The sequence below is a fragment of the Oceanobacillus senegalensis genome, assembly GCF_900176885.1.
GTDB classification, from domain to species: Bacteria; Bacillota; Bacilli; order Bacillales; family Amphibacillaceae; genus Oceanobacillus; species Oceanobacillus senegalensis.
Map to the genome: position 1 here is coordinate 1,783,497 of NZ_LT839648.1, position 57,671 is coordinate 1,841,167.

Annotated in this window: 57 protein-coding genes and 1 pseudogene (2 of these 58 cut by a window edge); 3 read left to right on the plus strand and 55 right to left on the minus strand. The window is 35.9% G+C overall.

Annotated elements, in window-relative coordinates:
• The 30 genes and pseudogenes from rpsB to smc all read right to left on the minus strand — a co-directional run.
• Nucleotides 1-694, minus strand: the 5' portion of a protein-coding gene (gene rpsB, locus CAO17_RS08465) for a 30S ribosomal protein S2 (RefSeq protein WP_085992392.1). Its footprint begins 59 nt before the window's first position; 694 of the gene's 753 nt are visible here — the first part of the coding sequence; it begins with the start codon at nt 692-694; its stop codon lies beyond the left edge, outside the window.
• A gap of 183 nt (nt 695-877) precedes the next feature.
• Nucleotides 878-1,333 carry a DUF6115 domain-containing protein gene (locus CAO17_RS08470; RefSeq protein ID WP_085992393.1) on the minus strand — a complete coding sequence of 152 codons (456 nt, stop codon included), beginning with the start codon at nt 1,331-1,333 and terminating at the stop codon, nt 878-880.
• Between the two features lie 104 nt (nt 1,334-1,437).
• Nucleotides 1,438-1,545 carry a sigma factor-like helix-turn-helix DNA-binding protein gene (locus CAO17_RS22100; protein ID WP_085994443.1) on the minus strand — a complete coding sequence of 36 codons (108 nt, stop codon included), beginning with the start codon at nt 1,543-1,545 and terminating at the stop codon, nt 1,438-1,440.
• Nucleotides 1,527-1,934: a sigma-70 domain-containing protein gene (locus CAO17_RS21670; protein WP_281252961.1), complete on the minus strand. Its 408-nt coding sequence runs from the start codon at nt 1,932-1,934 to the stop codon at nt 1,527-1,529. Before CAO17_RS21670 ends, CAO17_RS22100 begins: the two co-directional genes overlap by 19 nt.
• Nucleotides 1,914-2,141: pseudogene (locus tag CAO17_RS20705) on the minus strand (EscU/YscU/HrcU family type III secretion system export apparatus switch protein); the annotation flags it as partial. The gene CAO17_RS21670 and the pseudogene CAO17_RS20705, both read right to left, overlap by 21 nt.
• 49 nt (nt 2,142-2,190) lie before the next feature.
• Nucleotides 2,191-2,970: a flagellar biosynthetic protein FliR gene (fliR, locus tag CAO17_RS08485; protein ID WP_085992394.1), complete on the minus strand. Its 780-nt coding sequence runs from the start codon at nt 2,968-2,970 to the stop codon at nt 2,191-2,193.
• Nucleotides 2,948-3,244, minus strand: coding sequence for a flagellar biosynthesis protein FliQ (gene fliQ, locus CAO17_RS08490; protein WP_085992395.1), 297 nt, complete (start codon nt 3,242-3,244; stop codon nt 2,948-2,950). The genes fliR and fliQ overlap by 23 nt, the downstream gene beginning before the upstream one ends.
• A gap of 397 nt (nt 3,245-3,641) precedes the next feature.
• A complete protein-coding gene (gene codY, locus CAO17_RS08495) occupies nt 3,642-4,421 on the minus strand; it encodes a GTP-sensing pleiotropic transcriptional regulator CodY (RefSeq protein ID WP_085992396.1) in 780 nt (259 codons plus the stop codon).
• 26 nt (nt 4,422-4,447) lie between these two features.
• A complete protein-coding gene (hslU, locus tag CAO17_RS08500; protein WP_085992397.1) occupies nt 4,448-5,839 on the minus strand; it encodes an ATP-dependent protease ATPase subunit HslU in 1,392 nt (463 codons plus the stop codon).
• Between the two features lie 18 nt (nt 5,840-5,857).
• Nucleotides 5,858-6,403: an ATP-dependent protease subunit HslV gene (hslV, locus tag CAO17_RS08505; RefSeq protein ID WP_085992398.1), complete on the minus strand. Its 546-nt coding sequence runs from the start codon at nt 6,401-6,403 to the stop codon at nt 5,858-5,860.
• Between the two features lie 23 nt (nt 6,404-6,426).
• Complete coding sequence (xerC, locus tag CAO17_RS08510; RefSeq protein ID WP_245831812.1) at nt 6,427-7,335, minus strand: tyrosine recombinase XerC; 909 nt, start codon at nt 7,333-7,335, stop codon at nt 6,427-6,429.
• A gap of 403 nt (nt 7,336-7,738) precedes the next feature.
• Nucleotides 7,739-9,814 (minus strand): type I DNA topoisomerase, encoded by a 2,076-nt coding sequence (topA, locus tag CAO17_RS08515; RefSeq protein WP_085992400.1) that lies wholly within the window; start codon nt 9,812-9,814, stop codon nt 7,739-7,741.
• Nucleotides 9,815-10,007: 193 nt separating this feature from the next.
• The gene (gene dprA / locus CAO17_RS08520) at nt 10,008-10,904 is read right to left on the minus strand and encodes a DNA-processing protein DprA (protein ID WP_085992401.1); all 897 of its coding nucleotides are present in this window, start codon (nt 10,902-10,904) and stop codon (nt 10,008-10,010) included.
• A 252-nt stretch (nt 10,905-11,156) separates the two neighbouring features.
• The gene (gene sucD, locus CAO17_RS08525) at nt 11,157-12,059 is read right to left on the minus strand and encodes a succinate--CoA ligase subunit alpha (protein WP_085992402.1); all 903 of its coding nucleotides are present in this window, start codon (nt 12,057-12,059) and stop codon (nt 11,157-11,159) included.
• A gap of 21 nt (nt 12,060-12,080) precedes the next feature.
• A complete protein-coding gene (sucC, locus tag CAO17_RS08530; protein ID WP_085992403.1) occupies nt 12,081-13,241 on the minus strand; it encodes an ADP-forming succinate--CoA ligase subunit beta in 1,161 nt (386 codons plus the stop codon).
• 110 nt (nt 13,242-13,351) lie between these two features.
• Nucleotides 13,352-13,603 (minus strand): EscU/YscU/HrcU family type III secretion system export apparatus switch protein, encoded by a 252-nt coding sequence (locus tag CAO17_RS08535; protein ID WP_085992404.1) that lies wholly within the window; start codon nt 13,601-13,603, stop codon nt 13,352-13,354.
• Nucleotides 13,600-14,664, minus strand: coding sequence for a hypothetical protein (locus CAO17_RS08540; protein ID WP_218775549.1), 1,065 nt, complete (start codon nt 14,662-14,664; stop codon nt 13,600-13,602). The genes CAO17_RS08535 and CAO17_RS08540 overlap by 4 nt, the downstream gene beginning before the upstream one ends.
• 195 nt (nt 14,665-14,859) lie before the next feature.
• Nucleotides 14,860-15,663 carry a ribonuclease HII gene (locus CAO17_RS08545; protein ID WP_085992406.1) on the minus strand — a complete coding sequence of 268 codons (804 nt, stop codon included), beginning with the start codon at nt 15,661-15,663 and terminating at the stop codon, nt 14,860-14,862.
• 163 nt (nt 15,664-15,826) lie between these two features.
• Nucleotides 15,827-16,669, minus strand: a complete 843-nt coding sequence (gene ylqF / locus CAO17_RS08550) for a ribosome biogenesis GTPase YlqF (RefSeq protein ID WP_085992407.1) — start codon at nt 16,667-16,669, stop codon at nt 15,827-15,829.
• 9 nt (nt 16,670-16,678) lie between these two features.
• Complete coding sequence (gene lepB / locus CAO17_RS08555) at nt 16,679-17,239, minus strand: signal peptidase I (protein ID WP_085992408.1); 561 nt, start codon at nt 17,237-17,239, stop codon at nt 16,679-16,681.
• A gap of 336 nt (nt 17,240-17,575) precedes the next feature.
• Nucleotides 17,576-17,920, minus strand: coding sequence for a 50S ribosomal protein L19 (rplS, locus tag CAO17_RS08560; protein WP_085992409.1), 345 nt, complete (start codon nt 17,918-17,920; stop codon nt 17,576-17,578).
• A 186-nt stretch (nt 17,921-18,106) separates the two neighbouring features.
• A complete protein-coding gene (gene trmD, locus CAO17_RS08565; protein ID WP_085992410.1) occupies nt 18,107-18,844 on the minus strand; it encodes a tRNA (guanosine(37)-N1)-methyltransferase TrmD in 738 nt (245 codons plus the stop codon).
• Complete coding sequence (gene rimM / locus CAO17_RS08570; RefSeq protein ID WP_085992411.1) at nt 18,844-19,359, minus strand: ribosome maturation factor RimM; 516 nt, start codon at nt 19,357-19,359, stop codon at nt 18,844-18,846. The genes trmD and rimM overlap by 1 nt, the downstream gene beginning before the upstream one ends.
• Before the next feature lie 19 nt (nt 19,360-19,378).
• Nucleotides 19,379-19,768 carry a YlqD family protein gene (locus CAO17_RS08575; protein WP_085992412.1) on the minus strand — a complete coding sequence of 130 codons (390 nt, stop codon included), beginning with the start codon at nt 19,766-19,768 and terminating at the stop codon, nt 19,379-19,381.
• 126 nt (nt 19,769-19,894) lie between these two features.
• Nucleotides 19,895-20,122 carry a KH domain-containing protein gene (locus tag CAO17_RS08580; protein ID WP_085992413.1) on the minus strand — a complete coding sequence of 76 codons (228 nt, stop codon included), beginning with the start codon at nt 20,120-20,122 and terminating at the stop codon, nt 19,895-19,897.
• 20 nt (nt 20,123-20,142) lie between these two features.
• Complete coding sequence (gene rpsP / locus CAO17_RS08585) at nt 20,143-20,409, minus strand: 30S ribosomal protein S16 (RefSeq protein ID WP_085992414.1); 267 nt, start codon at nt 20,407-20,409, stop codon at nt 20,143-20,145.
• Between the two features lie 664 nt (nt 20,410-21,073).
• Nucleotides 21,074-22,417 (minus strand): signal recognition particle protein, encoded by a 1,344-nt coding sequence (gene ffh, locus CAO17_RS08590; RefSeq protein WP_085992415.1) that lies wholly within the window; start codon nt 22,415-22,417, stop codon nt 21,074-21,076.
• 13 nt (nt 22,418-22,430) lie between these two features.
• The gene (locus tag CAO17_RS08595; protein WP_085992416.1) at nt 22,431-22,748 is read right to left on the minus strand and encodes a putative DNA-binding protein; all 318 of its coding nucleotides are present in this window, start codon (nt 22,746-22,748) and stop codon (nt 22,431-22,433) included.
• A 100-nt stretch (nt 22,749-22,848) separates the two neighbouring features.
• Nucleotides 22,849-23,868, minus strand: a complete 1,020-nt coding sequence (ftsY, locus tag CAO17_RS08600; RefSeq protein ID WP_085992417.1) for a signal recognition particle-docking protein FtsY — start codon at nt 23,866-23,868, stop codon at nt 22,849-22,851.
• A gap of 15 nt (nt 23,869-23,883) precedes the next feature.
• Nucleotides 23,884-27,450 (minus strand): chromosome segregation protein SMC, encoded by a 3,567-nt coding sequence (smc, locus tag CAO17_RS08605; RefSeq protein WP_085992418.1) that lies wholly within the window; start codon nt 27,448-27,450, stop codon nt 23,884-23,886.
• Nucleotides 27,451-27,624: 174 nt separating this feature from the next.
• Between smc and CAO17_RS08610 the strand changes: the two genes are divergently transcribed.
• The gene (locus CAO17_RS08610) at nt 27,625-27,849 is read left to right on the plus strand and encodes a DUF1128 domain-containing protein (RefSeq protein ID WP_085992419.1); all 225 of its coding nucleotides are present in this window, start codon (nt 27,625-27,627) and stop codon (nt 27,847-27,849) included.
• 133 nt (nt 27,850-27,982) lie between these two features.
• On the opposite strand, the gene rnc is transcribed toward CAO17_RS08610, so the two are convergent.
• The 11 genes from rnc to CAO17_RS08665 form a co-directional block, all read right to left on the minus strand.
• Nucleotides 27,983-28,666 carry a ribonuclease III gene (gene rnc, locus CAO17_RS08615; protein WP_085992420.1) on the minus strand — a complete coding sequence of 228 codons (684 nt, stop codon included), beginning with the start codon at nt 28,664-28,666 and terminating at the stop codon, nt 27,983-27,985.
• Nucleotides 28,667-28,745: 79 nt separating this feature from the next.
• Nucleotides 28,746-28,979, minus strand: a complete 234-nt coding sequence (acpP, locus tag CAO17_RS08620) for an acyl carrier protein (RefSeq protein WP_085992421.1) — start codon at nt 28,977-28,979, stop codon at nt 28,746-28,748.
• A 108-nt stretch (nt 28,980-29,087) separates the two neighbouring features.
• The gene (gene fabG / locus CAO17_RS08625) at nt 29,088-29,828 is read right to left on the minus strand and encodes a 3-oxoacyl-[acyl-carrier-protein] reductase (RefSeq protein ID WP_085992422.1); all 741 of its coding nucleotides are present in this window, start codon (nt 29,826-29,828) and stop codon (nt 29,088-29,090) included.
• The gene (fabD, locus tag CAO17_RS08630; protein ID WP_085992423.1) at nt 29,828-30,766 is read right to left on the minus strand and encodes an ACP S-malonyltransferase; all 939 of its coding nucleotides are present in this window, start codon (nt 30,764-30,766) and stop codon (nt 29,828-29,830) included. Before fabD ends, fabG begins: the two co-directional genes overlap by 1 nt.
• Nucleotides 30,767-30,771: 5 nt before the next feature.
• Nucleotides 30,772-31,770 carry a phosphate acyltransferase PlsX gene (plsX, locus tag CAO17_RS08635; protein ID WP_085992424.1) on the minus strand — a complete coding sequence of 333 codons (999 nt, stop codon included), beginning with the start codon at nt 31,768-31,770 and terminating at the stop codon, nt 30,772-30,774.
• Nucleotides 31,754-32,344 (minus strand): transcription factor FapR, encoded by a 591-nt coding sequence (fapR, locus tag CAO17_RS08640; protein WP_085992425.1) that lies wholly within the window; start codon nt 32,342-32,344, stop codon nt 31,754-31,756. Before fapR ends, plsX begins: the two co-directional genes overlap by 17 nt.
• Nucleotides 32,345-32,546: 202 nt before the next feature.
• On the minus strand, nt 32,547-34,580 hold the full coding sequence (gene recG, locus CAO17_RS08645; RefSeq protein WP_085992426.1) for an ATP-dependent DNA helicase RecG: 2,034 nt from the start codon (nt 34,578-34,580) through the stop codon (nt 32,547-32,549).
• Nucleotides 34,581-35,202: 622 nt separating this feature from the next.
• Nucleotides 35,203-36,888: an ABC transporter permease gene (locus CAO17_RS08650; RefSeq protein ID WP_085992383.1), complete on the minus strand. Its 1,686-nt coding sequence runs from the start codon at nt 36,886-36,888 to the stop codon at nt 35,203-35,205.
• A gap of 4 nt (nt 36,889-36,892) precedes the next feature.
• Nucleotides 36,893-37,990 carry an ABC transporter ATP-binding protein gene (locus tag CAO17_RS08655; RefSeq protein WP_085992384.1) on the minus strand — a complete coding sequence of 366 codons (1,098 nt, stop codon included), beginning with the start codon at nt 37,988-37,990 and terminating at the stop codon, nt 36,893-36,895.
• Nucleotides 37,991-38,285: 295 nt separating this feature from the next.
• Entirely contained in the window at nt 38,286-39,950 is a 1,665-nt protein-coding gene (locus tag CAO17_RS08660) for a DAK2 domain-containing protein (protein ID WP_085992427.1), read from the minus strand.
• 44 nt (nt 39,951-39,994) lie between these two features.
• Nucleotides 39,995-40,357 carry an Asp23/Gls24 family envelope stress response protein gene (locus CAO17_RS08665; protein ID WP_085992428.1) on the minus strand — a complete coding sequence of 121 codons (363 nt, stop codon included), beginning with the start codon at nt 40,355-40,357 and terminating at the stop codon, nt 39,995-39,997.
• 353 nt (nt 40,358-40,710) lie between these two features.
• Here CAO17_RS08665 and rpmB point away from each other — a divergent pair, with 353 nt between their 5' ends.
• Complete coding sequence (gene rpmB, locus CAO17_RS08670) at nt 40,711-40,899, plus strand: 50S ribosomal protein L28 (protein WP_085992429.1); 189 nt, start codon at nt 40,711-40,713, stop codon at nt 40,897-40,899.
• Between the two features lie 280 nt (nt 40,900-41,179).
• On the opposite strand, the gene spoVM is transcribed toward rpmB, so the two are convergent.
• From spoVM to CAO17_RS08740, 14 genes are all read right to left on the minus strand, one after another.
• On the minus strand, nt 41,180-41,260 hold the full coding sequence (gene spoVM, locus CAO17_RS08675) for a stage V sporulation protein SpoVM (protein WP_085992430.1): 81 nt from the start codon (nt 41,258-41,260) through the stop codon (nt 41,180-41,182).
• A 30-nt stretch (nt 41,261-41,290) separates the two neighbouring features.
• The gene (locus tag CAO17_RS08680; protein WP_085992431.1) at nt 41,291-41,944 is read right to left on the minus strand and encodes a thiamine diphosphokinase; all 654 of its coding nucleotides are present in this window, start codon (nt 41,942-41,944) and stop codon (nt 41,291-41,293) included.
• A gap of 7 nt (nt 41,945-41,951) precedes the next feature.
• Nucleotides 41,952-42,608 (minus strand): ribulose-phosphate 3-epimerase, encoded by a 657-nt coding sequence (gene rpe / locus CAO17_RS08685; RefSeq protein WP_085992432.1) that lies wholly within the window; start codon nt 42,606-42,608, stop codon nt 41,952-41,954.
• A 3-nt stretch (nt 42,609-42,611) separates the two neighbouring features.
• Nucleotides 42,612-43,493 carry a ribosome small subunit-dependent GTPase A gene (gene rsgA, locus CAO17_RS08690; RefSeq protein ID WP_085992433.1) on the minus strand — a complete coding sequence of 294 codons (882 nt, stop codon included), beginning with the start codon at nt 43,491-43,493 and terminating at the stop codon, nt 42,612-42,614.
• Nucleotides 43,494-45,578, minus strand: coding sequence for a Stk1 family PASTA domain-containing Ser/Thr kinase (gene pknB, locus CAO17_RS08695; protein ID WP_085992434.1), 2,085 nt, complete (start codon nt 45,576-45,578; stop codon nt 43,494-43,496). It abuts the gene before it with no gap.
• On the minus strand, nt 45,575-46,333 hold the full coding sequence (locus CAO17_RS08700; protein ID WP_085992435.1) for a Stp1/IreP family PP2C-type Ser/Thr phosphatase: 759 nt from the start codon (nt 46,331-46,333) through the stop codon (nt 45,575-45,577). Before CAO17_RS08700 ends, pknB begins: the two co-directional genes overlap by 4 nt.
• Nucleotides 46,334-46,414: 81 nt before the next feature.
• Nucleotides 46,415-47,764 (minus strand): 16S rRNA (cytosine(967)-C(5))-methyltransferase RsmB, encoded by a 1,350-nt coding sequence (gene rsmB / locus CAO17_RS08705; RefSeq protein ID WP_085992436.1) that lies wholly within the window; start codon nt 47,762-47,764, stop codon nt 46,415-46,417.
• A gap of 1 nt (nt 47,765) precedes the next feature.
• Entirely contained in the window at nt 47,766-48,704 is a 939-nt protein-coding gene (gene fmt, locus CAO17_RS08710) for a methionyl-tRNA formyltransferase (RefSeq protein WP_085992437.1), read from the minus strand.
• 123 nt (nt 48,705-48,827) lie between these two features.
• The gene (gene priA / locus CAO17_RS08715; RefSeq protein ID WP_085992438.1) at nt 48,828-51,233 is read right to left on the minus strand and encodes a primosomal protein N'; all 2,406 of its coding nucleotides are present in this window, start codon (nt 51,231-51,233) and stop codon (nt 48,828-48,830) included.
• Nucleotides 51,233-52,438 carry a bifunctional phosphopantothenoylcysteine decarboxylase/phosphopantothenate--cysteine ligase CoaBC gene (gene coaBC, locus CAO17_RS08720; protein WP_085992439.1) on the minus strand — a complete coding sequence of 402 codons (1,206 nt, stop codon included), beginning with the start codon at nt 52,436-52,438 and terminating at the stop codon, nt 51,233-51,235. The genes priA and coaBC overlap by 1 nt, the downstream gene beginning before the upstream one ends.
• Nucleotides 52,439-52,545: 107 nt before the next feature.
• Nucleotides 52,546-52,740, minus strand: coding sequence for a DNA-directed RNA polymerase subunit omega (rpoZ, locus tag CAO17_RS08725; RefSeq protein WP_085992440.1), 195 nt, complete (start codon nt 52,738-52,740; stop codon nt 52,546-52,548).
• Nucleotides 52,737-53,357, minus strand: coding sequence for a guanylate kinase (gene gmk, locus CAO17_RS08730; protein ID WP_085992441.1), 621 nt, complete (start codon nt 53,355-53,357; stop codon nt 52,737-52,739). The genes rpoZ and gmk overlap by 4 nt, the downstream gene beginning before the upstream one ends.
• Nucleotides 53,358-53,681: 324 nt before the next feature.
• Complete coding sequence (gene remA / locus CAO17_RS08735) at nt 53,682-53,942, minus strand: extracellular matrix/biofilm regulator RemA (protein ID WP_085992442.1); 261 nt, start codon at nt 53,940-53,942, stop codon at nt 53,682-53,684.
• Nucleotides 53,943-54,354: 412 nt separating this feature from the next.
• Nucleotides 54,355-57,006, minus strand: coding sequence for a calcium-translocating P-type ATPase, SERCA-type (locus tag CAO17_RS08740; protein ID WP_085992443.1), 2,652 nt, complete (start codon nt 57,004-57,006; stop codon nt 54,355-54,357).
• Between the two features lie 391 nt (nt 57,007-57,397).
• On the opposite strand from CAO17_RS08740, the gene CAO17_RS08745 reads away from it, so the two are divergent.
• Nucleotides 57,398-57,671 carry the 5' portion of an Rqc2 family fibronectin-binding protein gene (locus CAO17_RS08745; protein ID WP_085992444.1) on the plus strand. It continues 1,433 nt past the right edge of the window, so 274 of the gene's 1,707 nt are visible here — the first part of the coding sequence; the start codon lies at nt 57,398-57,400; the stop codon falls past the right edge of the window.

Genomic DNA, 57,671 nt, shown 5'->3' on the forward strand with positions numbered 1-57,671 from the left:
CCTCGGTAACTTCGCCCTGTTTTACCTCTAAAATAGCATCCGCCATTTTGGAAGTCAAAAGTTTTACTGCGCGAATTGCATCGTCATTCGCAGGAATTACATAATCGATTTCATCAGGATCACAGTTTGTATCTACAATTCCAATGATAGGAATGTTTAATTTATGTGCTTCTGCGATTGCAATACGTTCTTTACGTGGATCAATAACAAATAAAGCATCTGGAAGGTTTTTCATTTCTTTAATTCCACCAAGAAACTTAACAAGACGGTCTTTTTCTTTTAATAAGTCCACTGTTTCTTTTTTAGGTAACACTTCAAAAGTTCCATCTTCTTCCATACGCTCTATATCTTTCAAACGGTTAATACGTTTACGGATAGTTTGGAAGTTCGTAAGTGTTCCACCTAACCAACGTTGGTTAACATAGAACATTCCTGAACGGGTTGCTTCATCGCGTACAGACTCTTGTGCTTGTTTTTTCGTACCAACGAAAAGAATTGAACCACCATTCGCTGCGATATCTTTTACAAAATTATAAGCTTCATCAACCTTTTTCACTGTTTTTTGTAGGTCGATGATATAAATACCGTTACGTTCTGTGAAAATGTATTTTTTCATTTTCGGGTTCCAACGGCGTGTCTGATGTCCAAAATGTACACCAGCTTCTAAAAGTTGCTTCATAGAAATTGCTGACATAAAATTTTCCTCCTAAATGGTTTTTTCCTCCGTTTAGATCATTTTTATATAGAGACCGAAGTAATTCGGCACCAACTATACAAATTACTAAACGTGTGTTTTTTTACCCAGTCGTTTCATTTTACAAACATTGAGCATTTACACCAAAAATTACTATACCATAACATTCATGTAGAATCAAGCTTATTTCTGGCCTTTTTTATGTAATTCTATAATAAGCTCTACCTCTGTTTTACCACATTCTAACGTTTTAGCAATTTCTGTCACACCTAAGCCCTTATCATACAATTGTAATACCCGAGCATCCAGAGAAGACTCTATCGTATCATCAATATGATCTACATTTATAATAGGTTCTGTTTCTTTTGTTTTTATTGGTTGAGCAAAATAAGGATCTGTTTCATTTTCATTCATCCTATTTTTTCCAACCAACTCTTTATTAGAAGTCGGATTGTTTTTCAATTCTACTTGTAAGCGATTATTCTCTGCTTTAATTGCTTGTAAATACTTCTCAAATAGACCTCTAATCACTTCTACCTCTTCCAGGTTTTTATTTTGTACTTTTTTTAACAAAATAAATATGGCGTAGATTGTGATAAGGTGTAATAAAAAACTGATAATTAATAAAAACGATATCATACTTGTTCCCCTTTAATGAATGACTTCAACCTCTGTGGAAACCATTTTCCTATCATCTAATCATCTAGTTGTGGCTCTTCCCATTTTATCATTTAGTTTGCTTATTATAGTTTATCAAGAATATCCTTTAATTTATTTATAGCTCTTTTATGAATTTGGGATATACGTGAAGTGGTTAAACCTAGGACACTTCCTATTTCTGTAACGTTAATTCATCAAAATAAAACAAACTAACCACTATTTGTTCTTTTTTATTTAGCTTTTTAATTGCTTGAGCGAGTTCTATTACAATTTCCTCTTGGAGAATTTGAGATTCAGGAATAATTGACGTTTGATCTGGTATGGAATAACCAATTCCTTCCTTTCCACCGTCATGTCTATTAGATTTCTCCTCGATTGATAAAATATTACTCATTAAGGAGTCTTTCATAATCGATTCAACTTCATGTGTTGTTAATCCGATATAGTTGGCAACCTCCACCGCTGTAGGGGAACGATGTAATGTTTGCTCCAAATGGTGATGACTCTGCTCTACTTTCTTCACTTTATCTCTTAAGGTTCTAAGTAATTTAACTGTTTCGAGCAATACTCCAGTAAACACTTGTTGAACGATATCTTCCGTTAAATTCCAATGAAGTAATTCCGTAAAACTGTGTTGTAACATTTGTAAAAGATTACTTAACATTTGATTACCAAAAACAATTAGAGCTAGTATACAGAAAAAAAGTAATATTACCGTATTTATATCTTGACTTTTCGCAACCTTCCCTTTTTTCCGTTCATCTTGACGTTTTTTTGGTGTGGCTTTTTCTGTTTTTTCACCTGCAAAAAACTGTAAATCTAATTACAGTTGCAAGTTAACCACCTCCGAATAATTGCATAAGTCCTCTCATGACATTAAACATGGTTTCAAATGAATTTTGAGCAATCGTAATATATAAACTCAAAAATACCAATATAGCTGCAAAACTAACAAAGATTTTCAAGGGAAGACCGACCACAAATACGTTCAATTGAGGAACGGTTCTCGCGATAATTCCCAATGCGACATCCACCAGAAACATACAGCCTACGATGGGTATAGAAATTTGGAAAGCAATCAGAAACATCATATTGAACGTATGAATGACAAAGTCTACAATTGACTTATTTTCAAACGGGATAAATTGATTGATTTCTATAAAATGAAAACTATTTACCATTCCATCTATTAACAAATGATGCCCATCGACCGATAATAAAAGTAGAAGGGATATCATATTTAAAAATTGTCCCATTATTGGGTTTTGAGCACCTGTTTGCGGATCCATAACATTTGCCATGGCAAAACCCATTTGGAAATCTATAAATCCACCAGCAACTTGTATAGCTGAGAAAATAATATGAGCAATAAGACCTATCATCAAACCAACAAGTGCTTCCTTTACCAACATAAAGACATACATTTCATCGACCAATACAGTGCTTGAATCCACGGTAAAGAAAACAACTAATGCAAGGAAAAAGCCCATACCAATTTTATATGGCAAAGGAATAGTCCGGTAAGAAAATAATGGCAACGTTGCAAAAAAAGCAAGAATCCGAACAAATATAAGAAAAAATACAGGAAGACTATTAATATTTATTATTTCTAGCATTACTTACCCTACAAAACTGATTTAGATTTTGAAAAATATTCATTGTAAACTCTACCATGGTTGTAAGCATCCAAGGTCCTAAAACAACTACACCTACTAATACTGCAATAATTTTTGGAACAAAGGCTAAGGTTTGTTCTTGGATTTGGGTTGTAGCTTGAAAAATACTTATAAGAAGACCAACTACAACCGCTAGGATAAGCAATGGACCAGTTACTTGTAATAAGGTATAAATAGAACTCTCTGCAAATGCTAATACGTTCTCACTATTCATGTTTAACCATTCGACAAAGTCTATCACTTTACGACAAAATACTATAAGAATATAATAAGAATGTAATTCACAGTTATTTAAGCATGGTCTTTAAGAACCAACAAAATCGACAACACGGGATCGACAACACGGGTTATATTATCACTTTTGTCATCAAACCGAAATATATTTGTCATATTAATGTCGAATATTATCAAATTCAAACTGGAATAACCGATTATTTTTACCTATAAAAAACTCAGAATATAAAATTAATAGTGAACGTATATTATTAGATTTGTCTTACACGATATCTACATATTAATAATTGAAATATCCCTTCATTTTTACATAAAAAACACAACACCCAGACTAATTCTGAGTGTTGTGTTTTATATTTTTCCGTATAGCTATACTTTTATCTTGAACGTAATTTATCAAGTTCAACTAAGAATTTATCATTTAATACTTTAATGTAAGTTCCTTTCATTCCTAGTGAACGAGATTCGATAACTCCAGCACTTTCAAGTTTTCTTAAAGCATTAACAATTACAGATCTTGTAATACCTACTCTATCTGCAATTTTACTTGCTACAAGTAATCCTTCGTTACCGTTTAATTCCTCGAAAATATGGTCGATAGCTTCTAATTCACTATAGGATAATGAACTAATCGCCATTTGAACAACTGCTTTACTTCTAGCTTCCATTTCAATTTCTTCCGTTTTTTCATGTAGAATTTCCATACCAACAACTGTTGAACCATATTCTGCTAACAATAAGTCATCATCACTAAAACTTTCATTAACTCTACCTAGAATTAATGTACCTAAACGTTCTCCACCACCAATTATTGGTACAATAGTGGTTAAGCCACCTTGGAATAAGTCTTTATTTTCCACTGGAAATACAGAATAATCGCTATCTACATCAAGGTTAGCTGTTGTTTCATGAATGTTAAACAATCCTTGTGTATATTCTTCAGGAAATCTTCTTTCCTCTAACATATTTTTCATTCTTTCATTTTCAATTTCCTGGTTGATAGCGAAACCTAATAGCTTTCCTCTTCTACTTAAGATGTAAACATTCCCTCCAATTACATCCCTTAATGAGCTGGACATATCATTGAAGTTTACAGACTTACCTGTTGCTTTTTGTAACATTGCGTTAATTTTTCGAGCACGATCTAAAAGTTTCATAATGATCCTCCGTTCATTCTTAAATATTATAATATAAATTGACTTAAATCTTTATTTTGAGCAATCGTTTTTAATTTATCATCAACATAACTTGGTGTAATTTTAATTTCTTCCATCGTTATATCTGGTGCTTCAAACGAAAGGTCTTCTAGTAATTTTTCTAAAATCGTATGGAGTCTTCTTGCACCAATATTATCCGTCTCCTGATTAACTTCATATGCAATTTCTGCCAGTCTAACTATAGCATCGTCAGTAAATACTACTTCTATACCTTCTGTTTTCAATAATGCTTCATATTGTTTTAATAATGCGTTAGATGGTTCTGTTAGAATTCGCTTAAAATCTTCTACGGATAACTTTTCTAACTCTACCCTAATTGGAAATCTACCCTGAAGTTCCGGAATTAAATCAGATGGTTTTGCCATATGAAAAGCGCCCGCGGCCATAAATAGCATATGATCTGTTTTCACAGGACCATGCTTCGTCATGACGGTGGAACCTTCTACGATTGGGAGTATATCGCGTTGCACACCTTCTCTAGAAACATTAGCTGAATTATTATCTTTTCCAACTACTTTATCAATCTCATCTATAAAGACGATTCCTGATTGTTCCGCTAGCTCAATAGCCTCTTGTGCAGCTTCTTCCATGTCCACTAATTTTTGTGCTTCTTGGCTTGTTAAAAGTTTTCTGGCTTCAGATACAGGTAATTTCCGTTTCTTTTTCTTGGTTGGCATAAATTGACCAAATACATCCTGCATGTTCATTCCCATATGTTCCATACCCGAACCTTGAAGCATATCAAACATGGATGGTGGTACCTCTTCGATTTCAACGGTTACCATCTGGTCTTCGAGTTCGCCTAATGCTAGCTTTTGTTCGATTTGCCTTCTCTTCGTTGAAAATTCTTCATCATTTTCTTTATTATTTTCTTCATCATCTGATGGTTGATTGGAAAATAACATTTCAAAAGGATTTTTTACGGTAGTTTGTTTTTTCGTTTGTGGTAGAAGAAGTTTTATTAATTTACGATTAGCTTCTTTTTCAGCTTGATCTTTCACTTCATTCATTTTCTCTTCTTTAACCATTCTAATCGCCATTTCGACAAGATCACGAATCATTGATTCAACATCGCGACCAACATAACCTACTTCCGTAAATTTCGTCGCTTCCACTTTTACAAAAGGGGCACCGACTAATTTTGCTAATCTTCTAGCTATTTCAGTTTTACCAACACCTGTAGGACCCATCATTAATATATTTTTTGGTATAATCTCATCTTTTAAGGAATTATCTAGCTTCGTTCTTCTATAACGATTTCTTAATGCTACAGCTACTGACTTTTTAGCATTTTTCTGTCCCACAATATATTTATCTAACTGGTCCACTATTTGTCTTGGAGTGAAACTTATACTCATGCTTTAGAGAGACCTCCTTTATTCCAGTACCTCTAGGGTAATTTGGTCATTCGTAAACACACAAATTTCACCTGCTATTTCCAATGCTGCCTGGGCAATTTCCTTCGCAGTTAATTCTGATGAATGTCTAACTAAAGCTCTTCCAGCACTTAGCGCATAATTGCCGCCAGAACCTATTGCTAGAATTCCGTCATCGGGTTCAATTACTTCTCCTGTTCCCGATACTAGATACATTTGTTCTTTATTCATGACGATGAGCATTGCCTCTAGCTTTCGTAAAACCTTATCACTCCGCCACTCTTTAGCAAGCTCTACGGAAGCTCTGGTAATATTTCCATCAAAGGATTGCAATTTACCTTCAAATTTTTCAAACAATGTAAAGGCGTCTGCCACTGATCCTGCAAATCCCGCCAATACCTGACCATTAAACAAACGTCTAACCTTTTTCGCTTTATGTTTCATCACTACTGCATTACCTAGTGTTACTTGACCATCACCACTCATTGCACTCTGACCATTGTGCTGAACAGCAAATATAGTAGTTGCATGCATTTCATTTGTCATACGTTTCACCTCAATACATTTAATTAATCTTTCGCACGAGGATGACTTTTCATATATACATCTCGCAAGTAATCCTTTGTAACATGGGTATAGATTTGTGTGGAAGATAAATTCTCATGACCAAGTAACTCCTGAACCACTCTTAAATCCGCTCCCTCATTTAGCATATGGGTTGCAAATGTATGACGTAATTTATGTGGATGTACATGGACGGTTAATGCAGCTTTGTCTACCATCTTATTAAGTACTAATCTCATTCCCCTGTCTGTTAAAGGATTACCTCTAGCATTTAAAAATAGGGCATCTGTACTTTTTTTAGCTTTTTCCAATAGGATTGGTCTAGCTTCATTTATATAGGTTTCTAAAGCTATTTCGGCAAACCGTCCAAAAGGAACATATCGTTCTTTTCGGCCTTTACCACGAATAAACATTGTACCAATAGAAAAATCAATATCCTTCAAATGTAGCCCTTGACATTCACTTATTCGAATACCAGTCCCGTAAAGCACTTCAATAATCGCTTGATCACGTTGTCCTAACGGTTCTGTCATATCATTAACTTCAAATAATTTCTCTATCTCTTCTTTATATAAAAAAGTCGGTACCGGTTTGCTTGTTTTCGGCAATGTGATTTGCGCGAACGGATTACCGGACAGCTTTCCTTCTCTTTCTAAAAACTTATAGAAACTTCTTAATGAGGAAATTTTTCGTGATACTGTTTTTCTACTTAGTTGCTTTTCATATAGTTGGGAAAGAAATACACGAACAACTCTTGCATCCACTTCTTTTAAATCCTGTATTGATTCTTGCTGTAAAAAGGCAAAAAAAATTTCAAGATCTTGTTGATAAAACTTTGTTGTATAGGGGGAAACATTTTTTTCTATTTGTAAATATTCCATAAACATCTTAGAATATTCAGCGAAATTGCGCAATACATCAACCCCCCTATCGATTAGCATTTAAATCATATCATACTAATTTTACGTTTGCAATTCATTTAACGGAATTGCAATAAAATTCTGACTCCTAGTCACCCTTATCCATTATACCACAATTGTTTGATTTGTCATGCAATTTGTTAATTTATGTATTAAACAATTATTGCCTCAACAAATGGTTATTATATCTACTTCATTTTTAGAAGTCAATTAATTATGATTTGATCTTTTTAGAAAAATCTCGTTTCGTGAATAAATTGTGAATAAAAGGTTTACTTACTGTATTACCAGAAAATAGCAAAACTATTCACCTTTTCAAAAACTTCTTATTACATTTAGTATTTGTGATGAAAATTACAATGAGAAAAGCTGCTTATCAATGGATAAGCAGCTTTTCTTAACTTTGTACTTCTTCTTCATAATCACAGTTTGTACATTTGACCTGAACACCTTTTTTGCTTTTCTTTTCAACAAGAAGAGATTCACATTTTGGACAAGGTCTTGCAATAGGTTTATCCCAGGAAACGAAGTCACAATCAGGGAATTGATCACATCCATAGAATGTACGTCGCTTTTTGGATTTTCGTTCAACAATATTGCCCTCTTCACATTTCGGGCATTTTACACCAATTTCTTTTAAAATAGGTTTGGTGTTTCTACAGTCCGGGAAGTTAGAACATGCGATAAACTTACCATATCGTCCCATTTTGTAGACCATTTCATGACCGCATTCCTCACAATCAACACCAGCAGGCTCATCCTTAATCTCTATTTTTTCCATCTCTTCTTCTGCTATCTCTAGACGTTTCCGGAAATCCTGGTAAAACTCATCAATTACCGCTTCCCATTCCTGATTTCCTTCTTCAATAGAATCTAAGTCACTTTCCATCTTTACTGTAAATTCAACATCGATTATTTCTGGGAAAAATTCTTCCAATAATTTGTTTACAATTGTACCTAACTCAGTCGGTATAAACCTTTTATTATCGAGTGTTACGTATCCACGACGTTGGATAGTATCTAATGTCGGTGCATAGGTGGATGGTCTACCAATCCCTAATTCCTCCATTGTTCGAACCAATCTAGCTTCTGTATATCTTGGAGGTGGCTGAGTAAAATGCTGATTCGGGATGATTTCCTTCGAATCTACAACCATTCCTTCCTGTAAATCTGGAAGGAATTTATCCTCTACCTTTTTATTATCATCGTTTCCTTCTATATATACTTTCATGAAACCCTTAAACTTTATTTTAGACCCAGTAGCACGAAATTCATATCCATTATTCATTAAATGTACAGTCATTGTATCCATTACTGCTGGAGCCATTTGACTTGCTAAGAAGCGTTCCCAAATTAATTTATAAAGCCTATACTGATCACGCGATAATACTTCTTTGAGGGATTTCGGATCTCGATTAATGGATGTTGGCCGAATGGCTTCATGAGCATCCTGTGCACCCTCTTTATTTTTTTTCTGCTTATTTGAACCGAGATATTCTTCACCAAAGTTCTCTTTAATATATTCAGATGACTCAGCCTTAGCAGTATCAGAAATCCTAGTAGAATCTGTACGCATATACGTAATTAACCCTGTTATTCCACCAGATTTCTTTCCGAGGTCAATTCCTTCATATAACTGCTGCGCAACCATCATCGTTTTTCTTGCTCTGAAGTTAAGTTTACGAGCTGCTTCTTGCTGGAGAGTTGACGTTATAAATGGTTGAGCTGGGTTCCTTCTTCTTTCCCGTTTTGTAACTTTATCAATCGAAAACTTGTTATCTAGTTTATTTAAGATTTCATTAACATCGTTTTCTGTTTTTAAATTTTGTTTTTTTCCATCGACTCCATAAAAAGAACCTTCAAACTCAGCATCTTCCTTTTGAAACTCAGCCTCAATGGTCCAGTATTCTTCAGGTTTAAAGTTTTCAATTTCTTTCTCACGGTCAATGATTAACTTCATCGCAACAGATTGTACACGACCGGCACTTAAGCCTTTTTTCACTTTTTTCCATAATAAGGGGCTAATGTTATACCCCACAAGTCTATCAAGAATACGTCTCGCTTGTTGTGCATCCACTAAATCTATGTCAATGGTACGTGGATGCTTAAATGAGTCTTTAATAGCATCTTTTGTGATTTCATTAAATACGACACGACACTCTGAATTCTCATCAACATTTAACGCATGTGCTAAATGCCATGCAATCGCTTCACCCTCACGATCCGGGTCGGCTGCAAGGTAAACTTTTTTTGCTTTTTTAGCAGATTTACGAAGTTCTTTTAATACGTCACCTTTTCCACGGATAGTAATATATTTAGGTTTAAAATTTTCCTCTACATCAACAGCCATTTGACTTTTAGGTAAATCTCTAACATGTCCCATCGATGCTTTCACTTCGTATTTTTTTCCTAAATAACGTTCAATTGTTTTTGCTTTTGCTGGTGACTCTACGATTACTAGATATTCTTTCATTTATGTTCCTCCTACAATGAGGTTAGCAATTTCCTAATAATATTAGTTTTTATTTGCATTTTATAAAACATTTCTCATTCTTAAATAATATATGATGATTTGAATAGATATGTAATTAGAAATCTTCACTAATACTAAATACATACATCCAATTTGTCAAACATACTGTTACAATAATTCAGAAAAACGCACACTATATTGTATGATATTTCATTCCAAAATTTATCCAATCCTCGGTAATATCCTCTGCGCTCTGTACTAATTTAGCACCTTCTTGAATCATCCGATGACACCCCTTCGTTTGGGGGTACAGAGGTGAACCTGGTACTGCATATACTTCTCTTCCTTGGTCCAATGCTTGATCGACTGTTATTAGAGTTCCGCTTCTTTCTGTTGCTTCAACAACTAATGTTCCAAAGCTCAAGCCACTAATAATTCGATTTCGTTCTGGAAAATGGTATCTTATAGGAGGTCTATTAGGTGGATATTCTGATAACAATAAACCATCTTTAGCAATCTGATAAAATAAAGAAGTATTTTGTTTAGGATATATATTTTGAAAGCCACTACCAACAATAGCAATTGTCTTTCCATTATTATTTAACGTAACTTGGTGTGCATAACTATCAATTCCTCTTGCTAAACCGCTAACAATTAACCAGTTATCCTTTATTAATGGCTCCACAATGAATTCAACTTTTTTAAGAGCTTCATTAGAAGGATTTCTAGTACCAATAACACTTAACATCTTATTATATCCTAATAAAGAGACGTCACCATAAGCATATAAAACTAGTGGTGCGTCTTTAATTGTATTTAACACAGGTGGATAGTAGTCGTCAACTATTGTGATGATTGGAAAATCACTTATATCCTTTTTTAACCTCTTTCTTACACTCAAATTATGAAGATCGGAATAGAATAATGATGCATTTTTCTGAGGAATTAAGTATTTGTAAGAAATTTCTAATGAAGATAATTTATAAATTTCTGTTAAGGAAGGATCCATTTGGAGGAATCTTCGAATAACGTTCCGAGTAATCCCACGACATCTGGAAATATGAATAAGTCGTAAACGTGTTTTCTGCAAAACAGCACATCCTTTGTTTTGTTCTCTTGTCATTTTTCATTAAAATAGAACCTAAAAAGTGGTTACCTTTTAGGTTCTATTATGATTATGATAGCCTATAGAGGTTTTTTAACCCTACAATTCGGTCATTTTTACTTTTCTAATTGTCTAGCTGCAGCGTCCAGCGACTAGTGAGACTTCCTTCACCATCGTAGATAAGTCAACATTGGCTCAGTACAGTCCGTACGTCGCTAAATGGGCACTTGTGCTTTTCTAGTGTGTTTTACATTTTTCAGTTAGGCCTTTTTCTTCTAGCAACTTAATCATAGTTTCTCCAATTACTGCTGGTGTGTCAGCTACAGCAATTCCGCACTCTTCCATAACGCGGATTTTTTCGTCTGCTGTTCCTTTACCACCTGATATAATCGCACCTGCATGACCCATCCGCTTTCCTGGAGGGGCAGTTGCTCCACCAATAAACCCAACAACCGGTTTTTTCATGTTTGCTTTAATCCACTCTGCTGCTTCTTCCTCTGCAGTTCCACCAATTTCACCAATCATGACAACTGCTTCTGTTTCTGGGTCATTGTTAAATGCATCAAGTACGTCAATAAAATTCGTTCCATTAACCGGGTCTCCACCAATACCTACTGCAGATGTTTGTCCATATCCAGCTTGAGATAATTGATGTACTGCTTCATAAGTTAATGTTCCAGAACGAGAAACAACTCCAATATGTCCTTTTTTATGAATATATCCAGGCATAATTCCGACTTTAGATTCATCTGCCGTAATAACTCCAGGGCAGTTTGGTCCTACTAATCTCGTTTTCTTACCTTCCATATAACGTTTTACTTTCACCATATCTTGTACTGGAATATGTTCTGTAATACAGATTGTTAAATCTAATTCAGCATCCACTGCTTCCATAATTGCATCTGCAGCAAATGGTGCTGGTACATAGATAACAGATACAGTTGCACCTGTTTGATCTACAGCTTCTTGAAGCGTATTAAATACAGGTACACCTTCAACCTCTGTACCACCTTTTTTCGGTGTTACACCACCAACGATTTTTGTACCATATTCAAGCATTTGTTTTGTATGAAATCTAGCTGTTCCACCAGTAATACCTTGGACAATTACTTTTGTGTCTTTATTTAAATATACACCCATTTTCGTCCGTCCTTTCCTTTATTATTTCACCATAGAAACAATTTTTTGTGCACCGTCAGCCATGGAATCTGCTGAAGTGATATTTAGTCCAGATTCGTTTAATATTTTCTTACCTAAGTCTACATTTGTACCTTCTAAACGTACGACTAGTGGAATTTCTAATCCTACTTGCTTGGTTGCTTCCACAACACCCTCTGCAATTACATCACACTTCATAATTCCACCGAAAATATTAACGAAAATACCTTTTACATTTGGATCAGACAGAATGATTTTAAATGCTTCTGTAACCTTTTCTGCAGTAGCACCACCACCAACATCAAGGAAGTTAGCTGGTTCACCGCCAAAGTATTTAATAATATCCATCGTTGACATTGCTAAACCTGCACCATTAACCATACATCCAATATTTCCATCTAATGCTACATAACTTAAGTCATATTTAGAGGCTTCAATCTCTTTTTCATCTTCCTCATCTAAGTCACGAAGTTCAGAAATTTCTGGATGGCGATATAATGCGTTATCATCAAAATTAAGCTTTGCATCAAGAGCTAATACTTCTCCATCGCCTGTTGTGACAAGAGGATTAATTTCAGCAATAGAACAATCTTTTGCAACAAAAGCTTCGTATAAGCCTGTCATAAATTTAACAGCTTTTCCTACTAATTCTTGTGGAATATTGATGTTAAATGCTAATCTACGAGCTTGATAAGGTGCTAGTCCGACAACAGGATCTATCACTTCTTTAAAAATCTTCTCAGGTGTTTCTGCTGCCACCTCTTCAATCTCCGTTCCACCTTCTTCGGAAGCCATCATAACTACTCGAGAAGTGGCACGGTCTAATACAACTCCAACATAATATTCCTTTTTAATGTCACAGCCTTCTTCTATAAGAAGTCTTTTAACTTCTTTTCCTTCAGGTCCTGTTTGATGAGTTACTAATGTCTTACCAAGAATTTCATCAGCATATGTACGAACCTCATCCAAATTTTTCGCAACTTTTACCCCGCCTGCTTTACCACGTCCTCCAGCATGAATTTGTGCCTTGACAACGTTTACAGCGGAACCTAATTTTTTCGCTGCCTCTACAGCTTCATCAACTGTATATGCCACGTGACCATTAGGTACTTTTACCCCAAATTCACGTAAAACTTCTTTACCCTGGTACTCGTGAATGTTCATTCTCCATCCTCCTAACAAATTTACTGCAATTTCATTGTATTAAAAAAAATGAAATTTAACAAGAAAAAGTCCTTAAAGATAAAACGAAATTGTCACATTTATTCACTTAATTACTTATCAGCATTATAAATAAAGGAAAAAACCTCTGCTACAGCTTCATATAACTCCTCTGGAATCGTTTCATTTATATTTAATTCGGACAATAATTCAACTAATGAGGAATCTTCCATGATGGGGACATTGTTTTTAGTCCCTTGTTCAATGATTTCATCAGCAATTAAACCTTTTCCCTTTGCCGAAACAATAGGGGCATCTGCTACCTGTTCATCATACTTTAAAGCAGCTGCTTTTTTCTGTTTCATATGCGTAAATCGACCCCCTCATAGGAGGTTAATTGTTCTTTCTTTTTAATAACCTCTTTTGATTTTTCTTGTAATGGTTGAAAGTTAACGGACGTCAAATGAAAGTTTAATTCCTGTAATGCGGTATTTAATTTTCCTTGCAATGTTTTTGTCAATAAGTTTAGTTCCAACGTATCATTGTAAATTGTCATCGTAATGGACCTTTGCTGAATATGCATGTCTATGATTGTTTCTTGTAAATAAGCAAGCTTCAAATTAAAATAAATCCGGCAATAATTCGGATTTATTTTACCCTCCTCCGTTTTTTGACTCTCAAAATTCAGTTCCAAATCATTTTTTAATCCTAGCTTTAATGACGGGACTTGAATGTGTGCCTGAAGAAAATTATCCGACTCCTGAACACTATTTATATGTAGGCCATTGATAAGATATAGTAATCTTGATGCATGCTTATTTGTAGCCCTATTTCCTTTTGTGATTAGCTGTAGTAACATTTCCTTTATTGACATTTGCTTATCTTTATTTTGATCAAATTTCATTCTATGCTCATAATCTAAACCAATTGTTGTTAAATAACGTTGTAATTGTTGAATAAATTGCTCTTTGGGATTAGCTTTTGAAAATATCCCCATATGAAGATTAGAAAATTGCTTTAAATTATCTTTATCCTCTTGCAATTGGGTTAATTGACTGAGTTTCTCTTTTAATGGAATCTGAAGCTTGTTCGATTCAAGATAGTTAAGTAGATTTAGCATGCTTTGACTTTGATTCGAGTTATTCACTGCTGATAAAGCTTGAAAAATCTCTTTAGTGATTGGGAGTTTGCGATGAATCATTTCTTTGAGAATGGTTTGTTTCTCAGGATTATTCTTAAAATAATGAAGGAGTTTAAAAGAGCTATCTAACTGTGAATGTTTAAATGGCAATCCTTCTCTTATAAGGGATTGAACAAACTCTTGATGAATCTTAGTTCCTTTCAAGTCAAGATGTCGCAAAAGATTAGCTGTATCTGATTTACTTTGATTTTTTAATGAATCTCCTAATACTTTTAAATACAACATATTATTTCCAGTTTCTACTTGAAAATGGTATTTTCCGCCCGCAACTAAGGGAGCATTTAACTGTGCAATCAGTATTTGACGATTTAATCTACCTTATTATTTGGAAACAGCTTTTCAATATTTCCACTTACAATTTGTCCGTCTTTTAATCCTTGACCTGTTGGATTCCATTTTGTTGGCTCCGACCCACTAATTTTATACTGATTCAGTTGCTCTTCTCTCCTCTCTTCCTTTCAGAACATTCTTCACTGGTGCAAAGGACTTTCGGTGATATGGTGTTACACCAATTTTCTCTAACTTAGCCATATGAAACTTTGTTCCATATCCCATATTAGACGCAAAGTCATATTCCGGATATTCATTATGTATTTCCTTCATAAGGCGATCACGTGTCACTTTTGCTAATATACTTGCTGCTGCAATGGATATGCTTTTAGCATCCCCTTTAACAATTGACTCAGACGTACAGTTCAAACCATGTAATTGTACCGCATCAATTAATGCATGGTCTGGCTGAATATCCAATTTTTGAATGGATTGAGTCATTGCTAGCTTAGTCGCCTCGAAAATATTCATATCATCAATCGTTTGATTATCAATAACAGCAATATGATAACTAGTAGCATGTTCTTTAATAAAAGTAAAGTATTTCTCCCTCATTGCCTCTGTTAGTTGCTTGGAATCATCTAATCCTAATAGTTTAACATCCCTTGGCAAAATAACTGCTGCAGCAACAACAGGACCTGCTAATGGACCTCTACCAGCTTCATCCACACCTGCAACAAACTCTTTACCGTTACTATTAGCCCTATGCTCATATTGACACATTTCTTCAAATTTAATTTCTAATTCCGCTTCTTTCTGTTTTTGTTTTTCATAAGATTGAACGATTTTCTGTACACCTTTTCTATCATCCTTCTTTAATTCCTGAACCATTTCATCATGAAGCTGACCATTCTGAAATAAACGCTTCAAATCGGATATTGTTTCTCTTTTCATCATTACACCTCTTTACATGTTATATCGGCTAACTTAACTAATAAATAAATGTCACAAGCCTTTTCAAAAAAAATTTTCTTGAAGCCAAAGTCTAAGACAGATCCATATTACTTTATTACAAAAAAAGATGACATCCATCCTTAAGATGCATGTCCCTTTTCATTTAGGGTTGTTCCAGTGTTATTTTTCCAAGTCGACCTGTTCGTAAATCCCTTAGAAAAATGTCAGATACCTTATCAAAGTTCACATGGCCGCCGCTTTCCAAGGCACCTCTTTGCTGACCTATTTTCTCAAAAATATCCAACATATCATTCATATTTTCCCCTATGTCGTAACGCTCTAATAAATACTGAGGATAATATTCTTGCATATAAGTTATAACAAAAGCCACAATGTCTTGTAATGATAATAATTGGTCTTTAATAGTACCAATAGCTGCCAATCGATACCCAACATCCTGATCCTCAAATTTAGGCCATAGAATCCCCGGTGTGTCCAAGAGTTCAAAATCTTTCTTGATTTTAATCCATAATTGTTGTTTGGTTATCCCTGGTCTATCACCTGTTTTAGCAATCTTTTTATTTGCTAGACGATTTATAAGAGTCGACTTACCTACGTTCGGAATACCAACTATCATTGCTCTAGCTGGTCGAGGGTTAATCCCTTTTTTCTCTAATTTTTTCATCTTCTCCTGACCTAAATCCTTAGCCAACTGAATAACATGTTTTATATCTGATTTTTGATTTACATCTACACTAACAGCAGGTACTTTTTTTTCATTAAAATAGCTTAACCACTTGTCGGTTACTGCTATATCTGCTAGATCTTTTTTCATTAAAACAATCATTTTTGGCTTATTTTGTAAAACTTGTTGTAGCATAGGATTTTGTGATGAAAAGGGAGCTCGTGCATCCACTAATTCAATCACAAAGTCAACCAATTTCAACTTCTGTTCCACTTCCCGTTTCGCCTTTGCCATATGTCCCGGGAACCACTGTATTGTCATACGTATTACCTACTCTCCTACAATTTGCATCCTGTCAAATGGCCAATAGATAAGCCCCGCCTTTCCAACAATTTCGTCCATTGGAATGACACCCAACATTCTACTATCTGTTGAGTTTCCTCGATTATCTCCTAAAACAAAGACGTGACCCTCAGGTACTTTATTATATCCCCCCGGTAATTCCTCCAGGGTAAAGTCGTTTGTAAGTGTTTGATACGGTTCCATATTTTGCTTTTGTTCTGCTAAAAATGGTTCATCAATCGGTTCCCCATCTATATACAGTACTTCATCTTTAACTTCAACATGTTCACCAGGAAGGGCAATAATTCGTTTAATAAAATCTTTTTGAGCAGACGCATGAAAAACAACAATATCAAATCGTTCAGGTTTACCAATTTTATAGCTGATTTTATTTACAATCATCTGATCCTGATCATGTAATGTTGGTAGCATAGATGGTCCGTCAACAACAATTGGAGAAAAAAGAAACATTCGAACAACAAATGCTAATCCTAAGGCAAACAGTAAAGCTTTAAACCAATCGAACCATTCATTCTTTTTTTTAGCCATGTGTTCTCCCCCATGCCCTACATTAGTCTTATAGACGTTGTTCAAAAAGGCTGGTAAAAAGGTCGCGATACATCTTCGTCAGATAAGTGCTTTTCTTTTTCTAGGACGTTAAAACCTCAGCCGACTAGCCCTCTTTATCCTTCTTTTTGAACACATACTTATATTATAGTTTATCATATCAATCAAATTTAATGAGAGAATTATGTAAAAATGCTTGTACCATCTTTTATGCTTATGGTTATATATTGCATATTAAATGGGAATTAGAAATAAAAAAGGAGCTTGTGCAGTGCCCAAGTTCCTTTTTTATTACTGTTATTTATACAGTTCTTAAAATTATATACGTTCTTTAATACGTGCTGCTTTACCACGACGGTTACGTAGGTAGTATAGTTTCGCACGACGTACAATACCACGACGGGTTACTTCAATCTTATCAATACGTGGTGAATGTACAGGGAATGTACGCTCAACACCTACACCGTAAGAAATTTTTCTTACTGTAAATGTTTCACTAATTCCACCATTTTGACGTTTGATTACAACACCTTCAAAAACCTGAATACGTTCGCGAGTTCCTTCAACAACCTTCACGTGAACTTTAACAGTGTCACCTGCTCGGAAGTTTGGATGATCTGTACGTAATTGGTCTTTTGTAATGTCTGCAATGATTTGTTGCATCTTACTTCACTCCTTCCAAACTAATGTTCATCATTCATATACGAACAGCGGAACATCGTTTTACGGCTTAAACGACATTAAGCACAATTAATAATATAACATACTGATTTATGTAGTTCAACTATAATTTCTTTAAACTATGTAAATAAAAACAGAAGATGTAGAAAACACCCTTTTCCCATGAATTTAGGGTTCTTCCTGAATTATTTTTTTCAATAGATTTGTATCCTCTTTAGTTAATGTGAGCGAATCCAACAAATCCTTCCGACGTTCATAGGTTCTTTTTAATGATTGTTCCTTGCGCCACGCTTCAATTTTGGCATGATTCCCCGATAGTAAGACATCAGGTACTTTCATTCCTCGAAAGTCAGCCGGACGGGTATAGTGAGGATGTTCTAATAATCCTGTTGAAAAAGAGTCTTGCGGTGCAGAATCCTTATTACCCAAGACATTAGGAAGTAATCTAACAACACTATCAACTACCACCATCGCACCAAGCTCCCCACCAGTTAATACAAAATCACCTATTGAAATTTCATCAGTGACCAGATTTTCCCTAATTCTTTCATCATAACCTTCATAATGACCACAAATGAAGATAAGATGATCCTCTTTTGCCAATTCTTCTGCTTTTTTCTGATTATAGGTTTCTCCCTGAGGGCACATAAGAACAATCCGTGGCTTCCTTTTCTGATTGTTTACAATACTTTCAACGGCATCGAATACCGGTTGCGGCGATAACACCATTCCCGCTCCACCACCATACGGATAATCATCCACTTTATTATGTTTACTTTCTGTATAATCCCTGAAGTTTATAAGATTATAACTGAATTGTTCCTTTTCATGCGCCTTTTTTAATATCGATGACTGAAATACTCCAGAAAACATCTCAGGAAAAAGTGTTAGAATATCAATATGCATTAATCTAGCAACCCTTCCATTGGTTCAATAATAATTTTTTGTTCTTCAATATTAACCGACTTCACAACATCCTCAATATACGGGACTAATAAATCTTTTTCGTTGTGACGTTTTACTACCCATACATCATTTGCACCGGGAGTCAGAATCTCCTTTACTATCCCTAGATTTTGATTTTCAGTCGTATAAACCTCACAACCAATAATCTCATGATAGTAATACTCATGTTCCTCTAACTCTGTCAACTGATCCTCCGTTATGGTTAAGTACAAACCCTTAAAATGTTCCACATCATTTATATTATTATAACCTTCAAAATGAAGGAGATCATAGCCTTTATGTAAACGATAACCATCTATCTTTAGCTCTAGCTTCTCGTCATTATCTTTTTCTAGAAATAATATATTTCCTTTTTCAAAACGGTCATCAAAATCGCTGATGCGTAATACCTTCACTTCACCACGGATGCCATGTGTATTAATGATTTTACCTACTTTAAACATATTTGAATTCATAACGTATCACCTTATTTTTCTATTGATCGATTCGAATAACTACACCATCTTTAATAATGATTGCTTGTTGCTCCATGATTTTATCCCAATGCGTTCCCTCTCTCACTTCAACAAGAGCTTCAACCTCTTTCTCCACGATTTCACTACCTAGTTCAAGCATTTCCAATTGCTCTATTTTAAAGTCAATAAGTTGCACTTTTTCCTTTCTTTTATTAATTTCCTTTTGGAACCGCCGTGAAACCTCCTGTTTGGATACACCAGTCTTATTTTGTAATTTTCGCTTTTCAAATAGGAGTTGTTGACACTCTTGTTCAAGACGCATTTTTTGCTCATGAAATTTATCTTTCAGCTTTCCCTTGCTTTTTTCTGTAACGATTTGCTTAATTAGGACCTTCTTCACTATTTTCATAATTTCTCCTCGCTTTCAAAAAAGGGAAAATTAATTTAGCTAGAGTCTTTAACGTTTTTACGTAACCTAAAATATTAATAGCATATAGAAAAGGGAAAGAAAAACCAATTGGTCCCTTTCCCTTTTCTACATAATATCTAAGTAGATGCGCTTTTCCCCATCTTTTTTAGCTGCGTAAACAACTGTACGAATCGCTTTTGCAATACGACCATTTTTACCAATCACCTTTCCAACATCATCATTATGAACAGTAAGGTGATAGACAATTTTCGTATCTTCTTCTGTTTTCGAAATAGCAATGTCTTCAGGGTGATCGACTAATGGTGTCACAATTGATTCAATTAGGGCTTTCATGATATCACACTACTTTACCATTAATTTTTTTGTTCGTGGAATTTTTTCATGATGCCTTCTTTTGAGAATAGGTTACGTACAGTATCACTTGGTTTAGCACCTTTTTTCATCCAATCAAGTGCCTTTTCCTCATCTATTTTAACTTCAACAGGACTAACAACAGGATTGTACGTACCAATTTGCTCGATATTACGTCCATCACGAGGAGAACGTGAATCAGCTACAACAATACGGTAGAATGGATTTCTTTTAGAACCCATACGTTTCATACGAATTTTAACTGCCATTTTTTCTTACACCTCCATAAATGTTTATCACAAGATATGATTCTAACAGAAAGTTTTTAGTCTGTAAAGTGTTTTTACATTACATTGTAAAAAAAAGCATTCAATACGTCACTAAACAGGTACTTCCGCTTGTCTTATTACCTAATACTTTACGTAAAATTTGTTGCTTTTGTCGCATTTGAAGGAAAATGCGCAATAATTTATTAAGATAGTTGATGGTGCGTTTACACCGCTGCAGAAATACACTACGCTTTCCGCGGGAGCTGATGAGCCTCCTCCGAGCTAACGCTCTCCGGAGTCTCACCTAGGCTTTTCATCCCGCAGGAGTCTTCGTGTATTTCCTCCGCTGGTTTGGTGTGAAACAAACTTATATCGTATTGTCCCATACTTTCTAAATGGTTGATTGGAGCGGATGGCAGTCGATTCCTTGAAAATAAAAACCGATTTACTACGTACGATGTTTCGCTGACGAAGCCTTCCTTGTCCTGCGAGAAAAGCACGTGTCTAAACCTGAGCAGGAAGTGGTTTTCTGCTACGGAGGCTGAGGCCGTGCCCCAAGGTCCGCGACTGGCCGTAGTGGAAATCAACCTGCACCAATATGGAATAGAGCTAATACACATCATATCTATTTTGCGTCAAAACAACAATCTTTAGAATATAGCCATTACATGAATGGGAAGTTCATTCCTTTACCTTTTTTGCCTTTTTGCATGTTGGTCATTTGTTTCATCATTTTCTTCATGTCATTAAATTGCTTCAATAATCGATTGACTTGTGAGACAGAGGTTCCAGAACCTTTTGCAATCCGTTTTTTACGGCTTGCATTAATTATTCCAGGCTCCTTCCTCTCTTTCTTTGTCATCGATTGAATGATTGCCTCGACATGGACAAGCTGTTTTTCATCGATTTGGGCATTTTTTAATCCCTTCATCTTATTTGCACCTGGGATCATGTTAATTAACTCATCTAATGGTCCCATATTTTTCACTTGACCCATTTGCTCTAAGAAATCATCGAAAGTAAAGGACATGGTGCGCATTTTTTCTTCCAGGTCTTTCGCTTGTTTCTCATCAACATTAGCTTGTGCTTTTTCAATTAACGAAAGGACATCACCCATACCTAAAATACGCGATGCCATTCTTTCGGGATGGAAGGCTTCTAATTGATCTAGCTTTTCACCCATCCCTGCAAATTTTATCGGCTTATCTGTTACTGCTTTAATAGATAATGCTGCACCACCACGGGTATCCCCATCGAGTTTCGTTAAAACAACGCCTGAAATGTCTAGTTGCTCATTAAAACTTTCTGCAACATTCACTGCATCCTGACCAGTCATCGCATCAACAACTAAGAATATTTCATCAGGATTTACATTTGTTTTAATTTGCTGAAGCTCATCCATTAAATCTGTATCCACATGCAAACGGCCAGCAGTATCAATAATGACGTAATCAAGATGTTCTTCCTTTGCCTTTTCGATAGCTTCCGTTGCAATATCAACAGGGTTTGCTTCTGTGCCTTTTGAAAATACTGGCATACTTAGTTGTTGTCCTAAAGTTTCCAATTGGTTAATTGCAGCTGGTCTATAAACATCACAAGCAACGAGAAGTGGGGAACGGTTATGTTTCTTACGTAATAAGTTTGCAAGTTTTCCTGTTGTAGTTGTTTTCCCGGCACCTTGCAAACCAACCATCATTATAACAGTAGGTGGGCGATTAGCAACTGCAATTTTGCTTTGCTCACCACCCATTAGTGCTGTTAATTCTTCTTTTACAACTTTAATAACCTGTTGCCCTGGTGTTAAGCTCTCCATAACTTCTTGTCCAACAGCACGTTCCTTAATTCGTTTAATTAAATCTTTTACAACTTTAAAGTTAACGTCTGCTTCAAGTAATGCCAATCGGACTTCTCGGGTCATTTCTTTTACATCTTGTTCCGAGACCTTTCCTTTGCCTGTAATTTTTTTAATTGTACTTTGCAGGCGGTCGGCCAATCCTTCAAATGCCATAGAGGGTGTCCTCCTAATCTATTTCTTTTAATTGTTGAATGAACGTTATCATACGTTGATCTGTGGTTTCTTTCTCCATTTTTTCAAGGATAGAAATTCTCTTTAAAAACCTTTCATATAAACGTAATTTTTGTTCATAGGATTCAAGCATTGTTTCCGTGCGTTTTATATTATCATAGACAGCTTGGCGTGAAACCTGATGTAAATCAGAGATTTCCCCAAGTGAATAGTCCTCTAAATAATATAATTCCATATAACTCCGCTGTTTAGTTGTTAATAAAGCTTGATAAAAATCATATAAATAGTTTATTCGGGTTGTTTTTTCTATCAAAACTCCACCCCTTTGTTAAGTAAAAATCCTTTACATTAATCATACCTAAAAATGCATATCTGTCAAGAAAATCATGAGGAAAGAGAAGCAGATAGATTGCTTATTCATCTATCTGTTCTATCACATTTTCCTCTTCTAGCATATCAGCAAATAAACCATATACAAATGCATGTGCATCAAATTTTTGTAAGTCTTCAATTCCCTCACCTAAACCGACATATTTAACAGGTATGTTCAGTTCATTACGTATAGCTAGAACAATTCCACCCTTTGCTGTACCATCCAGTTTGGTTAATATAATTCCAGACACATCGGTTGACTCTGAGAACGTTTTAGCTTGACTTAAAGCATTTTGTCCTGTTGTCGCATCTAGCACAAGCAACACTTCATGAGGAGCACCAGGAATTTCTCGCTCAATTACACGTTTTACCTTTCCTAGCTCATTCATCAGATTTACCTTATTTTGTAACCTACCAGCTGTGTCACAAATGAGGACATCTGCTTGACGAGACTTTGCCGCTTTAATACCATCAAAAATAACTGCGGCAGGATCACTACCAGCATTTTGCTTAATAACGTCCACCCCTGCACGCTCACCCCAAACCTCTAGCTGTTCAATAGCTCCAGCTCGGAAAGTATCACCAGCAGCTAGTACAACATTTTTTCCTTCTTGCTTTAGTTGAGAAGCTAATTTTCCAATGGAGGTTGTTTTACCAACTCCATTTACACCAACTACTAAAATAACGGATAAACCATCCTCATTTCTTATATTAATGCTTTCAATTTCCTCGTCATCATCCCCATAATAAATCTCGACTAATTTTTCAGAGATAACACTTTTAACTTCCTTTGTATCTTTAATATTTTGACGCTTTACCTCCATTTTCAGTTCATCTATTAAGTCCATGACTGTCATGACGCCAACATCAGCAGAAATAAGCACCTCTTCTAGTTCTTCAAAGAAATCCTCATCCACTTTTCGATACCTTGCAATGAGGTCATTAATCTTCCCAGAAAATGTATTTCTGCTCTTTTTCATACCTTCTTTATATTTTTCTGTAACTTCTTCTGCCTCTTTATTTTTAGTAAATTTATTTTTTAATTTATCCATAAAACCCATGGCAACAAAACCTCCTTATGAACTTATTAATTCTTTGGTATCTTCAAGTTTGACAGACACCATGCGTGATACTCCGGATTCCTGCATGGTAACACCATATAATACATCAGCCTCTTCCATTGTACCCTTTCGGTGTGTAATCACAATGAATTGTGTTTTCTCACTATAAAGTTTAATGTACTTCGCAAAACGAGTTACATTTGCTTCATCTAACGCAGCTTCCACTTCATCTAAAATACAGAATGGAACAGGTCGAACTCTGAGAATAGCAAATAATAGAGCGATTGCAGTTAATGCACGTTCTCCACCAGATAACAGTCCCAGGTTTTGTAATTTTTTTCCTGGTGGTTGAGCAATAATTTCTACTCCTGTTTCTAATAAATGTTTAGGGTCTGTTAATTTTAATTCCGCGTGTCCACCACCAAATAATTGTGTAAATACACCCTTAAACTCATCTTTAATTTTACTAAAAGTGGAATCAAAACGACTAATCATTTCTTCATCCATTTCAGATATGACAGTGAATAACGTTTTCTTCGCTTCAACTAAATCATCCCGTTGTTCCGATAAAAATGCATAGCGTTCTGAAACACGTTCATATTCATCGATAGCACCTAAATTGACATTTCCTAACCTTTCTATTCTATTCTTTAATTCTTGCACTTCTAGTTTGGATTTCTGAATATCCACTGCTTTTTCATAGGTTTGTGATGCCTTCTCATACGTTATGGTATATTCTTTTTGCAGATGTTGAAGGCGATTTTCTAAATCCACATCAAGACGATTTGCCTGTACTTCATTTTCTTGTATCTTTTGAACAAAGATTTGATGTTTTTTATTTTCTTCCTTCAATTCTCTATCCCTATCTTGAACTAGCTGTGTGAGCTGCGCACGTTCTGAACGTAGTCGCTGTACCTGTTCTGTTATCTTTTCCCTTTTCTGTTTATTAGAATGTAAATTTTCAACAATCTCCTCTTCTGTTTCCTCTACATGATCCAGTTCTAAGAGATTTTGCAATTCCTTTTCATAGGAGTCATATTGAGCTTGTACATCAGATAACCTTGATTCAACAGACTGCACTTTTTCTTTTTGGCTTTTCACACGTTCTTCCTGCTCCGCTAAGGAAACTTGATAACGATGCAACTCATTTTGCAATGCTTCTTGATTTTCTTTAAGTTCTGCTTCCTGATTTGTAAGTTCATCAATCTCTTTCTGAGTACTATTAATCCGTTCTTTAATCTTGTTCAAATCTTTGGTTAATTGTTCATCTTGTAATTTTAATTTTTTGTTATCTTCTAAATACTGCTTTTGATCCTGATCAAAGATATATAGGTTATCATTTAAAGACTCTAATTTCAGTTCTATTTCTTTATATTCCGACTGAATCTTCTGAAGGACTTGCTGTTCCTCCATACCTCTTTCCTCTTGTTCTTTTAACTGTTCTTCTGTTTGAACAATTTGTGCTTTTTGCTTTTGAACCTTTTTTTCGAATAAAATAATTTTTTCCTGAAAGTCATGAACCTTTTCCGTTATATTCTGTAAATCTTTCTCTCGAGTAAATAAAGATTGATTTGTTTTCTTTTGTGCACCACCTGACATGGATCCCCCGGGATTTACCACATCTCCATCTAGAGTTACTACTCGAAATCTACGATGTACCATTCCTGCAATTTCGTTAGCATCTTTTAATGTTCTAGCTATAATTACATGACCCATAAGGTGGTTAATCGCTCGTTGATAAACCGGTTTTGTGTTAATTAATTTAGCGGCAATTCCAACAAAACCTGGATGATTTTCTATTTTTGCTATCGCATCTTTGGATACAAAGCGTTCTTGTATCGATTCAAGCGGTAAAAAGGTTGCCCGACCGCTGTTAGTCTTTTTCAACCACTGAATCGCATTTCTTGCTGATAAATCATTTTGTACAACAATATGTTGAGCTTGTCCACCTAGTACCGTCTCAATTGCGGTAATAAATTCCTTTGGTACATCAATTAATTCAATAACAGCACCGTGAATATTATCTAGGGAATGCTGCTCACGAGCTTTTAAAACAGCTTTAACTCCTTGGTAGAAACCTTGAAAATCCTCTTTCATCTCCTCAAGCATTTCTTTCTTCGACTTTAATTTTTCAATGTATTGGTAGCCCTGATATAACTTAGTTTGGGATTCCTGAAAAGAATGACGGTCACTTTCAAGCATTTTTTTTAAACCTTTTAGAGATTTCACACTATCGGCGTAGCGAGACTCTTGCTCTTTATGCTTGTATTCCATTCGTTCCTTCTTAGCCGCTAATTCTTCTCTTAAATTCAATAAATCTTGAAATTTTGTGGCTTGTCTATCTTTTTTCCCAGAAATTTGTTGCATTTGTTGATTAATTGATTGCTTTTCATTTCTTAGAGCTGCTTGTTTGTTCAGATGTTCAATATAATCCGATTTCAGTTCCTCAATTTGCCCAGAAATAGATGCTTCACTCCAAGAAAGTTTTTCCTGTAATTTTTCTACATACAGTTTCGTTTCTTTTTTACGTTGCATTAAACTAGCTAGTAATTTTTGTTCTTGAATAAATTCATCATGTAACCTTCCGATGGTAACTGCTGTTTCATTCTTCTGCTTCTCTAGCTTTTGTTTCGTCTCATCAAAATGCTTAGACCGTTCATTTAAAAGTTGTTTCTTTCCTTCATATTTTTCAATTTTCTCTGTTGTCTTTAATAGTTCTTCCTGAAGAGATTCTAACTTTACATCCATATTACCCATATACAAACGTTGCTTTTCAATATCAGCCTCTTTTTGTTGGATAGAAGTTTTTAACTGAATTTCCTTCGTTTTTTGCTCCTTGATTTGGTCAAGCAATTTTTGCCATTCTGCATGCAGTTTTTCAATTTCTGCTATGAGAAAGGATATTTCTTTTTGCTTAAGTTCCTCTTTTACGTTTACATACGTTTTGGCAGTTTCTGCCTGTTCTTTAAGTGGCGTTATTTGTTGCTCTATTTCAAATATAATATCTTCTACACGATTTAAATTCTCCTGTGTTTCTGCAAGTTTATATTCTGCTTTCTTTTTCCTTTGTTTATATTTTAATACCCCAGCAGCCTCTTCAAAGATTGCACGTCGTTCTTCTGCCTTGGAACTTAAAATTTCTTCTACCTTCCCTTGACTAATAATAGAAAAAGCTTCGCGTCCTAACCCAGAATCCATAAACAAATCTATGATATCTTTTAACCGACAGGATTGCTTATTTATATAAAATTCACTATCTCCAGATCGATAAACACGTCTAGTTACACTTACTTCTTCGTAATCAATTGGCAATGAATGATCTTCATTACTTAGTACGAGCGTTACTTCTGCAACGTTTAACGGTTTTCTTGTATCACTGCCCTGGAAGATAATATCCTCCATTTTTGTGCCACGCAATGATTTTGCTGATTGTTCCCCTAGCACCCAGCGAATGGCATCTGTAATATTACTTTTACCACTTCCATTAGGGCCGACAACCGCGGTAACACCGGGAACAAAGTCGACATTAATTCGTTCAGCAAATGATTTAAAGCCTACACTTTCTAACCGTTTTAAATACATATACACTTCTCCTAATATAGAAAACAACAAACTTTTTGTTCATTCTATAAAAAATCATTTGGCTTTTTACCGCATTTATTTTATCATAAAGTTAGGCACAAAAGAAGTAAGAGACAAATACATACAAGAACCATAGTTGTTTATTAATGGAGTTCATATGGAGGAGGGGAAAAAATGACTCTTAAGACAGCATCACAGGATAATCTAAAAATTATACTAGAAGAATTAGCTGACCGACTTAACGTTGTGAACCGTGGTTTACTAGATGCAGAAGATTACGATTTGGAAAAATATGATGATCTTAAATTGATGTATGATATCGTGGTTCAAAAAGGCAGACTTAGTGCATCAGAAACACAGGCTTTTGTGGAAGAACTAGCAAAAATAAGGAAAAAATAAAAAGCAAAGGCTGTTATTCTAGATTGAAATAACAGCCTCTTCTTTATCTTAAGCTTTATTGCCTCATGTTAAATAATAAAATACTCAATCTAATTGTTCCATTGCCACAATCTAATGAAAACCCATTACGATGCTATCCATTATATCTGTCCAAGGCCTTTTTAGCAGCACGTTGTTCAGCTTCTTTCTTCGTTCGTCCAATTCCTTCACCTAATACTTGTTGTTGTATAAAAACATTCGCAACAAATTCTTTGTTGTGAGAAGGACCCTTTTCCTCGACAATTTTATATTCAATGTTGCCATCTTTAAACTGTTGAACATATTCCTGTAGTTGGCTTTTATAATCCATCTCATGCGAAAAAGTACCAGCCTTGATTTTCGGAAAAACATGCTCTTCTAAGAATTTTAAAGCTTGTTCGAATCCTTGATCTAGATATAGTGCTCCGAGAAAAGCTTCGAATACATCTGCCAATATAGCAGGCCGTTCTCTACCTCCAGTTTGTTCTTCACCTTTACCTAACAGTAGGAATTCATCAAAATGTAAATCCAGAGCGAAATTCATAAGAGAAGGCTCGCAAACGATAGCAGCGCGAAGTTTGGTCATTTCTCCCTCCGGCATTTTCGTATTACTCCGATAAAGATATTGTGAAACCCCTAATTCAAGAACTGCATCTCCTAAAAATTCCAAACGCTCATTATCCGAAAATACTTCCTTCCGATGCTCATTCACATAAGATGAATGTGTAAAAGCCCGTTTAATTATATTATGATCATTAAATGAAAGGTTTAATAGCTTTTCCAATTGCTCCACATTCATAGCTGTCACCTCCATCGTTAAAGATAAGGAAAGTCTCGCAACAATGCGAGACTTTCACAAAAAATAGGAATTTTACTGTTTATTGTTTACTGTTTATGTAATTAACAGCATCTCCTACTGTATTAATTTTTTCAGCCTCTTCATCAGCGATTTCCATATCAAATTCATCTTCTAATTCCATAACAAGCTCCACTACGTCTAATGAATCTGCTTCAAGGTCATCTTTAAAAGATGCTTCCATCGTAATTTTTTCTTCTTCTACATCAAGACGATCAACAATAATTGCTTTCACACGGTCGAATACATCTGCCATCGTGCTTCACCTCCCTTCAAGTTATACTTTCTTACTTTTACTTTTTCCTGCTAGTGTTTAATATTAGCATAAATATAAATGAAAGTACTAGTAAAATCTAGCATAGATTTACATCACCATACCACCATCAATATGGATAGTCTGTCCTGTTATATAACTGGCATCATCAGAAGCAAGGAACCGAACCACTCTAGCAACATCCTCTGGTTGTCCTAGCTTAGCTAATGGGATGACATCAAGCATTGCTTTCTTTTGTTCCTCTGATAGCTCATCTGTCATATCTGTTGCGATAAATCCTGGTGCTACAGCATTAACCAAGATGTTTCGGGATGCAAATTCCTTAGCGGTTGTCTTAGTTAAGCCAATTACCCCCGCTTTTGCTGCTACATAATTCGCTTGACCAGGATTTCCTGCAACACCTACAATGGACGCTACATTAACAATTTTTCCAGCTCTTTGCTTCATCATTTGCCTTGCTACAGCTTTTGTACAAGTGAAAACACCTTTTAGGTTCGTATTTATAACCTGATCAAACTCTTCTTCTTTCATTCTCATTAATAGATTATCTCTCGTTATGCCAGCATTATTCACTAGAATGTCTATGCTTCCGAACTGCGTTACAACTTCTTTCATCATTGCTTTTACATCAGCTTCATTAGAAACATCTGCCTGAATTTTACATGCTTTTACGCCCATATTCTCAATCTCTTCTACAACAGCTTGAGCTTTATCCTCATTGCCTGCATAATTTACCATAACATTTGCACCACAACTGGCCAACTCAAGTGCAATCGATCTACCAATTCCACGTGATGCCCCTGTTACCAAAGCATTTTTACCTTGTAGCATTAGTCGTCCTCCCTAAACCATGAAATAAATTGATTCAATGATTCTATATCTTGTACTGCAAAAGTAGGCATTTTACGATCTATTTTCTTCAGTAAACCAGTAAGGACTTTACCATTACCAATCTCTACAAATGCATCAACATTAGTATCCATCATTTGACGTATTGATTCTTCAAATCGAACAGGTGAATACAGCTGTTTAATAAGAAGATCTTTAATTTCCCCTTTGTTTGTTACTGCATCTGCAGAAACATTAGCATAGACAGGAATACGTGCATCATTAAATTCAACCTGATCTAAGTAGTTAGAAAACTTTTCATTAGCAGCTTCCATTAATCTGGAATGAAAAGGTCCACTTACATTTAATGGTAAAACCCGTTTTGCACCATGTTCTTTTAAGATGGGGGTTGCCTGTTCTATTCCTTCTCTTGATCCAGAAATAACGATTTGTCCAGGGCAATTTAAATTGGCGATGTCAACGACTTCATCCGTAATTAACTCTAATGCTTGCTCCAATTGTTCCTGCTTCATACCTAATACAGCAGCCATGGTTCCTTGCCCTTTAGGGAATGCTTCTTCCATTAGTTTACCACGTGTAGCAACTAGTGGTAGGGCACTCTCTAATGAAATGGCACCCGAAGCTACTAATGCACTATATTCACCTAAACTGTGGCCAACTGTCATCACTGGTTCAATACCTTCTTTTACTAATAATCGATGCACCGCAATACTAGATAGTAATAAAGCAGGTTGAGCATTCTCTGTTTCTGTTAATTCCTCTTTTGGCCCCTCAAACATTAATTTCGTTATATCCTTATTCAATAGTGAGTTTGCTTGCTCAAAAAGCTCTTTCACTTCTGGATAAGAATCATAGAATTCCTTCCCCATTCCAATACTTTGTGAACCTTGTCCCGGAAACATAAACGCTACACGTTTCAATTATCTCACTCCTTCTCCAAATTCATGGATTCAACCGTTGTTTTAATTGTATTAGTTACATCATGTTCCACCATATGCTTAGCTTGTTTAATGGCACTAGCAATAGCCTTTTGATTAGATGAACCGTGTGCTTTTATAACAGGTGCTGCAAGACCAAATAATCCTGCACCACCATATTCTGAATAATCTAATTTTTCTTTTAATCCTCGTAAATCATTTTTTAAAAGTGCTGCACCAATCTTTGACTTAAACGATGACATCATGGTTTCTTTCAATATCGAAAAAAGAGTACCTGCCGTACCTTCAATTGTTTTTAAAGCAACATTTCCACTAAAACCATCTGTAACAACTACATCAGCTACTCCGTCTAATAAATCTCTCGCTTCCACATTTCCTATAAAATTCACCGGTGCATCCTGTAATTGCTTAAATGTTTTTTTTGTAAGATCATTCCCTTTACCATCCTCTGTTCCAACATTTAACAAACCAACCTTAGGATTTTTTATGGAACGAACTTTTTCCGAATATACAGAACCCATTATGGCATATTGCACCAAATGATTAGGTTTCGCATCAACGTTCGCACCAACATCTAACAGTAAAAAGCCTTTGCCATCCATAGTTGGTAATGTCGGACTTAAAGCTGGCCTGTCTATCCCAGGAATTCTACCGACTACAAATAACCCGGCACTCATTAATGCTCCTGTATTACCAGCCGAGATACAAGCTTTCGCTCTCCCTTCCTTTACTTCCTTAGCAGTTAGCACAAGGGAAGATTTCTTCTTTCTTCTTACTGCCCTTACTGGTTCATCATTGCCAGTGATAACCTCATCTGTATGAAGCAAATCAATGTTACGGGAGGAAGTTAAGAAAGGTTTTATTTGGCTTTCATCACCTATTAATGTTATATGTAAATCCTCTAGCTCTGAGACTGCTTCCATTGCACCTAGTACTATTTCTTTAGGTGCGTGATCGCCTCCCATGGCATCAATTGCTATTTTCATGATCATTTTCTCCTTTTCCTTCATTGGAGCGATACATGTGAAAATCACCTGTAAAGACCTGTTCATTCCCAACAAAACTATGTACACGAACAAGCGTTAATCCTTTTTGATTCCCCTCCACTGTTGCTTTTGCAACAACTCTTTCGCCCTCTTTTACCTGCCTCTTAAATTTAATATCTGCCTTAGCAGTTAATGCAAGTTCATCATTTATCACTGCTACAGCAAGTGAGTTTGCTTGAGCGAATAAATGGTGCCCTCGAGCTATCTTGTTTCTGGAGAATACTAAATCAGAATAAATATCTAAAATGGAAATGGCACGCTTATCCAATTCTAAGTCAATCACTTCACCAATGACTTCTTCCAGTGGTAGCGCTTTAACCGTTTCATTCCATTGATTCGTGGCTACATACTTAATTCGTTCTCTTAACTCTGGTATGGATAATTCCATACGATCCAATCGAATCGTTTGGATACTAACAGAAAAAAATTTAGCAAGTTGTTCATCCGTTATAAATGGTGTTTCTTCTATTTTTTCTTTTAGTAATTGTTGTCTTTCTGCCTTTGTTCGTCTCATTTATTCATGCACCATCCATTGTCTTCACATTTATCACAATATAACTGCCTGTAAAACCCCACTTCATGAAGCAGGCATCCAGTTAACATATGATTTCATCTATTAATCAGTTTGGATGAATGGAACTTCCTGCTGATTGCAATTTCACTTTATGACTTGGTACTAACAGTAATATATAATACCATATTAATTTATGCAAGTATCAATCTAATGTTCCTGTTAAAGCAGAATCTTTCTCCAATAATTCCTTCAAGCGAAAATATTCACTATCCCCCTCCAATAAGTTACTTTGGATTATTTCTTGTGCATCTTTTCTAGCTGTTTCTAATGCTTTATAATCGTGAACCATATCAGCTACCTTAAACTCAGGAATACCACTCTGCTTCTTACCGAAGAAATCTCCAGGACCTCTTAACTTCAAGTCTTGTTCAGAAAGTTCGAATCCATTTGTCGTCTCTGTCATAATACGCATTCTCTCTTTCCCTACCTCCCCCTTCGGATCAGCTATTAATATACAATAGCTTTGCTTATCTCCCCTTCCAACTCGTCCACGGAGCTGATGTAATTGAGATAGTCCGAAACGCTCTGCATCATAAATTACCATAATCGTAGCATTGGGAACATTAACTCCCACTTCAACGACTGTGGTAGATACAAGAACTTGAATCCGATTTTCAGCAAATTGTTTCATTACTTCTTCTTTTTCATTTGATTTGAGCCTTCCATGCATAAGTCCAACCTGAATATGAGAAGGAAAAATTTCTACCAACTGGTGATACAGATCAACAGCATCCTGAATATCTAATTTATCCGATTCCTCAATCAATGGGCAGATAACATATGCCTGCTCACCCTGAGCTACATGCTTTTCAATCATGCGAAGAATTCGTTCCAACATGTTTTCTTTTGCCCAATACGTTTCAATTTCCCTTCTTCCCTTAGGCATTTCATCAATAACCGAAACATCCATATCACCAAAAGCCGTGATAGCTAATGTCCTAGGAATTGGTGTTGCAGTCATGAATAATACATCAGGATATAGTCCCTTGTCTCTTAATGTTCGTCTTTGTTCTACACCAAAACGATGCTGTTCATCAACAATAACAAAACCCAAATCATTAAAATCAACATCCTCTTGAATCAACGCATGGGTACCAATTAATATATCAATATTATGCTCTTCAATCCCAGCCAAAATTTCCTTTCTTCTCTTTCCTTTAACGGAACCAGTCAAAAGGGCTAAATTAGCCTGTTTTCCAAATAAATTATTTAGAGATTCAAAATGTTGTTCTGCTAAGATTTCTGTCGGTACCATAAGAGCTCCTTGTTTGCCTGATGTTACAGATGCAAATAAACCAATTGCTGCTACTGCTGTTTTCCCGGAACCTACATCCCCCTGCAGCAATCTGTTCATCCGATACGGAGACTTCATGTCCGATAATATCTCATTTAATACTTTTTTCTGTGCATTTGTTAGTTCAAAAGGGAAATCTTGTATAAACGACTGTACCTTTTGGGGATCATACATTTGAGCATTTCCTTGAGTAGCCTCTTTATTTTTCTTTCGTAACAACTGCATTTTCAACTGGAAAATAAGGAATTCCTCAAATATAAACCTACGTCTGGCATGTTTCAAGGCAATTCGACTTGGAGGGAAATGCATAGCTTGAATTGCTTTTTTTCTTTCAGGAATTTTATAGGAGGCCAAATAATTTTTGGGTAAAATTTCTGGAATATCATCTGAATAATTTTCCAATGCCTGTCTAATAATTTTTTTCAGCTTTATATTTGTAATATTTCCCCTTAATGAATACATAGGCTGAATTTGTGTTTGATTATCAAATGTTCCCACTTTATAATTACTGACTGTAATTTGCAGCCTATGGGCATCCCATTTCCCTGTAAGTGTAACAACTGCATCGGGATGGATTTGCTTTTTAGCAAATGCACGATTAAACATAACCGCTTTTATTGCAACTCCCTCCACTTCGACAGTAAAAGTGAGTCTAGATTTTCTTTTTCCATAGAATTGCAATGTAGGCTCATGCACCACTTTTCCTTCGATTGTAGCCTTATCATCATGGATTAATTCAGCTAGTGGTTTTAATTCAAAAACATCGTACCGAGAGGGAAAATAATGAATGAGATCACCAATCGAATGGATGTTTAATAACGCTAAATCATCACTAAACTTTTCTCCTACTCCACTTAATTCCGTCACAGAATTATTAAGCACAATTATCACTCTTTCCATAGTACATTCCATTTTTTCTCTAATTACCGTACATTGTGCGGACTAATGTAAATTATATCAAAAAATCTTTTATTAATCATCGTGAATGGCTTTTTATATGTATGAACGAATTTTGAAATTAAATGAAAATGCCTTTTTGTGAAAGATTTGTTTTGACGTAATGTAGATAGAATGTGCAGTAACTTCACCTGAAATCTGGAGCTTAAATACCGCTGCGGAAATACACTACAGCTTTCCGTGGGAGCTGCTGAGCCTCCTCCTAGCTAACGCTCTTCATAGTCTCACCTAGGCTTTTCATCCCACTGGAGTCTTCGTGTATTTCCTTCGCTGGTTGGTGCTAAACATCACACACCTTCTATTTATGTCAAAAATTTATTCACATATTGAATAGTGAATTGGAATGGAGTGCAGTTGCCTCCTTGAAAATACTATCCGCTTTTCTAACGAAGATGTCATGCTCACGAAGCCTTCCTTGTCCTGTGAATAGCACGTCTATAATGTATTTACGTATCGGTATTATTTATACTATATTGATTTTTAAAGTTACTGCGCATTTTCTTTCAATTACGAGATAATATACAACAAAGCTCAATCCAAATATTATTTACAATGCATTATCTGCTTTTACTTTAAAGAACTTACTCGAAATAATCATGACAATTGCTATTAATCCAACCTGAATCATTCCATAGGCAGCTGCTTGCCCCATATTAAACATCCGTAATTGGTTCATGATTTCAATGGATATCGGTCGGTTTCCTAATGTATAGAGTAGTACGGATGTTGGGAACTCACCGACCGCTTGCACGAAAGCTAGTAATGTACCACTTAACACACCAGGTAAAATGATAGGAATAACAACTCTTCTAAATGTATAGAACCATTTGGCACCCAAGTTCTGTGCGGCTTCCTCAATCGAATCATCCATTTGCTCTAATACTGCAGTTGTCGAACGAACAACTAATGGAATAAACCTAATAAAGTATGCCAGTGGCAGAATCCAAAAGGTACCTACTAATACTTGACCAAATGAAAATACAGATGGTTCATTAAATGCCAACACCATATTCATCCCGACTACCGTTGCAGGTAATACCCACGGGATCATCACAAGAATATCCAATAGGTTTTTCCCGACAAACTTACGCTTAACCAATGCATAGGAGGTAATAATTCCAAATACAAATACACCAATACAAGCAATGAAGGACATAATTAAACTATTTCTAACAGGATCCCAGATGTTTGGATCTTCAAACAGTAAACGATAGTTTTCTAGATTGAACACCTGCGGATACGTTTGCCATGTCCATCCACCTTCTGGAACAAGGGATAAAATAAGTAAGGTTGCGTGTGGCAATAACAGTACAATCATAGCTAAGATTCCAATTGTCACCATCACCCATTTTAATAATGGGTTACTAACTTCACTACGATGGGCACCTATTCCCTTACTTGCCATACGATAATCTTTTCGATTTTGATACCAACGCATAAATAGTAAGAAGGAAATAGAAACCATCGTTAGGACGACAGATTGGGTTGCTGCCATTTCTAAGTCACCATTAATTTTAGAAAAATAGATTTGCAAACTTAAAACACGAAATCCCCCGGCTAATAAAAATGGTGCACTAAATGATGCCATCGATACCATGAAAACAAGTAAAGATGCAGCAACGATACCGGGAGTTAACAATGGAAAAGTAACCTTCCTAAACACCCTAAATCGGTTTGCACCGAGATTATATGCAGACTCCTCCAAGGAAGGATCGATATTATTTAATGCCGAAGATGTCGTCATATAAAAATAAGGGTACATCGTATAGGCATGAACAATGAGAATGCCAGAAATTCCGCCAATGCTAAAGGGTACCTCAGATAAGTTAAATAAGTCCTTCATGATATTCGGAACTAAACCAGCTTCTCCATATAAATACATAAAAGCCATGACACCTACTAGGGATGGCAAAACAATAGGCATAATCGCAATCTGTGAGAAAAATATCCTCCCAGGAAAATCATACCGGTTAAAAATGTAGGCTAGTGGAATACCGATTAACGCACTAAAAAATACGGATAATAGAGATATCCAAACCGAATTCCATAATGCTTCTAAATTGGCTTCTGCTTTTTCTCCAAAAAAGTCTTGATAATTCTGTAAGCTAAAGGTTCCCTCTTTTTTAAAACTTTCAATCATGGTTTCAATAGACGGATATAAGACATATCCGACTAGAACAAGAATAATAGGGATTAATAGTAGAATGGTTTTTCTTTTTTCAGCATTTAACATGTGATCACGTCCTTGCCTTTGGAATCACGCGTATTTGATCAGCTGGAAGCCGTACAGTAACCTTCTTACCTTCACTTAAATATGTACTTGGACCTTCATTTAAATCCGTTGTTCTTATCATCAAACCATCTTGAAGTGTTACATAAGTATGAACAGATGCACCTGTAAATTGAACAAGAGAAACCTCTCCCTGGAGTATATTTTCCATTTCCTCCTTTTCCTCAACGATTTGAACTGCTTCTGGTCGTATAGACATAACGAGTTCATCTGAATCATCATAAGAAGCAATATTCAATTTGTTATCGTTTACAAAAATAGAAGTATCTAAATCTTCATTCCGGTAAATCTTCTGGGTCTCTGTCTGATTTTCAAATGTGATAGGAAGTAGATTTGTCTCCCCGATAAATTCAGCTACAAAATCATTGACGGGCTCATTATAGATTTCAGTCGGTGTGCCGACTTGTTGGCATACCCCCATATTAAAAACCGCTATTCGATCACTCATTGTCAAGGCTTCTACCTGGTCATGGGTAACATAGATGGTGGTAATGCCATAATCCCTTTGCAAGCGCAAAATTTCATTACGCATTTCATCTCGTAGTCTAGCATCCAAGTTACTAAGTGGTTCATCTAATAAGAGAATATCCGGCTCAATAACTAATGCACGTGCTAATGCAACACGCTGTTGCTGTCCACCACTTAATTGACTCACTTGTCTGTCGATATATTGCTCCAAACGTACTTTTTTCAGAACATCTTCTACTCTTTTTTTCGTTTCACTTTTATTCATCTTTCTTACCTTTAAACCAAAAGCCACATTTTCAAAGACAGTCATATGTGGGAATAATGCATAATTTTGGAAAACCATGCCCGTATTTCTTTTCTCCGGTGGTACCGTAGTCATATCTTTATCATTAAACAAAACCTTCCCCTTCGTAGGATAGTAGAATCCAGCAATCATGCGAAGAGTTGTTGTTTTACCACATCCACTCGGACCGAGAAAAGTAAAAAATTCACCTTCATTAATTAATAGATTTAATTCTTTGACTGCTGTTACATGACCAAATTGTTTTGTTATCGTTGATAAATTAACGGTTGACATAACAACAACTCCTTTAACAGAATCTTCATAAAGGTTGGATGAAAANCTTTTCTAACGAAGATGTCATGCTCACGAAGCCTTCCTTGTCCTGTGAATAGCACGTCGATGTATTTACGTATCGGTATTATTATACTATCTTGATTTTTAGAGTTATTGCGCATCATCCTTCAACTACGAATAAATGACAAAAATCGAAAAGGGCTTTAAACAAAAAGAGCACTCCAACTCTAAGGTGATTGGAGTGCTAACTATATATGTTTTCGTCTTTTACATCAAATTAAGAATCTAATGTTAATTACTCTACAGAGAAAATGTAGGAATAAATAGGCTGGTTACCTGCGTGAACCTCTACTTCCATTTCCTCGTACGTTGATTCAATATAAGATACTAGCTCATCTACTTCATCTGATTCAATGCCTTCTCCGTATAGAATCGTTAATATTTCATCATCTTCTGTTATCATTTCATTTAATAGTAACTTAACGGCATCCATTTTTTCTGAGTGTGTTGATTTAATTTCACCATCTGCAATACCCATGAAATGTCCTTTTTCAATTTTGGTACCCTCTATTTGTGTATCTCGAACCGCATAAGTAATTTGTCCTGTTTTCACCTGTTTTCTTGCTTCATCCATCGCTTCCTTATTCGTGTCAAGTTCAGCTTCTGGATGGAATGCTAACATCGCACTAATCCCCTGTGGAATAGTTGTTGTAGGCACTACTTCCACACGTTCCTCTGCTAATTCTGCAGCTTGATCTGCAGCCATACGAATATTTTTATTATTTGGTAGGATAATAACATTTTTAGCATGAGCTTCCTTAATAGCCTCTGCAATATCCTGTGTACTCGGATTCATAGTTTGTCCACCTTCAATAACGACAGATGCACCTAAACTCTCTAGAAGCTCTTTTATCCCTTTACCCATGGCAACCGTAACAACTGCATATTCTTTCTTTTCCTTAGGCTGTGGTCTTTCTGTTTTTTTACCAACAATTGCCGTATGCTGTTCACGCATATTTTCAATTTTCATATTGATAAGACTGCCAAAACGTTGACCTAATGTTAGACATGTTCCCGGTGTTTCTGAGTGAACGTGAACTTTAACAATGTCCTCATCCGATACAACCAACAAGGAATCACCTAATTCACTTAATTCGTTGCGAAACTCTTGTTCATTAAAAGGATTTTTAACAAGCTTGTCTTCCTCAAACTTCACCATAAACTCCGTACAATAGCCAAATTTAATTTCTGAGGTATCCATAAAGTCTTGATTGGCTTTATGGTGTTCTGCATTCACCATCTCCTCCATATCAACTAGAGAAGCGTCTTCCTCAGGTAGTTCTTCACCTTTTAATGCAGCCAAGAAACCTTCATAAATCGTAACTAGTCCCTGACCTCCAGAATCAACAACCCCTACTTCTTTAAGGACTGGTAGCAAATCAGGGGTACGTTTTAGGGATGCTTTAGCTTCTGCGAGAATCTGTTCCATTAAGCTAATTATATCATTATCAGTTTTTGCAACCTCTATTGCTTTATTTCCTGCGTCCTTTGCTACAGTTAAAATCGTGCCTTCTACTGGTTTCATTACTGCTTTATAAGCCGTATTCACACCTGATTCAACTGCAAAAGCAAAATCCTGGACTTTTAGAGATTCCCTTTTTTCCATCCCTTTTGCAAAACCGCGAAAAATTTGGGAAAGGATAACACCAGAATTTCCCCTGGCCCCCATTAAAAGACCTTTTGAAAAAGCATTTGCCACCTCAGATGCATGCTTACTATTTAGCTTTTTAACTTCATTAGCACCGGAGGTCATGGATAAATTCATATTTGTTCCAGTATCACCATCAGGTACTGGAAATACGTTTAAAGCATCGATTTTCTTAGCGTTATTTGTTAAATGGCGTGCACCAGCAAGAATCATCTGTGTTAAGATAACGCCATCTATTTTTTCAACCGTCACAATACTTCCTCCTCGAATCACGTAAAAATGAGTCAATGGTTAACCTAATCCTTAGCAACCCTTACTCCCTGAATGTAAATATTAACAGAGTTGATAGTTAATCCAAGTGATTGACTCAATGCATATTTTACTTGAGACTGTACATTACTAGCTACCTCAGAAATTTTCGTTCCATAGCTTACAATAATATACATATCTATATGTAATTGATCATCTTCTTGTCGTACAATAATCCCACGGGAATAATTTTCTTTTCTAAGAATTTCTGCTATCCCATCTCTAATTTGACTTTTTGACGCCATCCCAACTATTCCATAGCACTCAACCGCAGACCCACCTGCTATGGTAGCAATGACATCGTTCGTAATGGTCACTTGACCATCTCTTGTATTTAATTCAATGGACATAAAAATCCTCCTTAAACACCAACTAGTAATATAAGGAAATTATACTATACAGTACATATTTTTAAAAGTAACATCAACGGTTATCAGCCTATTAATTCACGAGCTGAAATCACTTCTAGTCATTAAAAGTGGTCAGAAGTACTACCGACCTATTTGTATAAATCCCTTTATTACAATGGACGAAACAGCATAATCTGTCAAGTATTTATACTTTAACAAACATTAATGAATGTTACACCCCTATTTTTCCCCTAATTTGGTTTGTATATTAAAATATTCAATTGCAATCTTTCGTTACTTGTGATAAATTGTATTAGTAATAATGACAATTGGTAGAGTTAGGAGGGAATAACATGGCTAGAAAATGTGTTGTAACTGGACGTAAAACTCGCAGTGGAAACCAACGTTCTCACGCTATGAATTCCAACAAGCGTAATTGGAAAGCTAATGTACAAAAAGTACGTATTATGGTAGATGGAAAACCTAAAAAAGTTTATGTATCTGCACGCGCACTTAAATCAGGGAAAGTGGAGCGCGTATAATATACGTTTATATTAACATTAGTTAGAACAAAAGCACCCATTAAATAATAAATGGGTGCTTTTGTTGTATTTTCTTATCTTATTGAAAAACACGTAAAGAAATTTCTTTTAGAAAAACTCACATTCGCTTGTCCTTAAGGGTACGAATTAGTTTTCCTTATTTTAGAGTACAATTATTAAGTCAAGCTCTTCTTAGTTAAAATTTTATACATTCTTAACGTCTAAAAAAGAGGCTCTTGCCACATTAAAGACAAAAGCTTCATTCATACCTTACTTTTATTTAATCCTTTTTAAAAATTCCAATGACTACTCTTACAAATCCACCTAAAAATTTCGGGAGTTTAATTGTATAAAATTTCATAAGTGCCCTCCTCATATAAGTAATTCCAATTTATACGGGAATTACATTACGACTCTTTACAAATAATAATATGCCACTTAGGTAGGAAAAAGTACCAAAATTTGAAATCAACTTATTAGAAATACAAAGAGTCGAGCCCCAACTAATGGTTTCATTTTGAAGAGGGTAATAAAAGTTAGTCAATGTTAAACCTTCTACTTCCATTGTCAATGGAATGAAGGAGATATATGGAAAGTTTTCATCATTAGAAATTCTATGTTTTCCGGGAAACGTTATTTCCATCATATTCAAACAATCAACTAGAATACCACGTATCCCTTTTTTACGGATGGAGTACAGTAACTGAATATTAGCTAGTTCATGATCCAGTCTCCCACCTGTTACACCAAATAAAAAAATTTCATTCGGATGAAGTTCGTAGGCCTTTTCCAAAGCCAATTCTAAATCCGTTTCATCCTTTTCTGCCAGATGTTCCTCGTAAAAATCTGCATGTCTTTTTATGATGGTTTTCTCATCGTTGTTTATCGAGTCAAAATCACCAATTGCATATTTTATCGATATATTTTTTTCCGCTAAATAAAGTGCCCCACGATCCGCTCCAATCCATATATCTATTTTATCTTTATAATCATTAAAATTAGGATGGTTTTCAGCAGGACCATTTCCAACTATTCCACACCTCATTTAGAATTTACTCCTTTGCAGCCTGAAGAATCTCTTTTATAGCTTCTGTTCTATTTTCACGATTAAAAATAGCACTTCCAGCAACAAGAACGTCTACTCCAGCATCTGTGCACTGCTTAGCCGTATCTTTATTAACACCGCCATCTACTTCGATTTCGAACTGTAGACCAAATTCCTGTCTCCATTCAGCAAGCTTTTTAACTTTAGTTAATGTATGTTGAATAAATTTCTGTCCACCAAATCCCGGATTTACTGTCATAATCAATACCATATCTACATCAGGCAATATTGGTAATAAGGATTCTGCTGGCGTTGCTGGATTGATGACTACACCAGCCTTCACACCATTATCTTTAATTAGTTGGACGGTACGATGTAAATGCACACAAGCTTCTTGATGTACCGTTATAATAGATGCACCGCTTTTTGCAAAAGACGGAATGTATGCATCAGGATTTTCAATCATTAAATGAACATCGAGCGGAAGATTTGTAACTGGGCGAATAGCATCAACTATTAAGGGACCAATGGTTATATTCGGAACAAAATGCCCATCCATTACATCCACATGAATATAATCTGCTCCCCCTTCTTCCACATCCTTAATCTCTGATCCTAATTTTGCAAAATCTGCTGACAATATTGATGGTGCTATTTTTGTCATATTTTAATACCTCGGCTTTCTTGACTGTATTTCTTCTAAGAAATGAATATAATGATCATATCTGAACGATTCCACTTCTCCATTTTCTACAGCTGATTTTACGGCACACTTCGGTTCTTTATAATGCAGGCAGCCCCTAAATTTACAACCCTCACGAAGTTCCAATAATTCAGGGAAATACTCTGTTAAATCCACTGCCTGAATACTACTAAAATCCAAAGCACTAAACCCTGGTGTATCAGCTACTAATCCACCATAAACTTCAATAAGTTCCACATGTCTAGTCGTATGCTTCCCTCTTCCAAGACTGCTGGAAATTTCATTCGTTTCTAAAAAAAGCGAAGGCTTTATCGCGTTAATCAAAGAAGATTTACCAACACCCGATTGCCCGGCAATAACCGAAACCTTCCCCTCAAGATAATTACGTAAATCAGGAAAATCCCTAGCATCTTTTGTTGATAGTAGCTCTACTTTGTAGCCAATATTTTCGTAAATCCTTTGATAATCTTCCATTTTCGCTTTCTCTTTGTTAGACAATAAATCCATCTTGGTAATAAAAATAACTGGATCTATATTTTTTGATTCAATCAATACTAAGAAACGATCCAGTAAGATTGTACTGAAATCTGGCGAAATGGCAGAACCAACGATGATTGCTTGATTGATATTTGCAATCGGTGGACGCACTAGTTCATTTGTTCTAGGTTTGATTTTCATGATATACCCTTCATCCGGATCATTTATCTCAAATTCAACAAAATCACCTACTAGAGGGGTAATCTTTTTATTACGAAATACCCCTCGTCCTCTACATTGGTATACGCTGTCCTCTGATTTAACATAGTAAAATCCACTTAAAGCCTTGATTATTCTGCCTTCTGCCATTTATTCACCCTCTTCTTCATAATGTAATGTTTCACTCTTTATTTCCTCGTCATCTCGTAATACACGGTACTCTGCACTTCCACCTGGTTCAATCATAACCGTAAAAGTAATAACTTCATCCTCTGTAATTGCTCTGTCGATTTCTGGGACAGATGGGTCACTATCCATATCATCTATATATACTCTTATTCGCTGCTCAACTGGAGGTTCATTGCCAGGTTGTTCCGAATTGTCGTTCTGTTCTGCACCAGGTTGTTCTTGTGATTCTTTTGGTTCATAAGGCACTGACACTTCTATTTTTCGTGATTCTGGAGGCAATTCCTTAGGACCACGTGAAATATAAACATTAACCGTTTCACCCGGTTCAACCTTCGACCCTACAGATGGTTCTTGGTTGATAACAGTTCCCTTTTCCTCTTCAGAATACTCTTTTATTGGATTCATTTTTAATCCGTTTTTCTCTAAATAAGATTTTGCCTCGTCTTCTGTAAAATTCCTGAGATTCGTTAATATGATTGGTTCCGGTCCCAGACTCACTTCAAAAATTACCGTTGTTTCCTCCGGTACAACTTCACTACCAGGTACAGGAAAAATCTGAGCTGTTATTTCACCCTCTGGTTTATCAGAGTGTTTGTTAGTGGGAGAAAAATTTTTAAATCCTTCCAATTCTAGTTTTTTCTTAACGTCACTGTAATCTTGACCAACATAATCCTCTAATTCTACTTTTTCTTTACCCGAACTTACATAAAGTGTAACTGTTGATTGTTCTTTAACCGTTCTACCAACGTTTGGATTAATTCGAACGACAAGTCCTTCTTTCACTTCCTCAGAAGGTACCATTTCCTCTTCCACCACTAGACCAAGTTCCTCTAACGTATCACTCGCATCATCTGCTTCCATTTCAAGAACATCTGGGATTACCACATCCTTGGGTTGGAAAATTCCAGGTATAACAAATAAGGCGATAATCCCCGATATAGCTAAGAGAAGAATGATTGACAGAACAATAGGCCATTTTCTTCTTTTCTTCTTTTGATTTTTAGGTTTCTTACCCTTCTTTTTCTTGTCATCGGAGCTAGCTTCTATATCAGTCGGTTCTAGATGACTCTTCTCACCTAGATGTTGCTTCGTTGTACCGTTTGTATGATGAATAATCGTCTCCTGATCAAAGTTCTCCTCTAATTGATTATCGGTAATAATAGGAATAGCCTTTGTTTCTTCCCCTACTTCAGCTGGAGGAGAATAGGGTGGCTCATGAAGCTTATCAGGATGAAGAGCTACATTAATCGCCTCTTCTAAATCATAAATTGTCTCATAACGATGGAATGGGTCCTTAGCTGTTGCCTTTAAAACAATGTTTTCTACACTTTGCGGTATATCCTGATTAAATCGTCTAACAGAAGGCGTATCGCTTTGTAAGTGCTTTAAGGCAATAGAAACTGGAGACTGTCCTGAAAAAGGTAACCTTCCCGTCAACATTTCAAAAAGCACGATACCAAGTGAATAAATATCTGATTTTTTAGTTGCCATTCCACCTCTTGCTTGTTCTGGTGATAAGTAATGAACAGACCCTAAAATCGAATTCGTCTGTGTTAAAGCCGTTGCACTTAATGCGATAGCAATCCCAAAATCAGTTACTTTTGCCTGACCAAAATTATCTATCAATATATTTTGTGGTTTTATGTCCCGGTGAACAATATCATTTGCATGGGCATGAGCTATCGCTGAGGTTATTTGCTTCATAATATCCAATGCTTCTTCAACACCAATTGGTCCAAATCGTTGTATGTATTCCTTTAAAGTCATCCCATCCACATATTCCATAACCATATAAAGCAGATGTTCTTCTTCCCCTACATCATAAATACTAACAATGTTAGGGTGTGAGAGACTGGTGGCAGATTGGGCTTCGCGGTCAAATCGTGCAATAAATTCCTCATCATTTGCATATTCCATACGAAGCGCTTTAACAGCAACATCACGTTCTAAAATAATGTCTCTTGCTAAAAAAACATCGGCCATTCCACCGCCGCCAATTTTAGCCTTAATTCTATAACGTTCATTCAAAAGGTGACCGCTGTTCATTCACGTACACCTTCTTCCACCAAGAAAGAATTGGACAGTAGAATAAGAGAAATATTATCTTCTCCACCACGACTATTTGCAAGTTCAATCAATTGTTGACCTATTTGTTGAAGCTGATTCTGTGAATGAATGATTTCGAAAAGTTCATTATCCGAAATTTTATCAGTCAGTCCATCTGAACAAAGTAAAAGTGTGTCATCCTCTTCAATCGTTATGGTTTTTATATCGGGATCAACCTTTGATTCCGAACCTAACGCTCGTAATACCACATTTTTTCTTGGATGGTGTTTTGCATCATCTTTTGTTATCTGTCCTGATTGGACCAAAGCATTGACTAAAGAATGATCCTCTGTTACTTGATTAAAACCTGTTTCATTTAATAGATAGCAACGACTGTCACCAATGTGGGCTACTGTAAGAAAGTCATCAACATGGACAACGATAACTAATGTCGTCCCCATACCCTCACACTCTGTATATTTTTGTGCATGTTGATAGATGGATTCATTAATTTTGTAAATTGTACGAAATAACCATTTCTCAACTTCGTCGGGTTTCTTAAACGTTTCACTACTTTCCCACTTTTCCTGGATGAAAGAAGTGGCCATTTGACTTGCAACATCACCCGCTTGATGGCCGCCCATTCCATCCGCAATAATAGCTAACATCTGATTTTGAGAATTATAGTATATTCCACCAGAATCCTCATTAAGTGCCCTAACCTTACCTCGGTCTGTCAGGAATATTCCTTGCATCTTATCCCCCCTTAGGCATTGCGTACAGAATACATGTTTCTTATCCAAGTATTACACAATTCCTCTGATTAAAGTACATGATTAGTCAATTTTTTTAAATCTAGTAAGAAAAAATCCGTCTGTTTGGAAATCTTGGGGAAATAGTTGGAATCCAAACTCTGTTAAACCATTTGCTCGTCTCATATCTTCAGGTAGTTCCTCAAAAAATGATGGGTCCACTTTAAATTCATCATGATTTTCAAGAAATCTTTGTACAACCTGTTCATTTTCCACCCTATCCACTGTGCATGTACTATATATGAACAAACCACCTTTTTTCAAAAGCGGTGCAACACTATCCAATATTTCTAATTGGATTGTTGAAAGAGTGGTAATATCTGATTCCTTTTTATTATATTTTATCTCTGGTTTACCTCGTATAACTCCTAAACCAGAACACGGAGCATCAACTAAAATACGATCGAACGTTTCTGGCTCATGTATAGATTGTAGTTTTCTTGCATCCGATGGGTTGGCATGAATGATTTGCAATCCTAACTCATCTGCTTTATGGTTAATTAAGTTTACTTTCTTTTTGTGTAAATCATAAGCATAAACTGTTCCTTGATTCTCCATTTTTTCAGCTATATGTGTCGCTTTTCCACCAGGAGCACTACATGCATCAAGCACCTTCATATTCTGTTCTGCACGAAGCATCTCTCCAACGAGCATAGAACTTTGGTCCTGAATGGTTACATATCCATTCCTAAATAAATCAGTGGACAGGATATTTCCCTTTTCGATAATAATTCCCTGATTAGAAAAAATGGACGGCTTGACTTCAAAGCCCTGTTCCGTCAAACTCTTCATCGCTTCATCAACAGTTGTTTTTAATGGTTGTACACGAATAGATTGATGTTTCTTAGAACTATTTGCTTCACACATTCGTTTAGTCGTTTCATAACCATACTCATCCACCCACCGTTTGACAAGCCATTCTGGATGACTGGTTTCAACAGATAGCCTTTTTAATTTATCCTTAATCTCGGAAGTATCTGGAACCCCTTTACGCTGGACATTTCGTAATACTCCGTTAACAAAGCCACTGATTCCTTTATGACCACGTTTCTTAGCAATTTCTACCGCCTCATGTATGACAGCATGGTCTGGTACCTTATCCAGAAAAGCCATTTGATATAGGGACATCCGTAATAGTATCCTTACCCATACATCCATTTTCTTCTTGGGACTAATAAATTGATTAATATAATAATCTAATGTTATTTTACGCTGTAATGTACCGTAAACAATTTCAGTTAGAAGCTTTTCATCTTTAGCATTAATCCTCTTAGATTTAATCTCGTGGTCGATTAAAAGGTGACTAAAACCTTGATCCTTTTCTATTCGGATGAGTAAATCTAATATTGCGTTTCTTAATCCATATTCTTTCATTTTAACCACCTAAAATAATACCTGTCTGAATTCGATTTCTAGCACCTCTCAAATAATCCTTAACAGGCATTCTTTTTTTTCCTGCAGGTTGTATCTCTGTAATATTAATACCACTGTGTTCACCACAGACTACAGTAAAGTAATCCTCTTCTACACGGACAATTTCACCAGGTTGTCCTTTGGTTTCAGATGCTGTCGGTACCCCCCACCAGATTTTCATATTCTTTCCTTCATATGTCGTTGCTGCGACCGGCCATGGATGTAATCCACGAATTTGATTATATATTTCTATATTGGATTTGGTCCAATCAATTCTTTCTTGTTCTCGTTTGATATTAGATGCAAACGTTGCTTTACTATCATCCTGTTTAATAGGGGTTATATTTCCACTAAAAAGCTTTGGTAACGTATCTAATAATAGTTCGGCACCTGCTTCAGACAATTTATCATGCAAAATACCTACATGATCTTCTCCTTCTATTGGAACCGTCACTTGTGAAAGAATATCACCTGCGTCTAATTTTTCTGCCATATACATTATCGTGATGCCTGTTTCATTTTTTCCTTGAATAATGGAATAATGAATCGGTGCCCCGCCACGTAATTCTGGTAGTAATGAAGCATGAACATTAACACAGCCATATTTAGGTTTCTCTAGCAACTCCTTTGGTAATATTTGACCATATGCTGCTGTAACAATAATATCTGGAGCATAAGACAATATTTTATTATATTCATCTCTTATTTTATCTGGTTGAAATACTGGTATACCATGTTTTTCTGCTTCTACTTTAACTGGTGGTGGTGTGATGGCACGCTTTCTTCCTTTTGGTCGGTCTGGTTGAGTAACAACTAGTACCACTTCATATTCTGTTCCTATAAGTGCTTGCAATACTGGCACTGAAAAGTCAGGTGTCCCCATAAATACGATTCGTTTCATTGTCGTACCTTCTTTCTAAATAGGTTGTTCAAAAAGTTTAGTGTGAAGATGACACATCGAGTTTCTCGACCTTTTTATCCTCCTTTTTTGAACACATACAATTACTACCATTTCCCATCATACCTACATTAGATGGTATGGTTGCATGTCAATCGAAATTATAAAATCTTCTTTCCGGACATCTTCAAATTGGGTTAAAATTTGATTTAAATTGGTTCGTAAATTTGGCTCATTTCTATATTTTATCATGCATTGATACCTATATCTATCCTTTATTCGCGGGATTGGTGAAGGTGTTGGTCCTAGCACAATCGTTGTTGGATTAACTTTTTTCATTAATAGATGCACAAACCTTTGTGCATTTTGAACGACTTTTACCTTATTTTCATGTGAAAATGTGATAAGAACTAAAAAATAGTATGGCGGATACCGGAATTTTTTTCTCATTCCCATTTCTCTTTTATAAAAGTCTATAAAGTTATATTCACTAGCAAGTTTTATACTATAATGGTCAGGAGTATACGTTTGGACTAAAACTTCTCCTGTTAATTCATGTCTACCAGCTCGTCCACTAACTTGTGTTAGAAGCTGAAATGTTTTTTCACTAGAGCGGAAATCTGGCAAATGAAGCATGGAATCAGCGGTTAAAACACCAACTAATGTAACATTTTCAAAATCTAATCCTTTTGCAATCATTTGTGTCCCTAGTAAGATATCAGCTTTATACTCACTGAACTGCCTTAATATCCTTTCATGGGACCCTTTCTTCCGAGTTGTATCCACATCCATCCTTAAAATTCTTGCCTGTGGAATAAGTTCGGTTAGTGCTTCCTCCACTCGCTGTGTTCCTGTCCCAAAATAACGGATTAAGTCACTACTACATTCCGGACAAATAGTTGGTACCATTTCTTCGTAGGAACAATAATGACATTTAAGTCTATTGCTATTTTTATGATAAGTTAATGCAATATCGCAATGTGGACATTCATTGACATGGCCACAATCCCTACACATTACAAAAGTAGAATACCCTCTGCGATTTAATAAAAGAACAATCTGTTCCTTATTCGCAATACATTTCTCCATTCTTTCTTTTAGCTTTCTTGAAAACATCGTCCGATTTCCTGCATGCAACTCAGCACGCATATCAATTATATCAACATGTGGCATTGGCTGATCATTTGTACGTTTACTTAAGGTTGCAAGCTTATAAACATCTTTTGCAGCCCGAGCATAAGACTCTAAAGTCGGTGTTGCACTACCTAATACAACGGGACAGTGATGGTGCTTCCCTCTGTAAATAGCAACGTCTCTTGCATGATACCGAGGATTATCTTCTTGTTTATAGGTCGTCTCGTGTTCTTCATCGATTATGATGATGCCAATATTTTCAAAGGGTGCAAAAATGGCTGACCTTGCACCAACGACAACCTGTACCTCTTTACGCTGAATCCGTCTCCATTCATCGTATTTTTCACCTGCTGATAGGGCACTATGCATAACTGCTACATTTTTCCCGAATCTACCTTTAAATCGGTTTACCATTTGCGGGGTTAGGGCAATTTCTGGTACCAGAACAATTGCTTCTGCGCCTTTATCTATCACTTGTTGAATGGCTTGAAGATAGACCTCCGTCTTTCCGCTCCCTGTAACACCATGCAATAATATGACATCATGATGATTCGTATGTATTGATTCCAAAATCGGTTCAATCGCATTCTTCTGTTCATCCGTCAACTCTAATGCAGTTGTTCTTTCAAATTGATGGTCATCATAAGGATTTCTTAATACTTCTTCCTTATAGGTTTCTAGCAATCCTTTATCAACCAAATTTTTCACAGTTTGATTGGTTGTTTGAAAATTCTTCAGTAGTTCTTTCTGTGGTACAGGTTCAGTATTCTCGATAAAATACGAAAGCAATTGTTTCTGTTTTTTAGCGTTTTTCGGAATATCTATTATCGCTTCCTCAAGAAAATGAGATTCACGCGCAGGTTTAATCATTAAAACCTGCTTTTTGGTTATTCTTGATTGAACAATATAGTCAATCGATATGTCACCTGATTGGATGGATTTCTGTAGTTGATAGTAGCTTATTTTTCGTTTTTCAAATTCTTCATACGACACCACGTATCGTCCAGCAAATAAATTCTCTAATTCGTCTGGTAACATGGCGTCAGTCATCCGAACAATTTCCTTTTTATATTTTGATTTAAGAACCTGTGGCAGCATCGCTTGAAGTGCTGTAATCGACAAACTCAGTGTTTCCTTCGCTACCCATTTCCCTAAATCTAATAATTCCTCTGTTAGAACAGGTATAACGTCTAGTACATCAATTATATCTTTCAGCTTACTAAACGTTGATTCCGAAACCCTTTCCACTACAAAACCCATTATCTTTCTAGGGCCGAATGGGACAATAACTCGCATACCTGGCTTAAGCATATCCTGAAATTTTAGGGGAATGGAATAATCAAATGTTTGGTTAGTCGAGCTTGCAGGCACATCTACAATGACCTTTGCTATATTCACTACTGATCATCCTTCATATCTTGATAAATCGAGTATAAAAGTTTTCTAGCCACTTCTTTTTTTGTTGCTCGAGCAAATCCTTTTTCATTTCCATCTTTATTTATGTATGTGACTATATTCGTATCTACACCAAAACCAGCACCCTCTTGTGCAACGTTATTGATAACAATGGCATCTAGATTCTTTTTTTGTAACTTATTCATACCATACTCTATCGGATTTTTCGTTTCTGCAGCAAATCCTACTAAAAATTGATGTTTTTTTTCTTGTCCTAAAGAATGTAATATATCTTTTGTCCTTTCCATTTCCAATTGCCAAATCCCATCCTGCTTTTTCATTTTGTGGTCAAAAACCATTTTAGGTCGATAATCGGCCACTGCTGCAGCTTTAATTACAATATCATTTTCATGGAAAAACTCATGCATGGCGTTATACATATCATCAGCTGATTCGATATCGACTCTCTTTATATGCGAATCAGATACCTGCTGATTTGTCGGCCCTGTGACCAAAGTTACACGAGCACCCAATTCAGCTGCTACCTCTGCAATAGCAAATCCCATTTTACCTGAGGACCTATTTGTAAAAAATCGTACCGGATCAACCTTTTCTCGTGTTGGGCCTGCAGATACTAAAAGTTTTTTTCCTTCTAAAAATGTATCAACTTTCTGATGTTCCTGAATGACATTAATAATTGTTTCTGGTTCCTCCAGCCTACCTTTTCCAACATAACCGCAAGCTAGATATCCCGCTCCAGGCTCAATAAAGTGGTATCCCCATTCTTCTAATTGTTTCATATTCTTGGTAACGGCTGGATGAGCATACATATGTACGTTCATAGCAGGTGCGATGTAGACGGTTGCTTCGGTTGCTAATATAGTAGTCGTAAGCATATCATCGGCCATCCCATTTGCTAATTTACCAATAACATTTGCAGTAGCGGGGGCAATGATAACGAAATCTGCCCAGTCGGCTAAATCAATATGTGCAATTTTTTCTGGATCTTTTTCATCAAATGTATCCGTGTACACAGGATTCCTTGATAGCGCCTGGAAAGTTAATGGTGATACAAATCCCATTGCATTCTCAGTCATAATCACTTTCACATTTGCACCCTTTTGTGTTAACTTACTGGTTAAGGCGCATGCCTTGTATGCTGCAATTCCCCCAGAAACACATAGTAAAATATTTTTTTGATAGACCATTTATATCGCCTCACAAACATTTCATCATATTCTAGTATATTTATATCATATTTAAAACGTCTATTAACAATAAAAGCCCCCGTACTATCACGAGGGCCTTTTATTATTTATTTCTCTAAATATAATTTACCTGCTACGACTTCCTCAAGTGCCATCCCAACATATTTATGTGATTTAGGTTCCTCTACCTGTAAATCCTTTGTTTCACTTAGTTGTCTTGCACGCTTAGCTGACAAAATGACAAGTGTATATTTAGATTTCACTTTTTCCTGCAATGAATCAATCGATGGTTCTAACATCATATTTGATCATCCTCCAATATCTTTTTATATTGAGCAGCAATCCGTTCTCTTTTTAGATGTTCGCTTTGGATAATAGACTCAATTTTGGATACTGCGTGGTCAACCTGATCGTTAACTACAACATAATCATAAGCATCCATCATTTCAATTTCTTTTCTAGCTTCTTTCAAACGGTTAATGACTAAATCATTTGATTCTGTACCACGTCCAAGTATACGATTTTTCAATTCGTCTAAACTGGGTGGGAAAAGAAAAATGAATACACCTTCCGGGAAGTTCTCCTTCACTTGCAAAGCACCTTGAACTTCTATTTCTAAGAATACATCATCACCCTTTTCTAATGTTTCCTCAACATATCTCCTAGGTGTCCCATAATAGTTATTAACATATTTAGCATATTCTAAAAGTTCATTTGCTTCAATAAGCTGTTCAAATTCCTCTTTTGTTTTATAAAAATAATCAATTCCATCTGTTTCACCAGGTCTTTTATCCCTCGTTGTCATCGAGATGGAGTATTGCAAATCTGTTGCTTTCTCAAATAACCTTTTTCTAACCGTTCCTTTCCCTACTCCAGATGGTCCCGAGAGAATAAATAAAATACCTTTCTCATCAATCAAAACATTTCCTCCTAAATAATTGGAATAAATTGGTTATTCAAAAGTCCAGTAAAAATGACAGTTCGGTATTTATAGTTGAAGACAGGGGAACGTTTACTAAAACCATTACTAGAAAAGAAGTGCACTTTTCTAACGCTGGGTTCATTCCCAAGTAACGTTTCTTATACTATAAGCTTCGCCAATCGAACTTTTCAGGTGCACAGGACGTTCCATTGTCAGTGCTCTCCACAAATGTTTTCAGTGGGATGAGTAACCGCAGTCAGGACATTAAGACTTTAGTCAACCGGCCATTTTATCCTCCTTCTGAACACTTACAAAAAGGAATTATTCCTCTGTAATCTCATCATTACTTATGACACGCTGGCCGACCGTTTCAGGCTGAACCGCAGACAATACAACATGGTCACTATCTGTGATAATCACAGCTCTTGTTCTCCGACCGTATGTTGCATCTATTAATTTATTATTATCTCTTGCTACATTTACAATTCGTTTTATCGGTGCTGACTCTGGTGAAACAATTGAGATAATCCGATTGGCAGAGACAACATTACCGAAACCAATATTTATTAAACTTAAATTCAAATTTCTTCCCCCCCCTATATCTACCGTTTATATGTAACCTAACCATTATTGTACAATAAAAAAGAAAAACATAGCAATTCAAGGGTTTGTACCGATTTATTATACAATAAATAATCATGAAAAAGATAGTTCTTCTTAATATTTCTTTCTATGCTCCACTTTTCCATATAAATACAACATGATATATCGATGGTTTGAAATTACCAATACGCTTCATTCATTATACATAATTTTGATACAACAAAAAAGGAACAACCCGAAAAGATTCACCTGATCAGGTTTGTTCCTTTATTTTGGTATTTTTCTATATATTATTTTCATTTCATAGATTGCTGAAGCTGCTTCCTTGGAAAATGGTTGTATCAATGATATATATTTTTCGTCATAACAACATGATAATTAGGTCATAGCATTATTTTTTAAATCCAAATAACACTGTTGGTATTGCACTTAAAGCACCGATGAATAACCAATCTCTTAATGCTAAGCTTGTTGTATGGAAGATTGGTTGTAGTAGTGGCCAGTAAATGACAACAAGCAGTAATAGGATGGATGATATAACTGCCACGATAAGATACCAATTTCCAAAAGGGTTTCGATCAAAAATGGAATTCTCTGTACGACAATCAAATACATGAATTAATTGGGCCATGACCAATGTTGAGAATGCAACGGTTTGGGCATACACTAAATTATCCGGATTGTTTTGATAAGTTAGCATAAAGGCAATTAAAGTCACTAATCCGATTAAAATCCCCCGACTAATAATCTTATATCCCAATCCTCTTGCAAAAACTCCCTCTCTTGGATTACGAGGAGACCGCTTCATCACGTTATCTTCGGCCTTGTCAAGTCCCAATGCCATGGCTGGTAAACCATCTGTTACGAGGTTAACCCATAGTATTTGGACAGGAACGAGAGGCAGTGGCATTGCTAGCAACATCGCAAATAGCATCACTAATATTTCCCCAACATTCGATGCCAATAAGTAGCGGACAAACTTCCTTATATTCTCGTAAATATTTCTGCCTTCCTGTATAGCAGACTTGATTGTTGCAAAATTATCATCCATTAATATAAGAGATGAAGCTTCTTTGGTTACGTCCGTACCACTAATTCCCATACTAATACCAATATCACTCGCTTTAATAGCTGGTGCATCGTTAACACCATCCCCAGTCATTGCTACAATATGACCTTTTTCCTGAAATGCCTTCACAATTTTTAATTTATGTTCAGGTGTTACCCTTGCAAAAACATAAGTTTCTTCAATTACATCCTCTAATTCCTCAACAGACATTTTATTTAATTGATGTCCTTCTAACACCATTCCATTTTCTGGCATTAAATTTAAATTTCTAGCAATGGCTTGTGCTGTATTTACGTGGTCTCCTGTAATCATCACCGTTTTTATACCGGCTTGTCTACATTCTTCTATTGCTGATTTAACTTCTTTTCTTGGTGGATCAATCATACCGAACAAACCAATAAAGGTTAGATCCTTTTCTAAAAATCCTTCATCTAATGATTGATTCTTTGTTAATGGCTTTACTCCAATCGCAATCGTTCGGAGGGCTTTATCAGCCATATCACTAATAGAGCGATTGATTCTTTGTTTATCTTCCTTTCGAAGAAGTGAACGTTCTTCCCCTTCTAAATAATAGGATGACCTAGGTAATAGCACATCTGGCGCACCCTTTGTAATTAACAAACGGATTCCATTTTCATCTTCCACTACTACACTCATTCGTTTTCTATCCGAGTCGAATGGGATCTCTTTAATAATTTTAAATTTCTCTGCATCCACTTGTTTTAATCCTATTTTTCTTGATGCAACTAGGAGTGCACCGTCCGTTGGGTCTCCATCAATAAAGTACTTCCCTTTTTTCACTACCAATGATGCATTGTTACAGAGCATTCCATACAAAAGCATTTTTTCTAAGTTCGGATAATTACCTTCAATTCTCGTCTTATCCAAGTAAAAATCGCCATGTACATCATAACCATCCCCTGTAACATATAAATGCCTTCCATTTAAATATATTTCTTTTACAGTCATTTTATTTTCTGTCATGGTTCCTGTTTTATCTGAACAAATAACAGATGCTGTTCCTAAGGTTTCTACAGCAGAAAGCTTTCTTACAATCGCCTTTTTTCGAATCATACGTTGAACACCTAAGGATAATGCGACAGTAACAATAGCTGGTAAACCTTCAGGAATCGCGGCAACTGCAAGGGATACGCCTGCCAGAAACATTTGATACATTGGATTCCCTTGGAAGATACCAAGTATAACTACTAGTGCGGTCAATAATAATGCTACAATGATTAATATTTTCCCTAATTCAGCTAATCTTCTTTCAAGTGGTGTCATGGTTTTCTTCGTATTTACCATTAAGGAAGCAATTTGTCCCATAACGGTATTCATCCCAGTGCCGACGACAATACCGATACCTGAACCTCTTGTTACTAGCGTTCCCATAAAACCCATATTTGCCTGATCCTGGGCTTCTAAATCTTCTTGATGTATGGCACTAGCATGTTTAACAACTGGCAAGGATTCACCAGTAAGAGCTGATTCCTCTGTTTCCATACTATTTGATTTCGTTATACGAATATCTGCTGGAACCCTGTCACCACTATTAACCCGAATAACATCTCCAACAACTACATCCTTTGATAGGATTTTCTCCCACTTTCCCTCTCTTAGCACATTTGCCATTGGTGCCGATAACTCTTTTAATTTTTCCAATGACTTTTCCGCTTTTTGTTCTTGGAAATAACCAATAAAACCATTCACTAATACAATCCCCATAATGGCGATTGCATCGATGTATTCACCTAGAAGTCCTGCGATTAATGTTGCGGCTAATAAAACAATTACCATAAAATCCTGAAACTGTTTTAGAAATATTAGCCACTTCGGTGTATTTTTTTGTGATTCTAGCTGATTTAGTCCATACTGTTTCCGTCTTTCCTCGACCTGTTTTGAACTCAGTCCTTTCGACGACAATACATACATTTTCTGCTCTACTTTTTCAACATCGAACTGATACCACTTCATCTGCATTCCTCCGGGATATAGATAATACATTCTTGTAGGGAAAAGCTTTCAGCCTCTATACGAGTAAAGCATAGAAAAAGCCGGACCCACTTTTCTCTATTTATTTCTTTGTCCAAAAAGGAGGTTAAAAAAGACAGGTCTGCTAGGTTCTCTTACTGTCCTTGGACTGCGGTTACTCGTACCACCGAAAACATTGTGGAGAGCACCAATACTAGCAAATCCTGTACGCCTCAAAGTTCAAGTGGCGTAACTTTGAACACAAGGGAAGCTCCTTAAACACCAACGAGAACCATGGACGTATATTTTTACCGTACTTTTTGAACAACCTCTAATGGATATCTATGCATACTTGTCCGTAAAAATGCTATAATTACCGTTGGAGGTGATAGAAATGCCATTTGATGGTATTGTCACTAGAGCAGTAACGGAAAAACTTAATGGAACACTTTCATCTGGAAGAATTACAAAAATTTATCAACCTACGGAAACAGAATTAGTTTTTACCGTTCGAAAGCAAGGTAAAAACCACACATTACTATTATCGATTCACCCTACATATACACGTTTTCATTTAACAAATGATTCCTATAAAAATCCAAAGGAAGCTCCAATGTTCTGTATGATCCTTAGAAAACATTTATCAGGAGCAATGATAGAGGATATCA

Bases quoted from the DNA above. Each gene is read 5' to 3' on its own strand.
- CAO17_RS08470 (WP_085992393.1), bottom strand. From the start codon at position 1,333: ATGATATCGTTTTTATTAATTATCAGTTTTTTATTACACCTTATCACA.
- fliR (WP_085992394.1), bottom strand. From the start codon at position 2,970: ATGCTAGAAATAATAAATATTAATAGTCTTCCTGTATTTTTTCTTATA.
- fliQ (WP_085992395.1), bottom strand. From the start codon at position 3,244: ATGAATAGTGAGAACGTATTAGCATTTGCAGAGAGTTCTATTTATACC.
- codY (WP_085992396.1), bottom strand. From the start codon at position 4,421: ATGAAACTTTTAGATCGTGCTCGAAAAATTAACGCAATGTTACAAAAA.
- hslU (WP_085992397.1), bottom strand. From the start codon at position 5,839: ATGAGTATAAGTTTCACTCCAAGACAAATAGTGGACCAGTTAGATAAA.
- hslV (WP_085992398.1), bottom strand. From the start codon at position 6,403: ATGACAAATGAAATGCATGCAACTACTATATTTGCTGTTCAGCACAAT.
- topA (WP_085992400.1), bottom strand. From the start codon at position 9,814: ATGAAAGAATATCTAGTAATCGTAGAGTCACCAGCAAAAGCAAAAACA.
- sucD (WP_085992402.1), bottom strand. From the start codon at position 12,059: ATGGGTGTATATTTAAATAAAGACACAAAAGTAATTGTCCAAGGTATT.
- sucC (WP_085992403.1), bottom strand. From the start codon at position 13,241: ATGAACATTCACGAGTACCAGGGTAAAGAAGTTTTACGTGAATTTGGG.
- CAO17_RS08535 (WP_085992404.1), bottom strand. From the start codon at position 13,603: ATGAAACAGAAAAAAGCAGCTGCTTTAAAGTATGATGAACAGGTAGCA.
- CAO17_RS08540 (WP_218775549.1), bottom strand. From the start codon at position 14,664: ATGTTGTATTTAAAAGTATTAGGAGATTCATTAAAAAATCAAAGTAAA.
- CAO17_RS08545 (WP_085992406.1), bottom strand. From the start codon at position 15,663: ATGAAAAGAGAAACAATATCCGATTTGAAGCGTTTATTTCAGAATGGT.
- ylqF (WP_085992407.1), bottom strand. From the start codon at position 16,669: ATGACAATACAGTGGTTCCCGGGACATATGGCAAAGGCGAAACGGGAA.
- lepB (WP_085992408.1), bottom strand. From the start codon at position 17,239: ATGGCTAAAAAAAAGAATGAATGGTTCGATTGGTTTAAAGCTTTACTG.
- rplS (WP_085992409.1), bottom strand. From the start codon at position 17,920: ATGCAACAAATCATTGCAGACATTACAAAAGACCAATTACGTACAGAT.
- trmD (WP_085992410.1), bottom strand. From the start codon at position 18,844: ATGCATATTGATATTCTAACACTTTTTCCTGAGATGTTTTCTGGAGTA.
- rimM (WP_085992411.1), bottom strand. From the start codon at position 19,359: ATGAATTCAAATATGTTTAAAGTAGGTAAAATCATTAATACACATGGC.
- CAO17_RS08575 (WP_085992412.1), bottom strand. From the start codon at position 19,768: ATGAAAATAGTGAAGAAGGTCCTAATTAAGCAAATCGTTACAGAAAAA.
- CAO17_RS08580 (WP_085992413.1), bottom strand. From the start codon at position 20,122: ATGAAAGCCCTAATTGAATCAATTGTGACACCATTAGTCGATCACCCT.
- rpsP (WP_085992414.1), bottom strand. From the start codon at position 20,409: ATGGCAGTTAAAATTCGTATGAAACGTATGGGTTCTAAAAGAAATCCA.
- ffh (WP_085992415.1), bottom strand. From the start codon at position 22,417: ATGGCATTTGAAGGATTGGCCGACCGCCTGCAAAGTACAATTAAAAAA.
- ftsY (WP_085992417.1), bottom strand. From the start codon at position 23,868: ATGGGTTTTATGGATAAATTAAAAAATAAATTTACTAAAAATAAAGAG.
- smc (WP_085992418.1), bottom strand. From the start codon at position 27,450: ATGTATTTAAAACGGTTAGAAAGTGTAGGCTTTAAATCATTTGCTGAA.
- CAO17_RS08610 (WP_085992419.1), top strand. From the start codon at position 27,625: ATGACTCTTAAGACAGCATCACAGGATAATCTAAAAATTATACTAGAA.
- rnc (WP_085992420.1), bottom strand. From the start codon at position 28,666: ATGAATGTGGAGCAATTGGAAAAGCTATTAAACCTTTCATTTAATGAT.
- acpP (WP_085992421.1), bottom strand. From the start codon at position 28,979: ATGGCAGATGTATTCGACCGTGTGAAAGCAATTATTGTTGATCGTCTT.
- fabG (WP_085992422.1), bottom strand. From the start codon at position 29,828: ATGCTACAAGGTAAAAATGCTTTGGTAACAGGGGCATCACGTGGAATT.
- plsX (WP_085992424.1), bottom strand. From the start codon at position 31,770: ATGAAAATAGCAATTGATGCCATGGGAGGCGATCACGCACCTAAAGAA.
- fapR (WP_085992425.1), bottom strand. From the start codon at position 32,344: ATGAGACGAACAAAGGCAGAAAGACAACAATTACTAAAAGAAAAAATA.
- CAO17_RS08650 (WP_085992383.1), bottom strand. From the start codon at position 36,888: ATGTTAAATGCTGAAAAAAGAAAAACCATTCTACTATTAATCCCTATT.
- CAO17_RS08655 (WP_085992384.1), bottom strand. From the start codon at position 37,990: ATGTCAACCGTTAATTTATCAACGATAACAAAACAATTTGGTCATGTA.
- CAO17_RS08665 (WP_085992428.1), bottom strand. From the start codon at position 40,357: ATGTCCATTGAATTAAATACAAGAGATGGTCAAGTGACCATTACGAAC.
- rpmB (WP_085992429.1), top strand. From the start codon at position 40,711: ATGGCTAGAAAATGTGTTGTAACTGGACGTAAAACTCGCAGTGGAAAC.
- spoVM (WP_085992430.1), bottom strand. From the start codon at position 41,260: ATGAAATTTTATACAATTAAACTCCCGAAATTTTTAGGTGGATTTGTA.
- CAO17_RS08680 (WP_085992431.1), bottom strand. From the start codon at position 41,944: ATGAGGTGTGGAATAGTTGGAAATGGTCCTGCTGAAAACCATCCTAAT.
- rpe (WP_085992432.1), bottom strand. From the start codon at position 42,608: ATGACAAAAATAGCACCATCAATATTGTCAGCAGATTTTGCAAAATTA.
- rsgA (WP_085992433.1), bottom strand. From the start codon at position 43,493: ATGGCAGAAGGCAGAATAATCAAGGCTTTAAGTGGATTTTACTATGTT.
- pknB (WP_085992434.1), bottom strand. From the start codon at position 45,578: ATGAACAGCGGTCACCTTTTGAATGAACGTTATAGAATTAAGGCTAAA.
- CAO17_RS08700 (WP_085992435.1), bottom strand. From the start codon at position 46,333: ATGCAAGGAATATTCCTGACAGACCGAGGTAAGGTTAGGGCACTTAAT.
- rsmB (WP_085992436.1), bottom strand. From the start codon at position 47,764: ATGAAAGAATATGGATTAAGAAACGCAATATTAGATTTACTCATCCGA.
- fmt (WP_085992437.1), bottom strand. From the start codon at position 48,704: ATGAAACGAATCGTATTTATGGGGACACCTGACTTTTCAGTGCCAGTA.
- coaBC (WP_085992439.1), bottom strand. From the start codon at position 52,438: ATGGTCTATCAAAAAAATATTTTACTATGTGTTTCTGGGGGAATTGCA.
- rpoZ (WP_085992440.1), bottom strand. From the start codon at position 52,740: ATGATGTTAGAACCATCGATTGATTCATTGCAGGAAAAAGTGAAATCT.
- CAO17_RS08740 (WP_085992443.1), bottom strand. From the start codon at position 57,006: ATGAAGTGGTATCAGTTCGATGTTGAAAAAGTAGAGCAGAAAATGTAT.